This is a genomic window from Candidatus Methanomethylophilaceae archaeon (genome assembly GCA_017524805.1).
In the GTDB taxonomy this organism is placed as follows: domain Archaea; phylum Thermoplasmatota; class Thermoplasmata; order Methanomassiliicoccales; family Methanomethylophilaceae; genus Methanoprimaticola.
Genome location: JAFXUX010000030.1, coordinates 57,672 through 101,983 on the forward strand (window position 1 = coordinate 57,672; position 44,312 = coordinate 101,983).

Annotated in this window: 33 protein-coding genes and 3 pseudogenes (1 of these 36 only partly in view); 18 read left to right on the forward strand and 18 right to left on the reverse strand. The window is 54.7% G+C overall.

Translation table 11 applies throughout. The features are described 5' to 3' along the window. Positions 1-77: the start of a 30S ribosomal protein S19e gene (locus IKP20_06135; GenBank protein MBR4504532.1), read on the reverse strand. 352 nt of this gene lie to the left of the window's left edge; the window shows 77 of its 429 coding nt (coding positions 1-77); its start codon is at positions 75-77; its stop codon lies off the left edge, out of view. A gap of 274 nt (positions 78-351) precedes the next feature. On the opposite strand from IKP20_06135, the gene IKP20_06140 reads away from it, so the two are divergent. The 8 genes from IKP20_06140 (at position 352) to IKP20_06175 (ending at position 9,662) form a co-directional block, all read left to right on the forward strand. Beyond that, positions 352-870 (forward strand): zinc-ribbon domain-containing protein, encoded by a 519-nt coding sequence (locus IKP20_06140; GenBank protein MBR4504533.1) that lies wholly within the window; start codon positions 352-354, stop codon positions 868-870. A gap of 60 nt (positions 871-930) precedes the next feature. Next, complete coding sequence (locus tag IKP20_06145; GenBank protein MBR4504534.1) at positions 931-1,485, forward strand: UbiX family flavin prenyltransferase; 555 nt, start codon at positions 931-933, stop codon at positions 1,483-1,485. 70 nt (positions 1,486-1,555) lie between these two features. After that, complete coding sequence (locus tag IKP20_06150) at positions 1,556-1,930, forward strand: YegP family protein (protein ID MBR4504535.1); 375 nt, start codon at positions 1,556-1,558, stop codon at positions 1,928-1,930. 146 nt (positions 1,931-2,076) lie between these two features. Beyond that, entirely contained in the window at positions 2,077-3,414 is a 1,338-nt protein-coding gene (locus IKP20_06155; protein MBR4504536.1) for an MFS transporter, read from the forward strand. 103 nt (positions 3,415-3,517) lie between these two features. Beyond that, positions 3,518-4,702, forward strand: coding sequence for a leucine-rich repeat domain-containing protein (locus IKP20_06160; protein MBR4504537.1), 1,185 nt, complete (start codon positions 3,518-3,520; stop codon positions 4,700-4,702). A 48-nt stretch (positions 4,703-4,750) separates the two neighbouring features. Beyond that, complete coding sequence (locus tag IKP20_06165) at positions 4,751-6,178, forward strand: leucine-rich repeat domain-containing protein (GenBank protein MBR4504538.1); 1,428 nt, start codon at positions 4,751-4,753, stop codon at positions 6,176-6,178. Positions 6,179-6,282: 104 nt separating this feature from the next. Then, complete coding sequence (gene guaA, locus IKP20_06170; GenBank protein MBR4504539.1) at positions 6,283-7,263, forward strand: glutamine-hydrolyzing GMP synthase; 981 nt, start codon at positions 6,283-6,285, stop codon at positions 7,261-7,263. Between the two features lie 353 nt (positions 7,264-7,616). Beyond that, positions 7,617-9,662, forward strand: coding sequence for a hypothetical protein (locus tag IKP20_06175; GenBank protein MBR4504540.1), 2,046 nt, complete (start codon positions 7,617-7,619; stop codon positions 9,660-9,662). A gap of 41 nt (positions 9,663-9,703) precedes the next feature. Here the strand turns inward: IKP20_06175 and IKP20_06180 are convergent, their stop codons facing one another. Continuing rightward, a complete protein-coding gene (locus IKP20_06180) occupies positions 9,704-11,587 on the reverse strand; it encodes a VWA domain-containing protein (protein ID MBR4504541.1) in 1,884 nt (627 codons plus the stop codon). Further along, positions 11,569-12,543 carry an AAA family ATPase gene (locus IKP20_06185; protein MBR4504542.1) on the reverse strand — a complete coding sequence of 325 codons (975 nt, stop codon included), beginning with the start codon at positions 12,541-12,543 and terminating at the stop codon, positions 11,569-11,571. Before IKP20_06185 ends, IKP20_06180 begins: the two co-directional genes overlap by 19 nt. Positions 12,544-12,704: 161 nt before the next feature. On the opposite strand from IKP20_06185, the gene cobN (IKP20_06190) reads away from it, so the two are divergent. Beyond that, positions 12,705-16,370, forward strand: coding sequence for a cobaltochelatase subunit CobN (cobN, locus tag IKP20_06190; protein ID MBR4504543.1), 3,666 nt, complete (start codon positions 12,705-12,707; stop codon positions 16,368-16,370). Between the two features lie 4 nt (positions 16,371-16,374). Continuing rightward, complete coding sequence (cobN, locus tag IKP20_06195) at positions 16,375-20,058, forward strand: cobaltochelatase subunit CobN (GenBank protein ID MBR4504544.1); 3,684 nt, start codon at positions 16,375-16,377, stop codon at positions 20,056-20,058. Between the two features lie 63 nt (positions 20,059-20,121). Here the strand turns inward: cobN (IKP20_06195) and IKP20_06200 are convergent. From IKP20_06200 to xseA, 4 genes and pseudogenes are all read right to left on the reverse strand, one after another. Then, a pseudogene (locus IKP20_06200) lies at positions 20,122-20,658 on the reverse strand (nitroreductase family protein). A gap of 33 nt (positions 20,659-20,691) precedes the next feature. Beyond that, a pseudogene (locus IKP20_06205) lies at positions 20,692-20,865 on the reverse strand (4Fe-4S dicluster domain-containing protein). After that, the gene (locus IKP20_06210; GenBank protein ID MBR4504545.1) at positions 20,862-21,113 is read right to left on the reverse strand and encodes an exodeoxyribonuclease VII small subunit; all 252 of its coding nucleotides are present in this window, start codon (positions 21,111-21,113) and stop codon (positions 20,862-20,864) included. The pseudogene IKP20_06205 and the gene IKP20_06210 overlap by 4 nt, the downstream one beginning before the upstream one ends. Continuing rightward, positions 21,110-22,642, reverse strand: coding sequence for an exodeoxyribonuclease VII large subunit (gene xseA / locus IKP20_06215; protein MBR4504546.1), 1,533 nt, complete (start codon positions 22,640-22,642; stop codon positions 21,110-21,112). Before xseA ends, IKP20_06210 begins: the two co-directional genes overlap by 4 nt. Before the next feature lie 84 nt (positions 22,643-22,726). On the opposite strand from xseA, the gene IKP20_06220 reads away from it, so the two are divergent. Next, positions 22,727-23,167 (forward strand): PaaI family thioesterase, encoded by a 441-nt coding sequence (locus IKP20_06220; GenBank protein ID MBR4504547.1) that lies wholly within the window; start codon positions 22,727-22,729, stop codon positions 23,165-23,167. A gap of 31 nt (positions 23,168-23,198) precedes the next feature. On the opposite strand, the gene IKP20_06225 is transcribed toward IKP20_06220, so the two are convergent. From IKP20_06225 to IKP20_06250, 6 genes are all read right to left on the reverse strand, one after another. Continuing rightward, the gene (locus tag IKP20_06225) at positions 23,199-23,756 is read right to left on the reverse strand and encodes a hypothetical protein (protein MBR4504548.1); all 558 of its coding nucleotides are present in this window, start codon (positions 23,754-23,756) and stop codon (positions 23,199-23,201) included. 100 nt (positions 23,757-23,856) lie between these two features. Then, positions 23,857-24,207, reverse strand: a complete 351-nt coding sequence (locus IKP20_06230; GenBank protein MBR4504549.1) for a hypothetical protein — start codon at positions 24,205-24,207, stop codon at positions 23,857-23,859. 5 nt (positions 24,208-24,212) lie between these two features. Next, positions 24,213-26,771 (reverse strand): HAD-IC family P-type ATPase, encoded by a 2,559-nt coding sequence (locus IKP20_06235; GenBank protein ID MBR4504550.1) that lies wholly within the window; start codon positions 26,769-26,771, stop codon positions 24,213-24,215. A gap of 74 nt (positions 26,772-26,845) precedes the next feature. After that, a complete protein-coding gene (locus tag IKP20_06240) occupies positions 26,846-29,764 on the reverse strand; it encodes a UvrD-helicase domain-containing protein (protein MBR4504551.1) in 2,919 nt (972 codons plus the stop codon). Further along, the gene (locus IKP20_06245; protein MBR4504552.1) at positions 29,761-31,827 is read right to left on the reverse strand and encodes a PD-(D/E)XK nuclease family protein; all 2,067 of its coding nucleotides are present in this window, start codon (positions 31,825-31,827) and stop codon (positions 29,761-29,763) included. The genes IKP20_06240 and IKP20_06245 overlap by 4 nt, the downstream gene beginning before the upstream one ends. Before the next feature lie 63 nt (positions 31,828-31,890). After that, the gene (locus tag IKP20_06250) at positions 31,891-32,406 is read right to left on the reverse strand and encodes a hypothetical protein (GenBank protein MBR4504553.1); all 516 of its coding nucleotides are present in this window, start codon (positions 32,404-32,406) and stop codon (positions 31,891-31,893) included. Here IKP20_06250 and IKP20_06255 point away from each other — a divergent pair. Further along, a complete protein-coding gene (locus IKP20_06255; protein ID MBR4504554.1) occupies positions 32,405-33,073 on the forward strand; it encodes a hypothetical protein in 669 nt (222 codons plus the stop codon). The two genes, IKP20_06250 and IKP20_06255, sit on opposite strands and share 2 nt — an antisense overlap. 538 nt (positions 33,074-33,611) lie before the next feature. On the opposite strand, the gene IKP20_06260 is transcribed toward IKP20_06255, so the two are convergent. Further along, on the reverse strand, positions 33,612-34,229 hold the full coding sequence (locus IKP20_06260; GenBank protein ID MBR4504555.1) for a 3'-5' exonuclease: 618 nt from the start codon (positions 34,227-34,229) through the stop codon (positions 33,612-33,614). Between the two features lie 468 nt (positions 34,230-34,697). On the opposite strand from IKP20_06260, the pseudogene sfsA reads away from it, so the two are divergent. After that, positions 34,698-35,369, forward strand: a pseudogene (gene sfsA, locus IKP20_06265) (DNA/RNA nuclease SfsA). A gap of 12 nt (positions 35,370-35,381) precedes the next feature. Here sfsA and IKP20_06270 read toward each other — a convergent pair. Together IKP20_06270 and IKP20_06275 are read right to left on the reverse strand one after the other, a co-directional pair. Next, entirely contained in the window at positions 35,382-36,317 is a 936-nt protein-coding gene (locus tag IKP20_06270) for a hypothetical protein (GenBank protein ID MBR4504556.1), read from the reverse strand. Between the two features lie 28 nt (positions 36,318-36,345). Continuing rightward, a complete protein-coding gene (locus IKP20_06275) occupies positions 36,346-36,720 on the reverse strand; it encodes a helix-turn-helix transcriptional regulator (protein ID MBR4504557.1) in 375 nt (124 codons plus the stop codon). 124 nt (positions 36,721-36,844) lie between these two features. Here IKP20_06275 and IKP20_06280 point away from each other — a divergent pair, with 124 nt between their 5' ends. The 5 genes from IKP20_06280 (at position 36,845) to IKP20_06300 (ending at position 40,233) form a co-directional block, all read left to right on the forward strand. Beyond that, the gene (locus IKP20_06280) at positions 36,845-37,249 is read left to right on the forward strand and encodes a hypothetical protein (GenBank protein ID MBR4504558.1); all 405 of its coding nucleotides are present in this window, start codon (positions 36,845-36,847) and stop codon (positions 37,247-37,249) included. Beyond that, positions 37,246-37,521: a DUF1294 domain-containing protein gene (locus IKP20_06285; GenBank protein MBR4504559.1), complete on the forward strand. Its 276-nt coding sequence runs from the start codon at positions 37,246-37,248 to the stop codon at positions 37,519-37,521. Before IKP20_06280 ends, IKP20_06285 begins: the two co-directional genes overlap by 4 nt. Before the next feature lie 84 nt (positions 37,522-37,605). Continuing rightward, entirely contained in the window at positions 37,606-38,400 is a 795-nt protein-coding gene (locus IKP20_06290; protein MBR4504560.1) for a recombinase family protein, read from the forward strand. Next, positions 38,379-39,221: a recombinase family protein gene (locus IKP20_06295; protein ID MBR4504561.1), complete on the forward strand. Its 843-nt coding sequence runs from the start codon at positions 38,379-38,381 to the stop codon at positions 39,219-39,221. The genes IKP20_06290 and IKP20_06295 overlap by 22 nt, the downstream gene beginning before the upstream one ends. A 160-nt stretch (positions 39,222-39,381) precedes the next feature. Further along, a complete protein-coding gene (locus IKP20_06300) occupies positions 39,382-40,233 on the forward strand; it encodes an SDR family NAD(P)-dependent oxidoreductase (GenBank protein ID MBR4504562.1) in 852 nt (283 codons plus the stop codon). On the opposite strand, the gene IKP20_06305 is transcribed toward IKP20_06300, so the two are convergent. Together IKP20_06305 and IKP20_06310 are read right to left on the reverse strand one after the other, a co-directional pair. Continuing rightward, positions 40,190-41,983: an ABC transporter ATP-binding protein gene (locus IKP20_06305; GenBank protein MBR4504563.1), complete on the reverse strand. Its 1,794-nt coding sequence runs from the start codon at positions 41,981-41,983 to the stop codon at positions 40,190-40,192. The two genes, IKP20_06300 and IKP20_06305, sit on opposite strands and share 44 nt — an antisense overlap. Continuing rightward, positions 41,980-43,728 carry an ABC transporter ATP-binding protein gene (locus tag IKP20_06310; protein ID MBR4504564.1) on the reverse strand — a complete coding sequence of 583 codons (1,749 nt, stop codon included), beginning with the start codon at positions 43,726-43,728 and terminating at the stop codon, positions 41,980-41,982. Before IKP20_06310 ends, IKP20_06305 begins: the two co-directional genes overlap by 4 nt. Positions 43,729-44,312: the final 584 nt, after the last annotated feature.

A 44,312-nucleotide genomic window follows, 5' to 3' on the forward strand; every position in this document is an offset into this window, starting at 1 on the left:
ATGTTGGAGTTCTCCTTGAGCTTCTGGGCCGTCCTGAGTATGAGCTGTTCGGCAGGAACATCGTAGACGGTTACCATTTTAATACCTCTGATTGCCGTGTGGGGCAATATCAAGGGTGTATTCTGGAATTGATATATAAGCGTTGCTAGAAATAGCATATTACTGATAATCCTGCTCCGCACGTTCGGCACCAGCCCCCGTACGGCCTGGAGATGCAACACCCCCCACGGCAAAGAATGAACAACCGTCATCCTTTGATATCCGTGCTTCTGACAATCTATTGCCTATATTTAATGGGTTCTCTTAGGTCAGTTGACAATAGATAAATATCGTATAGATTTTGGAGGGATTATGGCTATCGACAACTCATTCTGCACGCATTGCGGGGCTGTGATACCGGAAGGGTCCAAGTTCTGCCCCGATTGCGGGACGTCGATCGACGGGTCTGAGAATCCTTACGCGCATGAAAGCCATCAAAGCACCCCTGGCGGGCTCGACAGCACGCGCATCCTTATTCTCATATACGGAGTCATCGCGACCATATTCGGGCTGCTGGCCGTTTTGGGGTCGATGATGCTGACTTCCGAGATGTGGGAGCAGGCGATGGAAATGTACGGCACGACATTCGACATGGATCTGGATGCTCTGAAGATGTCTGCGCTCATAGAGGGCATCATAATCATCGCCAGCGGCATCTGCGCCATCCTGTCATCCTATTGCATCAAGAACGGGAATGTCTATCCTGCCGCGATGATCCTTTGCCTTATCGCTTCGGCGCTTTCTCTGGTGCTTTTCCCCTTGGGATTAATCACATTGGCAGTGGGATTGTACATGACATACCGCATCTACTCCTTCAGAGGGGCTTATTGAGGGCGTTCCCGCTGCGGACCCCTCATAATCTCTTTTATCTAGATTGACATCGCCTTCTCCGTGAGATACATCGTTGCCGTCAGCGGCGCATCCGGATCGCTCTACGCCCTCCGCCTCATGGAAACTCTGGACGGAGAGAAAGATCTCATCGTTTCTGAGACGGCCAAAGCGATTTTCCCCGCCGAAACCGGGATGGAAGCGTCGATTCTGAGCGGGCATGCCGCCAACACATATTCAGACGGCGATCTGTTCGCTCCACCGGCTTCAGGAAGCTGCCGCTACGACGCCATGATCGTCGCTCCGTGCAGCGAATCGACGGTAGCCAAAATTGCGAACGGGATAGCTGACACCCTCATCACCAGAGCGGCTTCGGTATCCATCAAAGAGGGCAGAAAACTGATTCTTATGGTCAGAGAATCTCCAAAAAGCGCCATAATGCTGGAGAATGAGCTGAAATTGGCCAGGCTGGGAGTGGTCATAATGGATGCGAACCCGGGATTCTATCCGAAACCGGAGACCGTTTCCGATATAGTGGACATAGTGGTCGGCAGATGCCTCGACCAAATTGGCGCAGAGCATAATCTGTATAGAAGATGGGATAAAATTATAAAATAAATGATATTTTTATCCTCCAATTATTTTAGATTGTTTTATATCCTCATATGAGAATCGAAAAATGATTCCCATGGGAAAATTCGTCATCAAGAAATCCAAAAACGATGGGTTCGTGTTCAACCTGGTCGCCGGGAACGGGCAGGTCATCTGCACGTCGCAGGTATATGCATCGATCCCGTCCGCGAAGAAAGGGATCGAATCTATCAGAAAAAACTTAGGCTCTGAGATAGAGGACCAAACTTCCAAAGGTTTTGAGGCTAAGAAATATCCGAAATGGGAAATTTATGCCGACAAAGCGGGAGAGTTCAGATTCAGGCTCTGCGCCAAGAATGGGCAGCCCATACTCGCCAGCCAAGGGTACAAAGCCCTTGCCAGCGCCAAGAACGGCATAGAATCCATCCGCAGAAACGCTCCGGACGCGGAAATAGTCGAGAACCTCGGATGATCGCTTGGGGCAGGACCCCGCAAACCGCTTATCAATTCTTTCGTCCAAAGAGATGGTAAACCAATCTCGATGATATTCTACGATGAAAAATGGCTGTAATTTGAGATACTTTTAATTCCGAGTCGGGAATTGCCGTCAGGTTTGAAATGGCAAGCATCTCCCAGCGCTTGGAATCCCTTCCAATGACCCGCACGTCATGGATCATCCTGCTGATCATAGGCATCGGATGGATGTTCGACGCGATGGACCAGGGCATGGTAAGCGGCGTTTTGACCGCCATAGGCAATGATTGGGGCCTCTCAGCCTACGAAAAAAGCTGGCTCATGAGCTCGGGGACATTCGGAATGATTCTGGGCGCCGCCCTCTCAGGCAACATCGCAGACAGATGGGGCAGACGCAAAGTCATCACTATCACCCTTCTCCTTTATTCGATAGGAAGCGCTCTGTGCGGCCTCTGCACCGAGTACTGGATGCTGATCGTATGCCGCTTCATAACGGGATTCGGCCTGGGCGGAGAGCTCCCGACCGCTTCGGCTTACATAACGGAGATGTCCCCCGCCCGCTGCCGCGGAAGGAACGTCGTATTGCTGGAGAGCTTCTGGGCATGGGGATGGATCGCAGCCAATCTGGTCGCTTTCCTTGTCATCCCGCCGTATGGATGGCGCATAGCATTCTTCGTCGGAGCTCTGCCCGCTCTGTTCGCGGCCGTGCTGAGATACGCTGTTCCAGAATCCCCCAGATATCTGGAGATCAAAGGGCGCCATTCCGAAGCCAACGATATAGTCGCCAAACTCGAGAAGGAGGCTGGCGTGAAAACTGTGGACGCGGGCCCCGAAGATCTCGCGGAGAAAAAGATGGGATGGGCGGATTCCTTCAGACTGCTCTGGAGCCGCGGGAATCTCCGCAGCACCGCCGTCCTCTGGGTTATCTGGTTCGGGATCAACTTCGGCTATTACGGATTCGTCCTTTGGACGCCTTCCCTGCTGGTCGAAAGGGGCTTCGACATGGTCAGAAGCCTGGGATTCACCCTTATCATGTGCATCGCACAGCTTCCGGGCTATTTCAGCGCTGCATACCTCGTGGAACGCGTCGGACGCAAGCCCATCATGATCGTGTATTTCCTGGGTACGGCTCTGGCGTCATGGCTGTTCGGGCACGCCGGATCGGAAGATGCCGTCCTAGCCTCAGGCTGCCTGCTGTATTTCTTCGCCCTCGGGGCGTGGGGATGCGTATACTCGTACACGCCGGAGGTCTATCCCACCGACGTCCGCGCATCAGGATCCGGATGGGCATCTGCTTTCGGCCGCGTCGGTGCGTTCATTGCACCGTTCATAGTTCCGGCGCTGTATGGGCTGTACGATAAGGACGTCGGTTTCATGATGGTATTCGCGGTCCTCACCGCATGCTTCATCGCCGTAGCCGTCGTCGTCGCCATATTCGGCAGAGAAACGAAGAATTCGGACCTCGCAGACATTTCCGGATGATTTTTCCCGCCCCCGATGGAGGGGGCAACCATTTTTTATATCGCAATTTTTAAAGCGTAATGGGCTTACGGTCTTCAAAGCCTGTTCGGAGCCCAGAGTTCGCATGCTATTCGACAGACATTCAGCCAAAAGATTCGAAGATCTCGTTCTTGAGAGCGGTTCTGACCCCGAGATGAGCAATGCCGCCGAGATCGGAAAGGTCATATACCAGCTGATCGAGGGCGAAGAGAAAGTGCGGATAGCGAAATACATCGGGGGCAAATCCTCGTGCGCCATACCAGACAGCATCTCCGTGGCGAAAAAACGGTATACGATAACCGAAATAGGCCAAAAAGCGTTTTCTGGATGCGCTTCCCTTTGCTCCATCGAGCTTCCCGATTCTATCGAGACCATTGAGAACCTCGCTTTCGAGGGATGCACCGGCCTCAAAGAGATTGAGATCCCGAAAGGAATCAGAAACATACGCGGCGAAGCTTTCCGCGGCTGCTCCGGACTTGAAAAGGTCCGCATGAAGAACAGCCCCGAAGTAATTGGCAGATATGCTTTCGAAGGATGCACCAAACTGAAGGAGTTCGCCGTCGAAAAAGGGAAAGGAAGATACGAATCCGATTCCTCAGGAATGCTTTATGACTCCGACATGGAGCGCCTTTTCCGCGTGCCTTACGCCATGGAAGGCGGCGTGAACGTGCCTCCCGGGGTCAAAGAGATTGCCGGAGGAGCTTTTTCTGGGTGCAGAAATGTCACCGGGATCAAAATACCGGATAGCGTCAGGAGAATAGGGGACAGGGCGTTCACCGGATGCGGAAGGCTGGCTCTCCTCTACGTCGATCCGCGCAACGAACATTATCGCTCCGATCTCCAAGGGATTCTGTACGATTCTAAGGTAACAGAGGTCTTCAAAGCGCCCAACAGCATCGTCGGCGCGTTGGAGATCCCCGATACTGTCAAAACGATACACATGAACGCTTTTGAGGGATGCTCCAAACTCATCTCGGTCTCCATCCCCTGCTCGACGTCGTCCATCGAAGATTCGGCGTTCGAAGGGTGCTCTGGAATAAGAGTGGTATCGTTCGGGAACGGCGTCAAATCCATAGGGGACAACGCTTTCAGAGGATGCTCGTCCATCACGACCGTGGAATTGCCGGAGACCGTAGAAGAGATAGGCCAAGGGGCTTTCTCAGGATGCTCGCGCCTATCCGCGGTGTCCATGCCTTTCGGCGTAGACGTCGGCAAAGAGGCGTTTCCCACGAATGTGGAGATGACTCTCGAACGATCGCTGCTTCCATAAACTTCTCGGAAGAGAAAGAACCTAAAATGTGATGGCGTTCACTGCGGCATGGACAGAAAGAAACTTTTCAGAAGCATTGAGGGCGCCGTGAGGAGCCTCGATGGCCTTCCCGAAGCCATGGAAAAAGCCGGGTTCAATGGAAAGGACATCAAATTGGTGGGATACATGGTGTCTGGGGCCCGCGATGAATTGGCCGAAGCCATCGGCGCCGAAGATTCTGCCGTCTCGGAGGTGGCCATCTCCAGGATATCCGACGAGCTGTCGCTTGAGAAGGGAGTTGTGAGGTCCCTGGTCAGAGACATGAGGGAGGCCATCCACGGCCCGAAAAAGAAACCGGAGAAAACGCAGGATGATTCGGCCCTGACGATCAAGAACGCAGGGAACAACGCTTACATCGGAGGCGCCGGGTTTGTTTTCAGGCCGATGCCTTCCGTAAGAAACGCATATTTTCTGGCAAAATACGTCGGAGAGGAGACGGAAATCCGCGTTCCGGAAAAGGTCCGCATGGGCAGAGTCGAAGGAACGGTCACCGGCATAGGCGAGAACGCATTCAGAAGGACGGCTGGAGTATCGATCATCCTCCCGAAAACCATATCCAGCATAGGAGCCAACGCTTTTGAGGGATGCGAAAGGCTCAGATCAGTCAGCATACCGCCTGAGATTGATTACATCGGAGCGGGAGCCTTCAGGGATTGCCCGCAGCTCGAATCGATAGAACTCGGGAAGGGATGCGCCAAATTCAGATCGAACCCCGACGGCATCATCTACAGCGCCGATGGGAAATCCCTTCTCCATGTCCCGGGCGCGATCTCTGGACACGTGGACATCGATTCCGGAACGGAAAAGATAGCTGACAGCGCCTTCTGGGGATGCGGAAAAATCGAGTCAGTATCCATCCCGGATGGAGTGACATCGATAGGAACCTCGGCATTCACCGAATGCTCCGGACTCAAAACAATCGAACTCCCCGCATCGCTGGAATCCATGGGGGAATATGCTTTCGGGCAGTGCGATTCTCTCGGTTCCATAACGGTTGCGGCAGGGAGCGCCCATTTCTCTTCCGAAGGAGGCGTGCTGTACAGCAAAGACGGGAAGACGCTGATAAGGTTCCCGGGCGGCATCTCCGGGAGCTTCGAAGTTCCGAATGGAGTCGAAATCATAGGCAAAGCCGCGTTCTCCGATTGCGAAGGGATAAAATCGGTGTCCATGGGATCGGTGATCGAGATCGGAGATGACGCATTCAGAGGATGCTCCGAGCTCGGATCAGCCGAATTAGGGCAAAATCTAGTTTCTTTGGGAAAATATTCGTTCATGGGATGCGCGTCTCTGAGATCGATCTTCCTGCCCGACAGCGTCAGAAAGATAGGCACATGGGTCTTCGGAGAATGCTCGTCGCTGACGGAAGCAAGCATCCCGGACGGCCTTGAAACCAACATGACGTCTTTCCCTGAGACGACCAGAGTGACCAAGAGATGAGGTCACGGAGACTCCGTTCCGAAAGCCCGAACAGTATTAAAAATGGCAAAAGCGATGCCCCGCCATCAGCCTCATCGGAGGCGTCGAAATAGGAGAAGATTCTGATGGACAGCAATAAGCGCCCCGAATCCATGGAACGCATAACCTCTCCCGCTCTGGCGAAGGGATTCATATCGGAAGCGGTTGAGAGCCTCAGGAAACAGATAGGCAGCGGAAACGTCATCCTGGCGCTGTCCGGCGGCGTCGATTCCTCGGTCGTCGCCGCGCTTCTTATCAAAGCCGTCGGCAAGCAGCTGACATGCATACACGTGAACCACGGCCTTCTCAGAAAGGGAGAGCCGGAGCAGGTGGTCAAAGTGTTCCGCGACCAGATGGACGCGAACCTCATATACATCGATGCCACGGATCGCTTCCTCGGAAAGCTTGAGGGCGTATCCGATCCGGAGCAGAAAAGGAAAATCATCGGAGCTGAATTCATCCGCGTGTTCGAGGAGGAGGCCCGCAAATTGGAGGGCGTCAAATTCCTCGCCCAGGGCACTATCTACCCTGACATCATCGAAAGCAAAGGCGTGAAAGCCCACCACAATGTGGGAGGCCTTCCCGAAGATCTGGGATTCGAACTTTGCGAACCCGTCAAATTCCTTTACAAAGACGAGGTCCGCGTCGTCGGCAAAGAACTTGGGCTCCCGGACAGCATGGTCTATCGCCAGCCATTCCCCGGCCCGGGATTGGGTGTCAGGTGCACGGGAGCCATCACTCGCGAAAGGCTCGAGGCCGTCCGCGAATCCGACGCCATCCTCCGCGAAGAATTCTCCAAAGCCGGATTGGAGGGCAAAGTGTGGCAGTATTTCACTGTGGTTCCTGACTATCGCTCGACCGGCGTGAGAGAGGGCGAGCGGTGCTGGGATTGGCCGGTCGTCATCCGCGCCATAAACACCAAGGATGCCATGTCCGCGACAATCGAGGAGATTCCATATCCTCTTCTGAAAACCATCACCGATCGCATCCTTTCGGAGGTCAAAGGCGTCAACCGCGTCCTTTACGACCTCTCGCCCAAACCCTGCGCCACCATAGAGTGGGAATGAGCGGAAAGGCCAGAGAACGCATCTGACGGCGCTCTCTGGCGCTCCGCCGCATTTCTGAACCGTCTAAGGGACCGAAAGTATATACTATGCGCTAGGTGATTACAAACTCGTGATAATCGGGCGCTTGTTAGCTTTAATTTTTGCCATCGTTTCAATGGTGTCGCTAGCTGTCCCAAGCGCCTTGACGGAAAACGAGAAACCCAGCGCAATTCTCGTTTCTGCCCCCGCTAAATCCCCAAAATTCTCCGAAACCGTTTCGATTCTGGTTGCGTACCAATCGACAGCAGAACCTTATCTGACGACCGCCAAACGCCTTAACGACCGCGCTATGCAATTCTCTCCCCTGTGATATCATGATTTTCGGTAAGACCAAACTGATAAATGAGCTGAAGAAAAATCTCGCCGAAAAGGAATCCCAGCTCAAAGCGTCCAACGATCTGATGAAAGACGCTCAGAACGAACTGATACAATTCCAAAAGAAAGCCGCCGCCGCCAAATCCGAGCTCCAAGACGAATTGGGCAAGAAAGAAGCTGAGATCAAGGATCTGAAGAACTCGAACGAGGCTCTGAAGAAAGCGGCTAGCAAAGCCGAATCCGAAATCAAATCCAAAGCTGCCGACACGGCGAAAGACGCCCTTTCCGAGGCTAAAGCAGGATTGGGATCGGCTGAGTCCGGCTCATCCGCGCTCGATTCCCAAATCGGATCCCTGAAAGGGAAACTGAAATCCCTGGAAGAAAAACTTCTGTCAAAAGAGAAGGAAGCGGCCTCTCTCGTGGAGTCGCTCAATCTCACCAAAGAAAAATTGGCGTCCAAGGAAGCCGAAGTGGAAAGCAAGAACGTTGCCATCAAAAAGCTGGAGAGCCTGGTAGCAGAGAAAGATTCCAAACTGACGGATGCCAAGAAAAAAATCGAAGCCCTCATCGGTAAAGCGCTTCCAGAAGAACCGGAGGATGACAGCGAGACCTACAACGTCAGATTCGTTGCCGATGGCAAAGTGATTTCCGAAGTCCAGATGTCTTCCGAAGATGATTCCTACAAAATACCGCCGATTCCGGAGAAAGAAGATTTTGCCGCTGAATGGCAGTACGAGCAGGACGGAAATGACGTCACCGTAACCGCCGTCTATGTCCCTATCGCATATGACCTCGTCTTCTTCGTCGACGATGCCAAATACTGCGAGATGAAGGCGTCCGCAGAGGATAAGATCGAAGTTCCGCCGGTTCCGCAGAAAGAGGACTACGTCGGAGAGTGGGAATACACCATCATCGACGGCAACGAGGTCCGCATCGACGCCATGTACCGCCCCATAGAGTACGTCGCCGAGTTCTACGCCGATGGGCAGAAAGTCGCGGAAAAGACCCTGTCCGTATGCTCATGCGAAGACATCCCGGAAGTCCCCGCAAAGGAGGATTACGCGGGCGAATGGATTTACGAGATCGAAGATGAGGGAAAGGTCAGGGTCGATGCCCTGTATTCCCCTAAAGTATACGACCTCATGTTCTTCGTCGACAACGATCTGATCGACGAAATGAAAGTCTCGGTCGGAGAGAGCATCACCCTTCCTGCGGTCCCCGCCAAGGAGGATTACACAGGCGAGTGGGCTTATACGGTGATCGATGGCAACACCGCCAGAATTGATGCCATGTATTTCCCCAAGACTTATGAGGCGGAATTCTACGCCGACGGCAAGAAGATCGCCGAAAGGACTCTGGCGCCGAACATACACAACGATGTCCCGGAGATTCCCGCCAAAGAGGATTTCGATGGGGAATGGCAATACGAAAACGTCTCAGACGGGAAGATCAGAGTGGACGCCGTCTACAAGCCTGTGGAATATGATCTGGTATTCTTCGTTGACGACAACAAATATTGCGAACTCAAATCTGTCTCCTCTGAGAAGATAGCGCTCCCGAATGTCCCTCCCAAGGAAGGATACACCGGAGAGTGGGTATACACCGTCGTTGACGGCACTTCCGCAAGGATAGACGCCCTCTACACACCGATCGAGGAAGGATGCTGCTCCGACTCGGATGAAGAGGAAGGGATCCTCCTCACATTCTATGTCGACGGGAAGAAATGCGGCGAGAAACTGATCACCAGCGAGGAAGACATCAAAAACGTGCCTCCTGTTCCGAAGAAAGAGGATTATGAAGGCAGATGGGAATACGAGCAGACCGGCGCCGATACCGGAGATATGGTCGCTGTGTACACGCCTATCGAATACCGCATGTCATTCTTCGTGGACGGCGAGAAATATGCGGAAGCAGTCATGACCGCGGAAGACGACAAATCCGTCATCCCTGAAGTGCCTTCGAAGCCCGGGTACACCGGCGAATGGCAATACAAGAAAGGCGACGACAACAACGTCACCGTAATTGCGGTATACACCGCGGAATGAAATCTTTGGGGGGATAGCCCCCCATTTTTTGTTTTCGATTCTCACATATTGGCGGCCGTTCTTACGCTCGCGGAAAGCGCGTCGGCATCCAGCTCCTCCAGATCGAAATACAGCGCATCCAGATGCGATGCCAGCTCCGATGCGCTGTCGAAAAGCCTGAATCCGTTTCCGGTGTTGACCACTATCCATTGGGTCCCCGGTATGCTGATGGAATCCGCGATTTCCCTGGCCTCTTTGTTGGGGTCGGCGCCTTCTGTGGACGCCACGTTGGATCTCCCGTCGGTCATCAGGACTATGAAGCATCTCTCGCCGGGATGCGTTCTCGAATAGGATGTCATGTACTCTTCCACGGAGATCAGCGCCGCCGACAGGGGAGTCCTGCCTCCCGTAGGTATGTCCTCCAGAAGCTTGTATCCGTATTCCACTGACCTGGTGGGCGGGAGAAGCACTTCGGCGGACCTCCTCCTGAATATCATGAGACCGACTCTGTCGCGCTTCACATAGCTGTCCTTCAGCATGGAAAGCACGGCGCCTTTGACGGCGGCCATCCTCCTTCTCGCCCCTATGGATCCGCTGGCATCCACGACGAACATGACGGTGCACCCTGCGCGGACCCTTCTGACTTTCTCTCTGATGTCGGAATCGCGGACCTCTATGCGCATATCGCCGGACCCTTGGCCCTTATGCGACAATGCGGCCGCCCTTATCGTCGCTCCCAGCGCGATGTCCTGCGTCTTACCGTCGGGAATTCTGGACGATACCTGCCTCCCTGATGCGCCTTTGCATTCCATCTCCGAGCGGCGCCCTTTCCTGCTTCCGGACTGTTTGCGCGGAGCTTTACCTTTCCCCATATAATCTATGACCCTGAACTGGCGGCCGACCTCGAACATCATGTCATCCAGACGGGGGAGCTCCAACGGAGTCTCGGACTGCTCCTCGCGATTGTCATCATGCTCCTCCTGTTCTCCGTCTTGTGGCGGATCTTGGGGCGGGGGCTGATCTGGCTCGTCCCCATCATCGGGAGGCTCTTCGCTATCCTCTTCCTCTGGCGGAGGGCTCTCCGGCGGAGGCTGATCGTATTTTCTCCTGTGGACCAGGCACATGGCCGTGGCGCGCTCGACGTCCTTCCTGGTGACTTTGTCCCTCCTGTCCAACGCGGCCAAAGCGATGGCGACGTTCGTCACGGCGATATCTCCGCGGATGCCTTCCGCGCCGAGCCTGTCGCAAAGCTCTGAGATAATCAGGCGGAGCTCATCGGAGATCTCGACCAAAGGGACGATCTCTTCTGCATAGGAAATCGAAGCGCGCTCCTTCTCCTGGTCTTCCTCGAATGAAGCGCCGAATCCTTCGCTTCCATCGTCGAAGGATATGCGACGCGACAGTATTTCTTTCCTGGATTCCGCGTCGTCCTGGGAGGAAACCACCACGCATATGTCGAAGCGATCCAGAAGATGCTCGCTCATCTCGCGCTCATCAGGATTCATCGTGGCCACCAAAGTGACGTCAACCTCCGAGACGTCGGAGACCCCGTCGCGCTCGGTCCTGATAGAACCCGATATGACCGCGTCGAGGAGCGATATCGCCAGCTTCTCGTCCATCAGATTGATGTCGTCCACGAACGCGAATCCTCCGTTCGCCTCGGCTATGAGCCCTTTCTCGAGGCGCACCTCTCCCGAATCCAGAAGATGCCCCATATCAACGGAGCCGAACAGCCTCCCCTCATCCACATTGGACGGGATGTTGACTGCCGCTTTCCCTGTCAGGCCGCCGAGAGACCGGCAGAGGACTGTTTTGGCGGTCCCGGAAGGGCCTCTGATCAGCGCTGTGCGGATGTTCCTGCTGCATGCGACGCATTTCAGGGCGTCCTTGGCCGCATCCATGCCAAAAACGGCAGAGAAAGGATAGGTCAGAGACTTTCCAGACATCTGCTGAGTTCCTCGCGGTCGATTGAAGAATCCTCGAATGGGCGCCTCCTCATGCGATGCGAAAGCACCAAACCGGCGACGGAGATTATGTCGTCGGAGATTATGCGATCCCTCCCTTCGAAAGCCGCGTTGGCTCTGGCCGCTTTCATCATGACTATGTCGGCTCTGTGGCCGTCTATGCCGAAATGGGAGGTGACGCTCACGACGCCGTCAAGAACTTCCGGACCCATATTCACCGAGCGCACGCGGGAAATGGCATCTGAGATGCGCGAACGGAGATTCTCAGTCTCTTCAGACTTGGAACTGACGTATTTTTCTGGGGAATCGTCGTATTCCAGCCTTCTTCTCACGATTTCCGCCCTGATCTTCGGGTCATGCTCCCCCTTGATATCCACGGATAAGCCGAACCTATCCAAAAGCTGAGGCCTGAGATCCCCTTCCTCGGGATTCATAGTCCCCACCAGCACGAATCTGGAAGGGTGGGAGAACGAAATGCCTTCCCTTTCCACGTAATTGACGCCCATAGCAGCGGAATCCAACAGCATATCTACGATGTGGTCGTCCAAAAGGTTGACCTCGTCGATGTACAGCAGATTCCCGTTGGCGCGCGCTAGAACCCCTGGCTCAAACCTTTTCTCGCCGGTTTTGAGCGCGTGCTCTATGTCGATGGTCCCTGCGACTCTGTCTTCGGTGGCCCCGAGAGGCAGCTCGACAACCTCCATAGTGGTCTCCTCGATTCTTAGCGTCCCTTCCTCGAACTTTTTCCTGCACGATTCGCACATGGAGTCCGGATCGGATGGGTCGCAGCGGAACATGCACCCCGCCGAAACCTTTCTGCGGGGGAGAACCCCGCCCAAAGATCTCACCGAAGTGGATTTGGCCGTCCCTTTCTCCCCTTTCAGGAGTACGCCGCCTATCCCGGGGTCTATGACATTCAAAATAAGCGCTCTCTTCATCTCTTCCTGGCCGACTATGTCGACGAACGGAAAAACTGCGTTTCTGCGGCTCAAACGATCCCCCTTAAACGTTGGATATAATCTCCGATATAATATAAAGGTCGTCCACAATCCAAGGCTGAGCGCATCCCATCCAAGATGGGGCGGAGCGGAGGATTCAGATGAAAGCGGTATTCCTTTCCATTCAGTCGATGGACGCATCCATTTTCCCGGATTTGGCTGCGGACATCAGAGAATCTGGCATAGACGTATGGGCCAGCGGATACAACCATGATGCCGTGGAATCGGATCCTCTGACATACCACAGGCTTGTGGAAGACACTGTCGAAGCCGACATCGTTTTCATAAGGTGCATGGCTGACCCGTCTAAATTCTCAAGGTTCCCCGAGTATGAGAAAACTCTGAGAAAATGCGAAGGTTTGGTCCTTTTCCATTCTAAAAACCCGGAAGTTCGCCTGATGTACCGGGACCTTTTCGCCGGGGACGACAAGGATTTCATCTCTATGTCCCGGTATGCAGACCTCAAGGGCAAGGAAAACGATCGCGCCCTTCTCCTGTACGCTTACCGGATGATGACCGGGGATGAGATAGATGTGCCTGAGCCAATTGTGAACAGAGCCGACGGCATATATCATGCTGGATTCCCCAAGGACATAACGAAAGAGGAATACCTCGGATCGCTGAAGGAAGGGCCCGTCGCGGGGATTCTTTTCCCTTCGAATCTATGGCTCTACGGGAACCTGAGCCACGTGGACGCTCTCGTCGATGGGTTGGAATCCCGTGGCATGGGCGCCATCCCGGTATTCTACACGCCTTCCGCCGGATCGGTCTCCGAGAACAGGCCTGCTGCGGATGTGGCAGAAGAATACTTCGTAGTGAACGGCAGACCGCTGATCGACGTGCTGCTCGTGTGCTCTCCGTTCTCGCAGCTGATGCCATCCGCGGCCTCGGCTGATGTCCCCCCTGACAAGAATTTCTTCGGAAAATTGCTGGGAGTGCCGGCGATCCAGGTGATGACATACTCCGGCTCTTTCCCCGACTACGAGATAACAGCCGACGGCCCCGTCAAAGGCGACCTGAAAGCGATGGTATGCTGGCCAGAATTGGACGGCCAGATCATCGGCGTCCCATACGCGGAAACAAAATCCGGCGTGAAGAAAGCGGATCCGATTCCGGATAGAGTTGAACACATCTGCAGATTGGCATGCAATTGGGCCCAATTGGGCAGGAAAAAAGCTGCCGACAGAAAGGTGGCGATTATCATGTACCAAGTCAGCCCCGGGTCCGAACGCATAGGAAACGCCGGGCCTTTGGATGCGCCGGCCAGCGTCGTGTCTCTGCTGAAGGCGATGAGGGATGCGGGATATTCCCTGGGCGAAGTGCCGGAGGACTCCAGAGAGCTCATGGACAGGATTCTCGCCGGGATCACATACGATTTCGGAAATAGGAGTGACCAAGAGATAGCTGAGAAGGCCCCTGCGGCCATATCCGAAAAGGAATACGCCAGCTGGTACGGGGAGATCCCTGCGTTCGACAGAGATAGGATGGAGGATCGCTGGGGGAAAGCCCCGGGATGCGTCGCATCGGCCAAAGGGAAGATGATAGTTCCCGGATTCGTATGCGGAAATGCGATAGTGACCTTGCAGCCTCCAAGAGGATGGGGCCAAGGAGCCGATGAGCTGTGCCACGATCCGGTCCTCCCTCCTCACCATCAGTACTTGGCGTTCTACAGATGGCTGAACAGATCCTTCGGAGCGGATGCCGTGATACACATGGGGACGCATGGCACCTTGGAATGGCTCCCGGGAAGGGCGTCTGCGCTCTCCGGGAAATGCTATCCGGATGTCATCCTGGATTCCATCCCGAATATCTACCCGTATATGATCGACGACCCGGGCGAAGGGCTGCAGGCGAAGAGACGCTCCGAAGCGGTTCTGGTGGGGCATCTCAACGCCACGATGGCCAGAGCCGGGCTGCATGACGGGATGCTCAGGTTGGATTCCCTTATCCAGGAGTACGTGTCGATGGGCGTCGGGACGGCTCCCAGAAAGAACGCCGTTCTCGAAGAGATTCTGGAGGCGGCCCGCGAAGAGAATCTGCTGGAAGATCTGGGACTAGATGAGAACGCGAGCATCGACGATCTGAGGGAGAAGATCTGGAAGCTCCACGAACTGATAGACGAGGCCAAGGACGCTCTGATCAGAGACGGATTGCATGTGCTGGGCAAAGTTCCCGAAGGCAATCTGATGACCGAATTCATCTACTCCATGACGAGGATGGCCAACGGAAGCGCCCCTTCGCTGAGGGAATCGGTTGCTGATTCGATGGGCGAAAGAGGAAAGGATCTGGATGCCGCCGACGCTGCCACGATGGAGCTCATAGAAAGCATCCGCCTCTCCGGTTTCGATCCTGACGAAGCGGAAAGGATCTGCAGGGAGAAATTCCCGAACTGCACTGATGGGCTTGTCGTCTCGGCAAGGTTCGTCTGCGACAGGCTGCATCCGGCTTTGGAAGGCACCGCCGGCGAGATAACTTCGGTCATGGACGCCCTGGCAGGAGGATACGTCTATCCTGGCCCCTCGGGAGCGCCCACGCGCGGCAACGCCCATATACTTCCGACAGGAAGGAACTATTACGGCCTCGACCCCGACACGATCCCCACCCGCTCGGCGTGGGAGGTCGGAAAGAACATGGCAGACCAGATGATCTCCCGCTACATCGACGACAGAGGGGAATTCCCCAGGGAGATCGGATTCATCATATGGGCCACAGACACATTCAAAAGCGGCGGCGATGACGTTGCGTATATACTCTGGCTGATGGGAATCAGACCTATCTGGTCTCCCGACGGCCCGTCGGTAACCGGCCTCGAAGTCATCCCGCTTGAAGAGCTTGGGCGCCCCAGAGTCGACGTCTCGGTCCGCATCACCGGATTGTTCAGGGATGCGTTCCCGAATCTGATAGACCTTCTGGACGATGCCGCGAAGATGGCCATGGCTTTGGACGAGACCGATGAGGACAACGCCATCGCGGCCAATCTGAGGAAAGATCTGGTGGAAAGCATAAGCCAAGGGATACCGGAGGATGAAGCACGCATGCGCGCGTCCGTGAGGATATTCGGCTGCCCTCCCGGAGCATACGGACCGGGAGTCAACCACCTGATAGAATCGAGCAGATGGCAGACCATGAAGGATCTGGCTGATTCCTATGTGGCATGGGGAAGCTACGCCTACGGCAAGGGAGTCTTCGGGAGGCAGATGAAAGACGAATTCGTAAGGCGGTTCTCCAAAGTCGGGGCTACAGTCAAGAACATGCCAGACAGAGAGATAGACCTGATAGACATCGATGACGTCTACGGATATCTGGGCGGATTGAACGCGTTCGTGAAGGCTTACGGCGGCGATTCCGTATCATACATGGGCGACAGCTCCGACCCGAACAAGACCAAGCTCCGCAGCCTCGGCGAGGAGATGAAGTTCGTCTTCCGCAGCAAGCTTCTGAACCCGAAATACATCGAAGGCATGAAAAGGCATGGATACAGGGGAGCGGCCGAGATGGTGAACGTCATCGAGCACTCCTTCGGGATGGACGCGACCTCGGATGTCATGGACAAATGGATGTACGACGGGATAGCGGAGAAATATCTCCTCGACAAGGACGTCTGGGATTGGATGGAGAAGGAGAACCCATATGCAGCCGCGGAGATACTGGACCGTCTGGGCGAGGCGATATCGCGCGGCATGTGGGAAGCCGACGACGATATGAAAGAGAAACTGGAGAGGCTCTCGGAGATGGCGGAAGAGAGGCTCGAAGACCTTACGGATTGATACCATGAAGATAGTGAGCATTTCCATAGGAGCCAATCATGGGCACGATTTCGATGGCGCCGCGATCAGGCTGCGCGAAGAAGGATACGATGTCGAGGTCGTGGGAGCAGATTCCTGCGACATGGATGCGGACGTATTGTTCAGCAGGAAAATACTCGGCGATGTTCGCGAAAGCGGCATGGTCTTCATCAGGGTCCACGGGGACGTCACTTATTTCAAAAAATTCCCGGTGCTGGAGAAGGAGCTGACCAAAAACGGAATCTGCGCGTTTCTGGTCTGCGACAGCGAAGGGCGCGTTACCAACGAATACCGCCGCCTATTCACCGGCTCGGACGATGATTTCGCGCTTCTGATAAGGTACGTTGTCCCAGGGGGAGAAAACAATTACAGGGCCGCTCTTCTTTGGGCTCTGAACAAGTTCGGAGGAGCGGATGCGGCGCTTCCGGAGCCCGAGATCCCGCCTGCCCAAGGCGCATACCTCCCTGAGAGGCATTACATCCCGATAGACGAGGCGATCGCATCTTTGGACGGCTCCAAACCTAAGATATGCGTCTTCTTCCACCAAAGATTCTGGGTCTCGAACAATTGCGGCGGCCCCGACGGAATGATAAAGGCGCTCAGGGAACGCGGCGCTGATGCCATCGGGATCTTCACGGGAACCTATCCGGACGATGACATCGGAGCGATGGGAATAGGCGCCCTGATTGACAGATATCTGATAAAAGACGGGAAGCCGGCCGTCGATTGCGCGATACAGACCATGGGTTTCTCGCAGACACTGAGGCCGAAGGCGGACGCTTTCGAGCAGAAGTGCGACGACAACATGTTCGAGAGGCTTGGCATTCCGATCATCCAGGCGACCCATCTGTATGGCACAGAGGAGAAGTGGAGATCAAGCCCCTATGGGTTCACCAGCTCTGAGATCGCCGGGAACGTCGTAAGCACGGAATACGACGGCCAGATCATCTCGGTGCCTATCGCGGGCTATGAGGTTGAGGAAGACGGCAGCCGCAGATACCATCCCATTGAAGAGAGATGCAGCATGGTCGCCGACATGGCTTATCTGTGGGCTCAGCTGGGCAGAAAAAACAATTCCGAGAAGAAAGTGGCGATTCTGCTTTACATGTATCCTCCGCGGAACGACCTTGCCGGCGGAGCCTCCGGATTGGACACCTTAGAAAGCGTGGCTGAGCTTCTGAAGTCCCTGTCTGCCGCTGGCTATTATCTCGACTGGATACCGGAGAACGGCAGGGAATTGACCGACCGTCTCATATCCGGGATAACCAACGATACATCATGGCTGTCCGATGAGGAGATCGAATCCAGATCTGCCGACAGGATCCCGGCATCCGATTATGAGAGATGGCTTTCGAGAGAGCCGGATTCCATAAGGGAGAAGCTTGAGAGCTCTTGGGGAAAGGCCCCCGGAGACGTGCATACGATCGGCGACGAAATGCTGATACCAGGATTCATAGACGGGAACGTCTTCGTAGGATTCCAGCCGGACCGCGGTAAATGCGATTCTGAAAGCTATCACGATCCAGACTCCGCTCCGCCCCACCAATATCTGGGATTCTACAGATGGCTCAGACATACGTTCGGGGCGGATGCGGTCATACACGTCGGCACCCACGGAACCCAGGAATGGCTCCCGGGAAAGAGCGTGGGGCTGTCACGCGAATGCTTCCCCGACGCGGTGCTCGAAGCCCTCCCAGACATCTATCCGTACATCATCGACAACCCCGGAGAAGGGATGCAGGCCAAGCGCAGAGGGTATGCGGCGGTAGTCACGCACATGATACCTGCGATGACCAGGGCCGAGGAATACGATGAGATAGCCGAGCTGGAATCCGTCCTTCAGCTGAGGATGAAGGCGACCGCCACCGACATGTCTGAGAGCGTGAAAGAGACTGATGCCAAGATCGCCGAGATCGTCAGGAAGCTGTCTCTGAATTCCGATCTCAACCTCCCTGACGATCCAGACGAGATCGGCAGGAAAGCCGGGGACATCTACGATTATGTCGTGGAGATCAAGGACGCCCTCATTGCGGACGGGCTCCACATCCTGGGCAAAGCTCCGGAAGGAGAGCTCCTCGAAGAATCGGTTTACAGCATGGTCAGGAACGCGAACGGCGGCGTTCCCTCGATCAGGAACGCCATGGCGCACGATATGGGCTACGAATTCCAGGCCCTCCTCCAGAACCCCTCTGGAATCACAGACGGCCGGCTGAACGGAGAGATAGTCGACGAAATAGACGCGAGATGCCGTTCCGCAATCGGGGATATCGTCGGCGGCAAGCCTTGCGATTTGGGAGAGGCATCTTCCGAAACGGCCGAGTTCGTGCGCGGGTTCATCATCCCCGCGATCAAAGATACCAAGGATGAGATCCGCAGCATATTGGATGCGCTGGAGGGCAGATACGTCCGTCCCGGGCCTTCCGGATGCCCAACGCGCGGAAGGGCCAGAATCCTTCCGTCCGGCCGCAATTTCTATTCCATCGATCCGGATGGGATCCCTTGGAGCTCCAGCTGGGAGATAGGGCGCAGGATGGCCGATCAGATGGCCGAGAAATACGTGGAATCCAACGGCGCCTATCCCAGATCGGTGGGGGTCGTCGTATGGGCCACCGACACCATGCGCACCGGGGGCGACGACATATCCTATGTGCTCTGGCTGATGGGTCTGCGCCCGGTATGGTCCGAATACGGAGGGCGCGTCATGGGATTGGAAGTTGTACCCCTGGAGGAATTGGGGCGCCCCAGAGTGGACGTGACCCTGAGGATCAGCGGCCTGTTCCGCGATGCGTTCCCGAACCTCGTCGCGATGATAGACGAGGGTGCCAGAACCATAGCCAACCTCGACGAGTCCGACGAGGAGAACGCCATGGCGGCCAACCTGAGGAAGGACGTCCTCGAGGCGGTGCTCTCGGGCATCCCGGAAGATGAGGCCAGAAGAGACGCTCAGATACGCGTGTTCGGAGACGCTCCCGGGCAATACGGATGCGGGGTCAACACTCTGATCACCAACGGAAAATGGAAGACCGCCGAAGACCTCGGCGAATCGTACATCGCCCACGGATGCTACGGATATGGGAAAGGCTACGACGGAAAAGCGATGGCGAAGCAGTTCAGGAAAAGGATGGGGTCGCTGGACGTGGCGGTCAAGAACCATAACAACAGAGAGAACGACCTCTTCGACATGGACGATGACTACGATTTCCTGGGCGGGATGATCGCAGCCGTCAAAGCCTCCGGAGGAAGCGCGGAAGCGTTCATGGGTGATTCCTCGGACACTGAGAACCTGAAAGCCCGCACACTGAAGGAGGAATGCGCTTTCGTCTTCCGCAGCAAGATAAACAATCCGAAATGGCTGAACGGGCTGAAAAGACATGGGTTCAAAGGCGCGCTGGAGATTTCCCAGCTCTTCGACTACGTGATGGGATGGAGCGCCACATCGGACGTCATAGAAGGCTGGATGTACGAATCGCTGGCCGAAAAATACGTTCTCGACAAGGAGACCAGGGAATGGATCCTCAAAGAGAACCCGTACGCGATGATTAACATGCTCAACCGCTTGGAAGAGGCCGTATACAGAAAGCTCTGGGATGCCGACGACGAAATGAAAGAGAAGTTGGATGCCCTCAGCGGCGAGGTCGAGGGCATAATGGAAGAGCTCACCGATCCCTGATCGATAGCGATGGACAGCGCGATGTCTGCGGGGGACCGTGCGCCTGAATGATATCCTAGGCTTTCCGATTGCGAAAGCCGCGTTCATGCGCATATCCCTCGGAATATCAGGGAAGAAAGACATCAGAGCGCCATGATCGGTCTGGTCTGCCAGCTGGATCCATCTGGAGTAGAAACCCCCGTATCCCATTGCGTAAGCCATCGCCTCGATTCTGCCCATAGCTATGGCGGCATCGATGTCTACGGCAGAGAATACGAGTATGATCTCCCTGCTCTCCCATGTGAACGGGTTGTTCCTGCCGGCCATGCCCTCGTCCACGTATTCGCAGAACTGGTCTATGCGTGGGTGGAATCCTTTTCTGACCTCAAGAATAGCCCTGATATGGCGCATGAAATCGTCGAAGCGCCTGTTTATCACGGCTATCTCCACGGATTGGGAATTCTCCGCCGTGGGAGCGTGGGCCGCCACTGAAAGGATGGCATCCATGTCATCATCAGGAACCGGGCCTTCTCTGAACCATCTGCAGGAGCGGCGTCTCTCGATGAAATCCCTCATCTGCGATGGAGAGATCACCGACTCCTTCGGATCGTACTCGCGCATATCCCCGCCGGATCTGAGAGATATGGCGCCTTTGGGGCAAACGGATGCGCAATGCCCGCATTCGAAGCATTCGTAGGGTCCGCCGTTGCTTTCCTCCGCTTTGCCGCAGGAAACCTTTATGTTCCCTCTTATGCAGACGGAAGCGCAAAGGCCGCAGCCTATGCATCCGCTCCGATCGATCAGAATATGCTGCGAATGCTGGGTCATTCGAAATCCGTCTCGGTTATGCCACCGGAGGTCTCGAGTATCTTCTTGATCCTTCTTTGCCCGTCGTCAAGGACCGACTTGCAATGGTTCCTGAGTATCACCGCTCTCTCGTAGATCTCAAGGCTCTCGTCCAAGTCGGTGCCGCCAGTCTCGAGCTTCTCCACCAGCTTCTCCAGCTGCGAGATGCTCTCTTCGAAAGACATCTTCCCGACTTCTTCTGCATACTTCTCGCTTTCTTCGCCGTTCATTCTTTCAGCTCCTTGCTTTTGATCTCGGCTTTGGCCGTCCCGTCCCTCATGCGTATTCCGATCGTGCCGCTGTCAGGCATCGATGCCAATGAGGTTATTACGCTGCCATCGTCCGATGTGATGAGCCCGTATCCCCTCCCGAGGATGTTTAGGGGGTTGAGGCCCTCGAGATTCCTGGACAGAGCGTCGACGTACGATGTCGCTCTGCCAACTATGTTGTTCATGGCCGCATCGGGCCTGCTTCCGATCGCCGAGAAACGCAGCCCGCACGATTTAGAATTCTCGGATGCGATAGACGATATCTTAGAGAACGCGGATTCCACCCTGAGCTCTTTGATCCTCATATCCGATCTGATTTTCTCCGGCGATATTCTGGATTCCGCCACCAGCAGGCGCGCGGATGCGGCGTCTGAGGCTGAGGATAGCGCCCTCGCAGCCCTGAGAGACAGCTCTTCCAATCTAACAGATTTATGCTCCAATGAATCGGCGGAACGGCCTATCGAAGCACGGTTCATGAGCCTCTCCAAGCGCAGCTCCCCTTGGGCGATAACGTTCTGCATAGATCTGTCGGCCCGACCGGCCAAATCGTCGAGATTCATGACTCTCATGTACATGTCGTCGAGAGCATGCTCCGGCGATAGCTTCGCGGAAAGGATCTCGAAACGGCTCGCCATCATGTTGTGGGCGGTCTCCAGCGATCTCCCAGCGCGGGACATCAGCGAATCGACGTCTGAAGCTGTCTCGGACCTGTCCCTCAGAATCAGGGCGGCAGCTCCTGTCGGCGTGGGAGCGCGAAGGTCGGAGACGAAATCCGATATCGTGAAATCCGTTTCGTGGCCTACCGCCGAGACAACAGGAATCTTGGATGCGACGATTGCCCTCGCTACTATCTCTTCGTTGAAGCACCAAAGATCTTCCAGCGATCCCCCGCCTCTGGCGACGATTATCACGTCCACTCCGTAGCGGTTGAGAAGCTCTATCCCTGCCACTATAGTCTTCGCTGCCCCATCCCCTTGGACCTGCGAAGGCGCGAGATAGATGTCCGCCGGGAATCTGGATGCTGATGTGGTGATTATGTCATGGATGACGGCGCCGCTCTGAGAAGTTACGACACCGATCCTGCGCGGATACTTCGGCAGAGGGCGCTTGCGGGATTCGTCGAACAGCCCCTCGGCCTTCAGCCTCTCCTTGAGCTCCTCGAATTTGATGTACAGTTCCCCGACGCCCGAATGCCTCATGGTCGAAACCATGAACTGGTATTTTCCGGTCTGGCTGTACAGATCTGCGCTTCCGAAAGCCTCGATTTTGTCCCCGTCTTTGGGCTCGAACGACATGTTCTTTCTGTTGCCGGCGAAAAGAACCGCGGAAACCGAGCTTTTATCGTCCTTGATCGTGAAATAATAATGTCCAGAAGCGTACTTCTTGAGGCCGGAAATCTCTCCGGAAACCCACAGATCGTTGACGCTGCCGTGCTTCATTAGCGTCTTTACGCGGTTGTTCAGCTGTGTGACGCTGATCGTCTCGGACATCGAAAGGCTATCGCATCATGATTTTTAATGTTTCGAGAGCAATTTCCGCGAACATTTTAATTAATCCGCCCAAATCGGGTCTCCATGGACAGGGAAGAGCTTTTGACTAAGCTGTCGGAAGACACCAAACAATACGCGGACAGGGTGATGGACATGTATGGCGCCCCATTCGCCCGCGAGATGGGGGTCGAAATCGTCTCCGTCAGCTTGGACAGAATCGTATGCGAGATGGAGCTGAGACCCGAAATGATGAACAGCATGGGCAGAGGCCACGGAGCGGCCATATATGCGCTGATCGATCACGCCTTCGCCATAGCCAGCAATCTGATGTACGACGCGACCGGCCAAAGCACGGAAGTCAAATTCTACAGGCCTGCGTCAGGGAAGCTCACCGCCGTGGCGATTCCCATCAACAGGTCCCGCTCCTTCGGAATCTTCGACGTCCGCGCGTTCTCCGAAGAAGGGAAGCTGATCGCCTCTGCCACCTGCACATCATTCCGCATAGAGAGGCGATCGTCCCGATAAAAAATGGGTTCCCGGGATCCCGAAAGATCCCTTATGCCCAAGGGTTGGTGCTCTCCGGCGGGCGGATTCCTACGAGGATGTATTGCTCCCAGAGATACCATTTGCCGTCTTTGGCCAGCCTGAGCATTATCTTCCTGGGGCTGTCGGCGCCGCCGGACCTCAGAACCACGTATGCATAGCCTTCATTGTCATATGTGTAAGGATCCTCGCTGACGCTTACAGTGAAGGGCTCGCTGGGAACGTAATCGTTTTCAGGCACGGCGCCCTTGAAATAGGACCTCGGAACGTAATCCTGATCCATGAAGCGGTCCTTTATGAACTGCTTCTCGGTGGGGGTCATTTCGCGCGGTCCCTTCAAATACTGGATCATGGACAGGCACAGATCCTTGTCCTGAGGATAGAAGCAGAAGGCGAGAACGGTCATAGCCGCCGCATCGAACGGGTTCGACAATGAAGCCTGCGGAAGGGCCTTGAACTCCTCCAGAGTATCCGGAAGCTTGCTGAAAACTACGTCAACGGTTTTGTTCGAGCTTTTCTGAGGTTGCTTCAGATTCTCGGCGCTTTTCTTGATGTTATCGAATAAGCCCATAGAATTACCGCAATCGAATGTGTATTTTCGCTTAAATATATTCGTGGAGAATGCCGCAAACCGCCCCGATGATGCCCTGAGCCCTTTTGGGGAGCTCGTCCTAGCAGTCTATGCTGCGGCTTGTCCCCCCTATGCTGAAATTAACGCATTCTCTGGGCGCATCCAGCGCAAAAAGATCGGTGCGCTTCAGCTCCCCCAATTCGGCTATCCCGCAGGTTCCGTATATCTCGCATATCCTTCTGACCGCTTCCTCGGGGACTTCCTTCTTCCCTTCCTTGGGCTCGTCACCCATAAAGCGGATGATGGAATACTCAAGAATAGGAGCCTTGCCTTTATCTCTTGTCAGAGAGACGAAATCCCTTCCGCCGTCCATCCCTCCGCCGGAGAAATAATCGCAATAGAAATCCTCGCTGTAGTCGATCGCTTTTTTCCTTCCGAACAGCAAACCCATACGAATCACCGGATTGAGGATCGTTCCTCTTTGACATCCCCTTTAGCGTATTCCTTCTCAAGCTTTTTCATGTATTTCGATTCGAACCAGGAAGCGATTCCGCTGAGGAACCCGTGCTTGAGAAGCGTCCTCTCGACGATGAACCAGACCACCACCGCCGCTCCCAGGATCGCATAGACCTTCGGCTCGAATACAGCGAAATTCACGATGTTTATCATGACCCATGGGAAGAACGCGAACCCCGCGGTCAGCAGAAGCGCGATCAGACCCAGGATTACCCATGGCACCAAACTCTTGTTCGTTTTGCCGTCAATCGACATGAATTTGCAGTACGGACTCACCATCATTATCTGCCCGAGGCCAGCCAGAGTCACGAACAGAACCAGATTGGATCTGGCGCAGATCTCCTCGACTCCGAAGCCTGACCAGGAGAGATGCTCGATCACAGCCTCCGCAGTATCGAATCCGCCGACTGAAGCCATCCATTCGAAGTCTGGAACCAGCAATCCTCTGCCGACAGCTATCCAGGTTGCGGCATAGACGAGCAATCCGAACGAGACGATGATTATCGACGATGGCACCGCGAATTTGAGAACGCCCGGCAGAATCAGATTCCTGTTCACTTCGGGCTTGGAGAAGAGGGTCATGAAGAACGCCAGAATCGCCACTGAGATGAACGCGTAGAAAGTGTTCTGGATGAGCTTCATCGGTATGGACCCGATCGCCAGATAGATGATGAAAATCATCAGCGCGAGAGCGAAATTCCTCGTCAGGTAAAGCTTCAATATGTCCCTCATGCCGGAGACCGTCTTGCGGCCTTCCACCAGAGCCTTTGGAAGGGCAGAGAAATCGTCTCCCAAAAGGATCATGTCGGATACGCCTTTGGCGGCGTTGGATCCGCTCTCCAAAGACACCCCGACCTGAGCGGATTTGATGGACCTGACGTCGTTGACGCCATCGCCGATCATGGCGACATAGCGGCCGTTGCGTTTCAGAGAGCTTATGACGTATTCCTTGTCATCGGGCTTCATCCTCCCGAAGATGTTGGACTCGAGAATGGCTTTGTCCCTCTCGGATTCAGGCATCGCATCGAGCTCCGCGCCGGTGATGAGCTTTCTGGTGCCAGGAATGTCGGCGAGAGAGAACATTGCATCCACGGTCGCAGGATCATCCCCGGATATCACCTTCAGGTCCATCCCGTTGTCCAGGAACACTTGAATGGTCTCTCTGCAATTGGATCTTATCTCATCCCTGATGGAAACCATCATGACCGGCCTCAGATCGGGAATCCTGGGCTCCTCTCCCTCGGACAAGGTGCCGTCGCCTTCGCAGAGAACCACGGTGCGCAGACCTCTCTTGGATTCCTCCGAAATGATCTGCGAGATAGATTCCGCTTCGGAGCAATGCGGGCCGATGACGTTCCAGGCCCCCATATAAAGGGAATGCTCTTTGCCGCCGTCTGAGATCTTAACGGCGCTGAACTTCCTTTTGGATGTGAACTGTATCTCTTCCAGGAGCTCGCATGGAGTCTCGCCGTATTTCTCAAGGAGCACACCCACAGTCTTGTTCTTGCTTCCGGTGGCGGTGGCGAACATTGATGCGAGACGGTCCGCCTCGGATTCTTCCATGAAATAACGTGCGGATTCGAACCTCAGCTTGTTGGTGGTTATCGTTCCGGTCTTGTCCATGCAGACCGTATCTACGTGGCTCAGGGATTCCACTGAATTGGAGCTCTGGAGAAGCACGCCGGAATCGGCCATCCTGACCGCTGCCACCATGTAAGTGAGCGTTATTAGCAGGAAAAGTGCGATTGGAACCACGTCAAGGCAGATAGCGAAGACCTCCAAGGTATGCTCCCAGGAATTATATCTTATGAGAAACTCACAGACAAGAGATATCAGTATCAGCACCATGGCTATCCCCATGAGGATGCTGGTGATCGAAGAAGTCTCCATCTGGAGGGGAGTCTTTTTCGAGGTCATCTTGCGTGCGCTTCTCAGTATTTCTGAGGCATAGGAATCATACCCGAAAGCGGTGACCCTGTAATATCCTTCACCGGCGATGCAGACGGATCCCGAATAGATCTTGTCGCCCGGCTCCTTCCTGACGGTGCTGGATTCGCCTGTCAGAAGCGATTCATCGATTTCCAGCGACGAACATTCCAAGACTTCGCCATCCACCAAAGCCTGCTCGCCTGCGCGAAGCACAATCACATCGTTGCGTACGATCTCTGACTGCTGTATCTCCGTCTCCTCGCCGTCGCGGACCGCTATGGCTTTCGGGCGCGTGAGAAGTGCGATCTTGTCCAGCCTGCGCTTAGCACGCATCTCTTGGACGGTGGATATGAGAATGTTGACCGCGATGATTCCTGTGGCGGCGACGGCATTCAGCAGGTTGCCTAGAAAAAGAAACAATGCGCCGATAACGAAGAGGATGATGTTGTATGGCGTGAGCGTATTCTTGGCGAGAATATCCGCGTAGGTTCTGCCAGTCTTCTCCTCTACGTTATTCACGTGGCCGTCTCTGATCTCCTGGCGGACCTCCTCCGATGTGAGGCCTCTCATAGCCACGCATCCGCTTATCCCATTTAATACTGCTTGATTTCCCTTCAAGTCAGAAATAACATCCGATGGCGCCGTCAAAGTTCGATGCTCTCATCGCCGGAGCTTATGGATGCCCTCGACCTCACCCGCTCCTCTATGACATCCAAAGGCAGCGGATCGAATCTGACTGCGCGGCCCTGGGATACGTAATCTATCTGGCAGACCGCCTTCCTCCCGTAGAATCCGGATGCCGCATGGGCATAGACCGAAAGCTGGATTTTGTATTCGTCCTCGAAACGGTCGGCCTCATCGGTTTTGTAGTCGTGGATCTCGACCCTGTCCGGGAAAATGGCTATCAGATCGATGATGCCTCTGACCGTAACTCCTATGTCATTGAAGGGAAGGCCGCATTCCATCTCGGCATAGCTCAGATCGGCTCCCTCTATGGAATCCAGAACCTTCCTGATCTCTTTGTGCTCCGGCAGATCGCGGTCCAGAGGGATCCCCCTGAACATGCGCTCAGCATCCTCATGGACGTCGGTCCCGTATTGCATGCCTTTGCCGCAGAATTCATCGCATTCCTCCGAGACCTCCTGGCCCTCATCGATCTTCAGATCCATGATGTCATGTACCCCGAATCTGCGCCTTCTTGGGCGATAGCCGGATACCAAAGGCCTTTCAGCCTTCGGCGCTTCCAAGGAATGCTCCGGAGCCTCTGCGTCGCAAGCCGAGCCGTATTTGTCATCGGACAGATCTTTCATGAATTGCGAGGGTTTGCCGGCGATGAAGCTCACATACTGCTTCGCTCTGGACACTGCCACGAACATTATGCGCCTCTCCTCGCTGAAATCCTTCTCGACGGCGGACACGGCCAGAGCGGTCCTCCACGACCTGCAGACTTTCGAATAATCCCCGAAGCGCCCTATGACGTCCGCGCATCTGATGCCGGTCAGCTCATCGTATAGGATGCGCCCTCTTGAGCGGACGATCGGCGGCGTTATCCCGGAATCCATGTACGGTATGATGACAGCCGGAAACTCCAGGCCCTTGGACTTGTGCATGGTCATTATGGTCACGGCATCGCGGTCTATCGAAGCCTCGACAGTATATGTCGTATGGTTCGCGATGTCGTCCTCGATCAGCATCGCCAGATCTGAGAGAGTCATCAGAGAGCCTCTATGGACGGAAGACAGCGTAGTGATGATCGCGTGCGTGATGTCGTTGTCCAGACCGTAGAACGAATACAGGTGCGTGAGAAGGTCGGTGACTCTGCGCCTCTTTCTGTACAGCTCTTTGCGCTGTGCATCGATCTCCGGCGGGATGAACTCCTTGTAGCCAGACTTCACGCGCCTGATCTCCACCAATGGGTAGCCGATGTCAGCCATGATGACTGGATACCCGGCATCGTCCCGCTCATTGTTGACGTAGCGGAGCCATGCGAGCGCAAGCTTTCCCTCGCGGGTGGACATTATCTCGACATCGCCCTGGAGGAAAGCTGGGATTCCCTCCCTTTCCGCCGCTTCCATGACGAGGCGGCAGACCTTCGTGGTCCTGCATATTATGGCGATGTCCTTGAACTTCATCGGACGTCTGGACCCGCGGTCGCACACTTCGTAATTTCCTGACCACATGTATTCGCGGACGCATCTGATCGCCTCGTCGGCCTCATCCTCTTTGCTGGCCCTGAGATATCTGACCGATGTCAGGCTTTCATCCAGATCATCCCTGCCTTGCCTCAGGCGGACGACGTCCCTGTTGAGCTGCTCCTCATCTATGCTCCCGTCCTTCTCTGACCCCTTTATTTTGAGGCACTGGAAGGATTCGTCGATTATCTTCTGCGACGATCTGTAGTTGATATCCAGAGGTATCTTGGCGACCTCCGGGATGCTGAACGCCACCCTCTTGAAGTCATCGTTGAGGAACCGCCTGAACCTGACCGCCCTGGCCTCGAAATCGGTGATGTTATCGATGGAAACATACCTGAAACCGTAGATGCCCTGCTTCCAGTCTCCTACCGCGCAGAGGTTGGGCTCCGAGAGGACCATCAGCGCGATCATGAGCTGGCTGGCGTTGGTGTCCTGGAACTCGTCTATCATCAGATACCTTTGCCTGAATTCTTCCCTGACACTCTCGCTGTCGTACAGCAGTATGAAAGCGAACATCGCGGTGAGCCCGAAATTGAGGCGGTTGTCGGAGATGCTCCTTCTGATGTACGCGAAATAGATGTCATGGATGTATCTCAGAAGTTCCCCGCGGTCCTCGCGCGCTATGGACTCCAGCAATTCTTCGGACAGCTGGGGCAATCCATCATCGGCGGGAAGATCCGGACCGTAATCGCCGGCATCCAGACCGAACAGCTTATCGGCGATTTCGGACCTGGTTGTTTTGCGCCCGGGTTTGACAACGTTCTTATTGCGGAGCATCTCCATCAGCTTCTCGGAATCCCCGAGGAGCTCCTTCTCCGGATCGATGCCGAACCATCCGTTCTTGAGCGGAATGATCCCTTTGGTCATCAGCCTTCTGAGAAGGTCGTCCACATCATCTGGATACTGGGAAAGGATCACCGCAGAGTCGCCGTAGTCCTCGCCCCTGTCCGCGTTGAAACCGTCGAAGAACAGCTTGAAATATTTCCTGCTGAGAGACTCGTTCTCTTCCATCGTGACTGCGCGCGACAGAGCCTCTTTGATCCCGAAGAAATCGCTGACTTCCTCGCCGTATTCGCTCACGATCATCAGGCAGAAGGCATCGAACGTCATCGCCCTGACGTCCCTGTTCAGGTCCGGCCTGCCTATCTCGGTCAGCTTGCGTTTTATGCGCTCTTCCATCTCGGAAGTGGCCGCTCTGGTGAACGTCATCAGAAGGACATCAGACGGGCTCACGCCTTCTTTGGTGACTATGTTCACGTACCTCTGGACGATGGTATGCGTTTTCCCTGTGCCGGGACCGGCATCCACCACCACCATGCCTTCCGTGAGTTCGGCGATTCTCTTCTGGGTGTCGTTGAGCTCGCTCATCCTACCGTCTCCTCGCCGGCATCGGTTTTGTCCGCGGTGCATACGGAAAGATACCTGCAATCCTCGCATCTCACCTTAGGTCTGGCAGGGAAGCTGCTGCACGCGTATTCCATCGCCTCCTTGTGCATCTGCTCGAGCATGTCTATGAATTCGTTGCGCGCGTCCAGAGAGATCTCGACCGTGTCGTCATTGGAGAGCATGCCCTCCGATACCGCTTTGGCAATCTTCCTGAGGGCGGCCGCGGCCTTTCCGGCGTTCGTATCGGTTCTCTTCAGACCTGCTGCCTCCAACACGGCAGAGACCATCGAAGGATTGCTGTCCCATTCGCTGGGCTTGAGCCCGCTCGAATTTTCCGCCACCGCCGCAAGGACTTCGTCAGCGTTCTCCCTGAACTCTTTGGCCAGCTTCTCTTCCATCTGCCTCCTAAGAAGCACATCGCCCCTGATTATCTCCTCCAGGCGCTCTTCCATCAGGCGAACCGTCCTGACGTTCCTGTTTATGTCGTATCCTTCGCCCATGGATTCCCAATCGTTCTCCATGGCGTAGAAGAGCTCCAGATCCTTCTTCCCGATGCTCTCCGCTGCGAGGACTGAGTACATAATAGGCTGGAACTCCGGATATCTGGAAGGGTTGTCCGCGCTCATCCCTTTGCGTATGTCATCTCCCGTCTTGGCTTTCCCCGTCTTGAAATCCATCACCACGCCCGACGCTACCGCATCGAATTTCCCGTACATGGGATGGTCCCTGGAGACGGCGCCGACCTCGCTCACGCTGCTCCATCTGTCCAGACCGTAGCGCTGGAAGAATCTGTTGGGATGGTCCTCGTCGGCAGGCCGGTCCAGTGGCGCCGTCCCGATGTTCCTGCTGTCGATGTATCTCGCCACGTTGCGCATGGCGCATGCTATCCTGTCGCGGTCTATCTTCTCCATGAGCGGAGTCGAAAGTCCGGAATAGCGGCCGGAGACGATGTCGACCAGCTTGTCGAATCCTTCTTCCCTGACTATTTCCGGATAGCAGATGTACAGCTGGGCAAATTCATGCACCAGATTCCCGAAATCCGCCGCGTCGGTCTCGGAAGACGATATTATTCTGCTGAAGAAATACATCCTCGGGCACGAGAAATAGCTATTGAAAGCGGATTTGGAGAATGCTCCGATGATGGTCTCCGCGTCCTCCAGACGTTCTTCTCCAAGATACTGGCGGACCTCTTCCCGCTCGGAATGCCACCTGCCTTTCACTATGCTCCCGGATATGTCCGCGAAGGAATCGGCCGGCCTGCCGAGTATGGCGTCGAAAGTGAGCGCTGGACGGGCCCGCCTGCCGTATTTCGTGGCGTTGACCATATAGACGCGCCTCTCCCCCTGCTGGAGCAGCGCGGTCAGGCGCATGGCGTTCTTCTCCGCCTCCGCCTCCGAATCCGCGTATCTCATCCCGGCCACCGAGATGTCCCAGGTCATATCCATATCCAGGAAGAAGATAAGCGACCTGTCCACGAACACGGAATTCTTGCAGTCCGCTATCAGCACTCCCGACTTCTCTTCCAATGGAACCTCTTCGTTGTGCCTCAGGTCTGGGAGATTGTCGACCGCATATCTCAGCTCCCCTACCAGCTCCCCGGTTATCCTCTTATCCGACAGCCCAAGATCCTCCAGGACTATGCCCACCTGGATTTTGGCGCGCCTGTCGCACAGCCTCTCCCTCATCTCGCCGAAAGTCATGGAGCGCGCGTCCCTCATGAGATCGATGAGCTCCGCCCCCCTTTCCCTAGAATCGGCAGATTCCAGCTTAGACAGCAGATACCAGTCGAGACCCGGAAGGAAAAACCCGTTGTAGTTCGAATAAAGCTCTCTGACATCTCTGACATGGAGGATATCGTAGCTGAGAGACAGCGTCACGAACTGGAGGTAATCGCGGATCTGCGCCAGATCCCTGACGCCCAATCTGTTGTGGAATGGTATTCCCTTCGAGTAAAGAGCTGATCTTACGGAATCGGTGATTGGCGATGATGCGTCCAAGACCACGGCGCAATCGTCCGCGTTGTTTCCGTCGATCAGATCGACCATGTTCGCGGCGATCTCCCTGTCGTTGCCGACCTCGCGGATCTCCTCTATCTCGAATTCCCCGTCCTAGAATATGTCCACGAACCTGCAGTCGTACGGTATGAAATGTTTGTCCAGATCGTCGAAGAATTCTGTCCCTATGACAGCTATCTCTCCCCGCTGCTCCGTGAAGAAAGCGCTTTTTTCCGGGTCGAAAGAGGACATCGCCCTCTCGATCGTGGGAAGGCTCTCGAACGAATCCAGCACCCTTCTGGAAACTTTGGTCGCCATGTATTTCCTGACGTCGGCGGTGTACTTCCTGATCTGACGTATGTTCTGGACCTCACCATGGACGGTGCGGAAATCGTATCCGGTATCGTCGCAGATCGCTCTGACCAAAGCCATATCGCTCAGGATGGGCTTGCCAAGTGTCTCCATAGAACATAATCTGGCGATGCCGCGCGGAGTGGTCGCGAACGTCCCGATCATCGGCCGGTCCACCCTCGCGTTGAGCGCGGTCATGAGCGCGACATCGTTGGTTATGACCAGAGTGCAATCCGACACCTCCGAATAGATCTCGTCTATCGTCTTCATGCGGTCCATGGGACAGGTAATCGCCTGCGGATATAGGAAACTGACCATAATACTCGCATCAAAAACAATCAAAAGGATATCCGATGACGCCATGGCCTGTATCATGGGCGACATTTACGTTGTTGAGACAGCTGACAGCGACCCCAGAGGGATCCCTTGGGGAAAAGTCCTCCAAATCTCTATCTGCAGGGTGGAGGAGGAAGGCGGATTCTACGATACCGCTTATTCCGCGGCCATACAAGCCGATCCCCTCGACCTCGGGAAGGATTCGCTCGATTACATCTCGGAACGCTACGGGATAAACGCCGAATCGCTTTACATAGGGATCGAAGAGCGTGAAGCCGTTGCTCGCGTGAGAAACGTCCTGGTCGGGAGGGAATGCGTTTCCTTCGATGTCGGGGAGGTCTTCGGCCGCTACCTCAGCTTCGAGCCTTGGGACCTCACCAGGGAAGTGACGCTTCTGCCCTCGATATCCCGGTTCGTCCCCGCCCAGGCTAAGCCCCTTCCCGATGAGAAGGCGGATCCTTTGGAGACCGCATACAAGAAAATATGCCCGGATGATCCGGCCGGGACCGAAGGGAAAAAAGGCGCGGCGGAAAGGGCCCAAATGACTGCGTCGATACTTTCCGCCCTTATGGAAGCTGGGATGTTCCGATCGGAATATCTTGATCGCTGAGGTTGAGATTATGGTGGCGAAAATGTTCCCGATATACATCAGACCGTAGATTATGGCTACCGGTATCGCCAAAATGATGTTGAGAATCGGCAATTTCGACGTTATTATCAGGACGAACAGCGCGAAGATCAGCAACCCGACTATGAGCAGGAAATAACCGCTGCGCGACGTATGGTCCTTGTAGATCAGCCCCAGTCCAAGCAATCCGAACAGACCCGGGATGATTGCGAGTATTGCCGCCAACGTCCCATCCGGGCTCTTCTTGCCTGCGCTGCCGCCGCCGGTATTGCCGCCGGTACCGCCGCTGCTCTTCTTGCCGGAGACCTCTGGCTCGGCCGGGATTTTCTTGTAACATTTCGGGCAGGTCAGAGAATTGGTGGGCACCAGCTCCCCGCAATATGGGCAATACCTGTCAGCCATGCTATCACATCCGATTCCCGCATGCTGGATGCGGACGATATCGATATGGAGGATACGACTTAAAAATATCTGAACCGCGCTGCCGCATCGGCTTGGGAGATGGGCTTCCAAGCACAATTCAGGGGCGGTAATCCCCGTCGGCGAACATCTTCACCATCAGCCAGGAAGCGGCGCGGGCGTCGGAAAGCGCCCTGTGGTCCTGCTTCCCTTCGATTCCCGCGGGATCGCCTTCGGTTATGGTCCCGTATGCGTAATCCAGCTTCGGATACTGGTATCCGCCGCCGCTGAATTTGCTGGGAATCTTGCACACCTCGGCCGCCGCCTTCATGATATCGGCGCACTCGTTGAACCAGCCTCTCATCCCCCATGGCTCCTGATACAGGAATTTGCCTAAGTCGTACTGCTTGTTGTACGTGGTGACGTCCTTGCCTTTGAGGATGCGCCTGACCTCGTCTATGACTTGTAGCGCTGGTTTCTTCGCGAACGCTATGTCCTCTATGGTCAGATCCGAATTGCTGAATATCCAGGCGCCGGTGAGATAATCATCCCACTCTTCGACGTCATATCCGAGAACTGACGAATAGCAATCCTCCACTGTCCCCCTTCTCAAGCTCACTTTGCATATGCCAACATCCAATACCAGATCTTTTGGAGCGCCTTCCAAGCCGGTGGTCTCCGTATCCAAAACGTAGATCACATCCGGAGGAATGCTGTCGAGAGTGAAATAGGGGCTCATGGTAGCCATAATAGGGTATGATGTATATCCACATTAGCGAAGGCAAAGGTGAAATCTGATGGAATGATATTTTTTCCGCCTGGGTAAAACGGAATTGGAACCCATCCGCTGTGTTTCAATCGCATCGTCTCAACGGTCAAGAATATGTTTCTAATATGATGGCAACCACAGACGAGGTCTGGGGGATATTCTACGGTAACTGATGGATAAAGGAATCATAATATCCATAGTTGACATCGAATGTTAAGCGTCATAATACTCTTTTATACCGAGGGTGAAACATCTCTTATGAAAGAAATCGAGAAAACGCAGAATCTTAGAGATGATATGCATATCCGAAAGATTGGAAACGTTTTAACCTCCGATCACCATCTGCCCGATGCGAATATACGTGAATACCGGGAGTTTTTTCTGGCGAATGATTCCCTGCAGTATGTCCGACACAGTCCGTCATAAAAGTGGGAGCAAATGCACTACGGCCGCATAATCACAGGCATCTTCAGAAACAGGCCCAACCGGTTCATAGCGATCTGCGAGATAGATGGCAAGGTCGAGAAATGCCATGTCAAGAACACCGGCAGATGCAAAGAGATCCTAGTAGAGGGGACCACCGTCATTTTGGAAAAGTCGGCGAACGCATCCAGGAAGACAGCGTACGATTTGGTCGCGGCATACAAAGGGGACCTGCTCATAAACATCGACTCGCAAGCCCCGAACAAAGTCTTCCAGGAATTCATCCGCCCATCAGGATTGTTCGGCGAGAACCCGAAAATATTCCCGGAACGCTTCCGCGGGGATTCGAGGTTCGATTTCTACGTTGAATCCGGAGGCAGAAAAATCTTCGTCGAAGTGAAAGGAGTTACGCTGGAGAACGATGGCGTCTGCATGTTCCCGGACGCTCCCACGGAAAGGGGCGTAAAACATCTGAGAGGCCTCAGAAAATGCGTCGAGGATGGGTACGAAGCATATCTTGTGCTTGTAGTACAGATGGGCGGGATGAAGGAATTCGTCCCCAACTACGCAACCCACAGGGAATTCGGGGAGGAGATGGAAAAGGCTGAGAGAAGCGGCGTAAAAGTATTGGTGTGCGGATGCGACGTCGGCGAGGACAGCATATCCATCGCCGGCGCCGGCATCCCCCACAGTTATTCGTCACGAATCCAGAGCCTCTCTGATGCGTCTCTGGGTCTCCTCGGCGGGACAGGTGGTATTCACCATCAGGACTGTGCAATGCGACAGATATCTTCTGAAGAACTCGGTGCGCATCTTCACCCTCCTCGGATCCCTGACAAGCTGATGCGGGTTGCAGAAATCGTTGGACGACAGATAATCCAGGGCTTCCCCCACCCCCATTTTCCTTATGATGGTCGGATCGCTGGCATCTCTCTTGAGAAGGAGGACATATCTCATGGATGTCCTGTCGATGACCGATCCTTCCCCGGCAACCCACCTGACGTTTCCGATTCCGCGGCCTTTGTTGTCGAACTCGACGCAGCTGACTAGCGGCTTGTACTCCTCCCAGACGTCTCCGATGTCGGCGTCGATGTAGCAATTCTTCTCGGATCCGGTTGCCGTGGGACGCCCGCTGCCGAACTCCACGAAATACCAGTCGTCGGTGATGAGGTAGGTGTTCTCCTTCCTCAGAAGCCCCCATGACTGTGTGGTCTTTCCCGTTTTGGATGGGGCTATTAGCGTCACGCCGACCCCGTCGATATCGAGGGCAGCCCCGTGGACGGCGAATATGCCCTGCTCCTCCAGGATGTTCCCGGCCAAACCGAGCGCGATGCTCTTGACCCATCCATAATAGTCGAAATTGAAGAGGAAAGCGACGGAGTTCACGTAATCGTATTCGACATGGAGATCCGTCTCCGGATCTGATAAGCAAAAAATTCTGGCGTGCGCGCGGACGCGGTCGGACATGTGGTAGAAATTATCCGTCCACATCTCGATGTATTTCTTATTTGGAGTGAAAAGCTCCACACAGATGCCGTTTATGTCCGCTTTTGAGCTGTAACAGTTTGTTTTCAGGGCTTTCTTGCGCAGCTCCGAAGAGCGGTCGGGATCGATGATCTTCACTACGTATGCCATTGTAACGTGCGAGAAACGCGACTTTGATTCAAATAGTCTGCCCGGAATCCTGCGGGTTTTCCGATGAATCGGGAACGATAACCTTCGCCATCTGATGCTCCACCCCCCATTTCGAAAGCTCGATCAGTATCGGCTCTATCGATTTCCCCTTCTCCGTGATGGCATATGTGACCTTCAGTTTCCCCGAGGAGGACACCAACCGCTCTATCATCCCATCGGATTCCAGTTCCTTCAACTGCTTGGACAGCATCCTGGACGTTATGCCTCCTATCATCCTCTGCAGCTCGGAGAACCTCATCGCCCCGTTTCTGGACAGCATGCACAGAATGGTTGGCTTCCATCTCCCTTCGATGACGGACATGGCGGCGTTGACCGGGCAATACTCGGGGGCCTTGTCGTTCATAGCTAAGTATCATGCATGATATTAAATAACATTTTGCGACCGATTTTATATTATTGACACAATTAGGAGATTAAGGAAGGGGTGCGCAACCGATGCGCGTCATCCTGCGCAAAGAAGGGATACGATGGTAAAGACGGCGGTATTATACGCCTCGGGTTTCACTAAGAACACCGAAAAGATAGCCAAATACATAGCCAAAAATTCTGACGGCGACAGCTACGATCTCAAAGACATCACCGAGATAGATCTCAGCATATATCAGACGGTGGTCTTCGGGACTGGGATCCACGCCGGAAAGCCCTACAAACAGGTCGTCGAATTCATCGGCAAGAACAAGGGCCAGCTCAACGGCAAGGATGTCAAACTTTTCATATGCTGCATGTACAACGGCGACAAAGGAAGCAAGCAATGCTCGGCAGTATCCAAATCGCTGGGCATACCTGATGCGGTTTTCTTCAACAAGAAAGAGCCGGAGATGAACGAAAAAGGAATGCCGAAATCGGTGGACGAATTTATTGAGAGACTATGAACCAAACTACGTTGCTGATAATCCTGGCGGTTTATGCCGTGATAAACATCGTTTCGTTTGCGATGTATGTATCGGACAAACACAAAGCCAAAACCGGGGAATGGAGAACCAAAGAATCGGTCCTGCTGGGATGGGCGCTGATCGGACCGTTCGGCGCGGCGGCGGGGATGAATGTCGCCAGGCACAAGACCAAAAAGACGAAGTTCAAGTTGGTCTACGTTTTCCTGCTGATCCATTTGGTCATCATAGCCTACCTCCTGACAAAACTCTGAGGCGAGACTCCCTGAAATCTCGCCGAAGACCTCTCTCCGGTTTCGATTCCGATTGGGCTGAGAGTTCGATCGCAAGATGATGGCATGCGCGCGGCGTTGTATGCGAGGGTCTCGACGGAGGACCAAGCAAAGGAAGGCTTCTCTCTGGATGCCCAGATAAAAAGGATGGAAGCCTACTGCAGAGTCCGCGGATGGGAAGTCGCCGGGATATACAGGGACGAGGGGCATTCCGGACGCACCGTCGATCGTCCGGAGTATTCCCGCATGATGGCGGAATCCGATTCATGGGACCTCTTATTGGTCCTGAAAATGGATCGTATCCACAGAAACAGCGTAAATTTCGCGCTGATGATGGACGACCTCCGCTCCAAGGGAAAAGAATTCAACTCGATGCAGGACAAATTCGATACCACCACCGCTATGGGGAGATTCGTCATGGACATCATGCAGCGCATCGCCCAGCTAGAGAGCGAGCAGATCGGCGAGAGAGTCAAATTGGGCATGACTTATAAGGCGAAAAGCGGGAAAGGCCACCTTGGATCTGCCCACCCCTACGGATATGCGTTCGAGGGCGGGGAGATGATAGTTGTTCCGGAGGAGGCGGAAGCGGTCCGCATGATGTTCGAGATGAGGATACGCGGCTCAACTCTGAAAGATATCGCCGATTTCCTGTCCAGCAGCGGCATACCCACAAAAAAAGGCGGCAGATGGAAACCCCAAACTGTGGCTAACATCTTAAAAAACCCCATCTACGCCGGATACTCGGTTTGGAACGGGATAATCAAGCACGGAGATCACGAGGCCATCGTCAGCTCAGAGAAGTTCGAGGCCGTCAACGGCGCGATAGAGGCGGTGCGATGCGCGCGGCCCTATATGTAAGAGTTTCCACCGAAGAGCAGGCGGCCGAGGGATATTCTTTGGAAGCGCAGAAATCTCTTCTCGAAGACTATTGCATCGCAGAAGGATGGGACGTGGCTGCGGTCTATGAGGACGACGGATATTCGGGTAGAAGCTCCAAACGTCCGGCTTACCGCAGGATGATGGCGGAATACGAGAATTGGGACGTCATCCTCGTAATAAAAATGGATCGTATCCACAGGAACAGCAGGAATTTCATGCTGATGATGGAGAATCTCGACAAGAATGGGAAGAAATTCGTGTCATCCTCAGAATCGCTGGACACCACCAACGCGCTCGGCAGATTCGTAGTCGACATGATACAGCGCATAGCCCAGCTTGAGAGCGAGCAGATAGGCGAGAGAACTTACATGGGGATGCGCGAGAAAGCGGAATCGCTGGAGACCTCGGATTCCAAAAAGAAAACGATGGGATTCACGCCGCCATTCGGCTATGCCATAGAAAAGGGCGCTCTGGCAGCGGTGCCGGAAGAGCTGGCGATAGCGGATCGCATATTCTCCGAGTACATGGCCGGCTCCACGGTGGATTCCATTTGCTATGAGCTCAATGGATTGGGAATGCTGACTAGAAAAGGCAATCCATGGAACAAATACAATCTGCGCAACGTGCTCCACAACCCGGTATACGCAGGTTTCATGCGCTGGGAGGAGCTTTTCATAAGGCATACTGCGGACACCATCCTTACCCCTGACGAATTCAACGATCTCCAGATCAGGATGGCCGCAAAAGACCGCAATAAGCGTACCCCTGCCAACGCCATCCCGGAATGCTGCTACAGATGAACTAAACATTTGTTGAGCTTTCAATACAATATTATAACTAAAGCATGATTCGGGCTAAGATAACTATGAAACTCGAACAGAAGAAAAAGGTTCTGGCTTTCGCCATGGTAGGCATCATGATCGTCGTCGCGCTCACTGCCGCTGTCGCGGTGCTCGTCTGATGGCGAAGGTTGCGGCAGTTACCGGCGCATCTTCCGGGATCGGCGCCGAGTTCTGCCGCGCACTGGATGCCGAAGATCTCGATGAGATTTGGATGATATCCAGACGCGCGGATGCCATGGAGGGGATTGCCTCCGGCATCCGCACGAAATGCCGCATAATCCCGATCGATCTTTCCGATGAAAACGGAAGGGACAGGTTGGCAACCATAATCCAAACAGAAAAACCCGACATTCGCTATGCGATCGGATGCGCCGGCCTCGGACGCTTCGGGGACAGTTTCTCGATCCCCAAAGAGCAGACGCGTTCCATGATCGAGGTGAACATCTCCTCTACGGTGGAATTCGTATCCATGTGCATCCCGTTCATGGGCAGAGGGTCGCATATTATAGTCCTGTGCTCCGAAGCCGCATACGTCGCCGCCTACAGGCTGGGCGTATACGCAGCATCCAAAGCTTTCGTGAGGAGCTATCTGGATTCTTTGAGGTACGAGGTCGAGAATAAGGGGATATCGGTTCTAGAGGTATCCCCGGGATGGGTAGACACGCCGTTCATAGACGGCGCCAGATCGAGCTTCGACGCTCCGCCCAAAGTGTTCGGCGGCACCGTCACCAAAGAGGCGGTCGTGAAGAAGGCGATGGAAGATTGCGCCTCCGGCAGAAAAAGATCCGTATGCGGATTCGCCACCCGCACGATAATATCTCTAGCCACCCACTTTCCCCGTTTCTCCTCTTATTACTGGCGCAGGCTCTGGAAGCGATGGGATAGGTTTGCCCCCTCGATTGGGGGCAGGAATGAAGCGAGCCGAGTTAACTCATATCCACCTCTTCGAACTGGCTGTTGTATAGCCTGAAGTAAAATCCGCCCTGCTCCATCAGGCTGCCGTGGTTCCCTTGCTCTATGATATTTCCGTCCTTCATCACCAGGATCATATCGGAATTCCTGATCGTGGATAGGCGGTGGGCGATGACGAACGAAGTCCTGCCGCTTGAAAGGCGATCCAAGCTTTCCTGTATCACCTTCTCCGTCCGGGTATCGACTGAGCTTGTGGCCTCATCGAAAATTAGCATCGGAGAGCGGTCTATAAGCGCCCTCGCTATCACAAGCTGCTGCTTCTGGCCCGCGGAAAGTTCAGTGGATTCGCTGATGACGGTATCGTATCCCTCGGGAAGAGACATGATGTACCTGTCGATCCCCGCCGCGGCGCAGGCTTCCCTGATCTGTTCTAATGTAACGCCTTCCCTGTTGAAAGCGATGTTGTTTCTGACTGTGTCCCCGAAGAGCCAAGCGTTCTGAAGCACCATACAGAACTGCTCATGGACGTTGGAGCGGGACATCTCGCTGACCGGAATCCCATCGATGAGAATCTCGCCGCTGCCTATGTCATAGAATCTCATCAGCAAGTTGACTATGGTCGTCTTGCCGGCTCCGGTGGGACCTACGATGGCCACTTTCTGCCCGGGCTTGATGTCCGCGGAAAAGCCTTTGATGACCTCCTTCCCCGGGACGTAGCTGAAATGGACATCCCTGAATTCCACGTGTCCGACGGCGCGATCCAAGCGGGTTCTCTTGCTTTCCTCCTTGGGGAGCTCATTCTCATCCAGGAATGCGAAGACCCTCTCAGCTCCGGCCGCCACCGACTGCATATTGGTGAGCGCCTGGGATATCTGGGAGAGAGGCTGGGTGAACAGGCGGATGTAGATCATGAACGCGACTATGGTGCCGATGGTGGCGCTCCCGTCGATGACGAGCACCGCGCCCACGAGGCAGACCATCACGTATCCGAAGTTGCCGACGAAATTGGTGATCGGCATCATCGTCCCCGATATAAACATCGCGAAGAAGGACGAGTGGGTGAGATCGTCGTTTATCCCGTCGAACCTATCGGTCGCGCTCCTCTCGCCTCCGAACGCTTTGACGATCAGATGCGACGAATAAGTCTCGCTGACATGGCCGTTCATGCGGCCGAGGTTCGTCTGCTGCATATCGAAGTGCTTCTGAGACATTTTGACGATGGCTATCATCATGGAGATGCCGAGAAGCGACGACAGGACGGCTGTGATCGCCATCGGGACGTTCGTGACGAACATCATGACCAGCGACCCCAAGAACAATGTCACCGACGATATCATCATGCCGAGGCTCTGGTTCATCGCCTGTCCCATGCTGTCCGCATCATTGGTGACGCGGCTCATCAGATCTCCCGAGCTGGATCCGTCGAAGAATCCCAGCGGGACCTTGTCTATCTTCTCTGAGATGTCGTCGCGAAGGTTCCCTGCCGTTTTCTGGGTGATGGTCGACATTATTAGGTTCTGGGTCAGAAGCAGAGCGGCGCTGATTCCATACAGTATCAGAAGGCTCGCGCCAATGGACGCTATCGCATCGATGTCGATCGGAGTTCCGGGGCCCAGGCCGTCCTTGATCAGATCGGTTATGTCCCGGATCATGTTGGGCCCGGCAAGCGATATCGCGGTGCCTACGACGGACATCCCGATGGCGGCATAGAAAGCGTATCTGTATCTCCCCATGTATTGGAAGATCCTCTTCCAGGCAGAACCGAAATCGTTCGGCTTCTCATCCCGGATTCTGTCGCGGATCCTCATATTCCCAGCTCCTCCGCGGAAAGTTGCGAGGACGCTATCTCGCGATATACCGGGCAATTGATGAGAAGATCCTCATGCTTGCCGATACCGACGGCTTTGCCTCCGTCAAGGACGACGATTTTATCCGCATCCCTTATCGTGCCGATCCTCTGCGCGACGATGAGTTTGGTTGCTCCCGCCGCCTCCTTCTTCAGAGCGGATCTGAGATCGCGGTCCGTACTGTAATCCAAAGCTGAGAATGAATCGTCGAAGATGTAGATCTCCGGATCCCTGCATACGGCGCGGGCGATGGAAAGGCGCTGCCTCTGGCCTCCGGAAAAATTGTTCCCCATCTCGGCCACCCTGGATCCGTATTGCCCCTCCGCCTTCTCCACAAAATCGGTTCCCTGAGCGATTCTGATCGCACGCTTGACGTCATCCAGAGTGCGGCTCTCAGAATCGCTGCCGTAGTTGACATTCGATTCTATCGTGCCGCTCATCAGAACCGTCTTCTGGGGGACGTAGCCGATCTTCTCGCGCAGCGATGCGATATCATAATCGCGGACGTCCACGCCGTCCACCAGGATCTTCCCGGAAGTGACGTCGTAGAACCTCGGTATCAGATTGACCAGAGTGCTTTTCCCGCTGCCGGTGGATCCGATGAAGGCGACGGTCTCCCCCTTTTTGGCTGAGAAGCTTATCCCGCTGAACGTATCTTCCTTGGCGCCCGGATATCTGAATCCCACATCCACGAATTCGATCTCCCCCGCGCGCCCGTCCGGAGACTTTTCTATGCCCCCGTCCTTTATGGATGGCTCCGTGTCGATGACCTCCTCAATGCGGCGCGCCGCTACCTGAGCCCTGGGCAGTATCATAAAGATGGCGGTCATCATCATGAACGAAGCCACTATCTGAAGCGCGTACGCTGAGAACACGATCATAGATGAGAATTCCTCTATCCTCATCATCCCGGTCGCCTCGTTGATGATGCTGGCTCCGATCCAATAGATGGAAAGCGACATCAGATTCATCACAGTCTGCATCCCGGGGCCCAGAAAAGCCAGCGCTCTGGTGACTGCGAGATGGGTTCCTGTAAGAATCCCGTTGGCCTTCTTGAATCTGCTCTCCTGGAACTCCTCGGCATTGTAGGCATGGATGACGCGTATGCCTTCGATGCTTTCCTTGGTGACGGCGTTCACATCATCAGTGTAGCCCTGGAGCCTCTTGAATCTCGGCACTACAAATATCATGATTGCTGCGATGATGGCCAGCATCACCAGAACGGAAATCGCAACTGCTGATGTCCATCTAAAATCCGAGCCAATGATTTTGGAGACGGCCCAGACAGCCATGATCGGTGCCTTGACCATCACCTGCAGCCCGATCGCTATGACCATCATTACTTGGTTCACATCGTTGGTGCTGCGGGTGATCAGAGATGCAACCGAAAATCTGCCTATCTCCTCGGAAGAAAAGCTCTGAACCGAATCGAACTGCCTTTTCCTGACGGTCTTGGCGAGGGAGGTCGCAGTCCTGGCAGATAGGTATCCAACGACGACGGAGGAGACCAAACTTCCGAAAGCGCAAACGAGCATCGGGATTCCCTCGTCCAAAACCTGATCGGTGGTTCCGCCGGTGTTGAGCACCGTGGTTATGTTGGCCATATATGCTGGGACCTCAAGGTCCAGGTAAACCTGCAATGCGATGAGCACGACGCATAATGCCACAACGGCCCAATCGGACGCCCTCAGATATTTGAGTATCATGCCTAGTCGCCCCGTTTATTTTAGCGGCAGATAAGATTTTTACCGCCGTAATGTCCATTGTGTGGCGCCTCTCCGGCATGACATCTGTCCCTAGACTTCCAACTCCCGAGAGAGCTAGAAAGAAGGGGACCAAAAGCGGAACTTACCAGCTTAAGACGCAAGCGGAAAGACGCGGCATCACCCGGAATCGGGCGGAACGCCACCTCCTCTTGAGAAATGCAACAGACAGAATGATTAAAAATTTGGCGGGAGAGTCAGAAGAGAGCTCCGAAGACATTATAGATCTCTCCGGATGCAACTCCTATCTTACATAAGCCGGCACATTGTAGCGGCGGAAGGTTATGTCTAGCTGGCCGTGCAAAATAGCATCCGGAATGTCCCGAGAAAGTGTAGCCATAAGATGAAGAAATAACAGGCAGCGGAGATAGTCGGGGCCGCGCCGCCAGATGGAAAGGTTCGGCCGGGGACCCCGGCCATTATGGTTCAGGAATACATTTCCAGGAACTTTCCCTCTCCGTGGAAGTGGTGCCCGCCGAGGTTCTTGGCGGTGGCTTTGATCTTGTTGTCACTGGCGTCATGGAAGG

Excerpts from the sequence above, each read along its gene's own strand:
- IKP20_06140 (MBR4504533.1), top strand. The coding sequence starts at position 352 with ATGGCTATCGACAACTCATTCTGCACGCATTGCGGGGCTGTGATACCG.
- IKP20_06150 (MBR4504535.1), top strand. The coding sequence starts at position 1,556 with ATGGGAAAATTCGTCATCAAGAAATCCAAAAACGATGGGTTCGTGTTC.
- IKP20_06155 (MBR4504536.1), top strand. The coding sequence starts at position 2,077 with ATGGCAAGCATCTCCCAGCGCTTGGAATCCCTTCCAATGACCCGCACG.
- IKP20_06160 (MBR4504537.1), top strand. The coding sequence starts at position 3,518 with ATGCTATTCGACAGACATTCAGCCAAAAGATTCGAAGATCTCGTTCTT.
- IKP20_06165 (MBR4504538.1), top strand. The coding sequence starts at position 4,751 with ATGGACAGAAAGAAACTTTTCAGAAGCATTGAGGGCGCCGTGAGGAGC.
- guaA (MBR4504539.1), top strand. The coding sequence starts at position 6,283 with ATGGACAGCAATAAGCGCCCCGAATCCATGGAACGCATAACCTCTCCC.
- IKP20_06175 (MBR4504540.1), top strand. The coding sequence starts at position 7,617 with ATGATTTTCGGTAAGACCAAACTGATAAATGAGCTGAAGAAAAATCTC.
- IKP20_06180 (MBR4504541.1), bottom strand. The coding sequence starts at position 11,587 with ATGTCTGGAAAGTCTCTGACCTATCCTTTCTCTGCCGTTTTTGGCATG.
- IKP20_06185 (MBR4504542.1), bottom strand. The coding sequence starts at position 12,543 with ATGAAGAGAGCGCTTATTTTGAATGTCATAGACCCCGGGATAGGCGGC.
- cobN (MBR4504543.1), top strand. The coding sequence starts at position 12,705 with ATGAAAGCGGTATTCCTTTCCATTCAGTCGATGGACGCATCCATTTTC.
- cobN (MBR4504544.1), top strand. The coding sequence starts at position 16,375 with ATGAAGATAGTGAGCATTTCCATAGGAGCCAATCATGGGCACGATTTC.
- IKP20_06210 (MBR4504545.1), bottom strand. The coding sequence starts at position 21,113 with ATGAACGGCGAAGAAAGCGAGAAGTATGCAGAAGAAGTCGGGAAGATG.
- xseA (MBR4504546.1), bottom strand. The coding sequence starts at position 22,642 with ATGTCCGAGACGATCAGCGTCACACAGCTGAACAACCGCGTAAAGACG.
- IKP20_06220 (MBR4504547.1), top strand. The coding sequence starts at position 22,727 with ATGGACAGGGAAGAGCTTTTGACTAAGCTGTCGGAAGACACCAAACAA.
- IKP20_06225 (MBR4504548.1), bottom strand. The coding sequence starts at position 23,756 with ATGGGCTTATTCGATAACATCAAGAAAAGCGCCGAGAATCTGAAGCAA.
- IKP20_06230 (MBR4504549.1), bottom strand. The coding sequence starts at position 24,207 with ATGGGTTTGCTGTTCGGAAGGAAAAAAGCGATCGACTACAGCGAGGAT.
- IKP20_06235 (MBR4504550.1), bottom strand. The coding sequence starts at position 26,771 with ATGAGAGGCCTCACATCGGAGGAGGTCCGCCAGGAGATCAGAGACGGC.
- IKP20_06240 (MBR4504551.1), bottom strand. The coding sequence starts at position 29,764 with ATGAGCGAGCTCAACGACACCCAGAAGAGAATCGCCGAACTCACGGAA.
- IKP20_06245 (MBR4504552.1), bottom strand. The coding sequence starts at position 31,827 with ATGGTCGATCTGATCGACGGAAACAACGCGGACGATTGCGCCGTGGTC.
- IKP20_06255 (MBR4504554.1), top strand. The coding sequence starts at position 32,405 with ATGGGACAGGTAATCGCCTGCGGATATAGGAAACTGACCATAATACTC.
- IKP20_06250 (MBR4504553.1), bottom strand. The coding sequence starts at position 32,406 with ATGGACCGCATGAAGACGATAGACGAGATCTATTCGGAGGTGTCGGAT.
- IKP20_06260 (MBR4504555.1), bottom strand. The coding sequence starts at position 34,229 with ATGAGCCCCTATTTCACTCTCGACAGCATTCCTCCGGATGTGATCTAC.
- IKP20_06270 (MBR4504556.1), bottom strand. The coding sequence starts at position 36,317 with ATGGCATACGTAGTGAAGATCATCGATCCCGACCGCTCTTCGGAGCTG.
- IKP20_06275 (MBR4504557.1), bottom strand. The coding sequence starts at position 36,720 with ATGAACGACAAGGCCCCCGAGTATTGCCCGGTCAACGCCGCCATGTCC.
- IKP20_06280 (MBR4504558.1), top strand. The coding sequence starts at position 36,845 with ATGGTAAAGACGGCGGTATTATACGCCTCGGGTTTCACTAAGAACACC.
- IKP20_06285 (MBR4504559.1), top strand. The coding sequence starts at position 37,246 with ATGAACCAAACTACGTTGCTGATAATCCTGGCGGTTTATGCCGTGATA.
- IKP20_06290 (MBR4504560.1), top strand. The coding sequence starts at position 37,606 with ATGCGCGCGGCGTTGTATGCGAGGGTCTCGACGGAGGACCAAGCAAAG.
- IKP20_06295 (MBR4504561.1), top strand. The coding sequence starts at position 38,379 with ATGCGCGCGGCCCTATATGTAAGAGTTTCCACCGAAGAGCAGGCGGCC.
- IKP20_06300 (MBR4504562.1), top strand. The coding sequence starts at position 39,382 with ATGGCGAAGGTTGCGGCAGTTACCGGCGCATCTTCCGGGATCGGCGCC.
- IKP20_06305 (MBR4504563.1), bottom strand. The coding sequence starts at position 41,983 with ATGAGGATCCGCGACAGAATCCGGGATGAGAAGCCGAACGATTTCGGT.
- IKP20_06310 (MBR4504564.1), bottom strand. The coding sequence starts at position 43,728 with ATGATACTCAAATATCTGAGGGCGTCCGATTGGGCCGTTGTGGCATTA.